This window comes from Sphingomonas sp. M6A6_1c (assembly GCF_053345135.1).
In genome coordinates, this window is record NZ_JBKEZO010000002.1 from 57,672 (window position 1) to 113,545 (window position 55,874).

55 protein-coding genes and 2 riboswitches (2 of these 57 cut by a window edge) are annotated in these 55,874 nt (G+C 68.3%); of the genes, 27 read left to right on the top strand and 28 right to left on the bottom strand.

Annotation, left to right across the window (positions count from 1 at the left end):
• Positions 1–15, top strand: the end of a protein-coding gene (gene rpsI, locus ACLBWH_RS03330; RefSeq protein ID WP_322847697.1) for a 30S ribosomal protein S9. It extends 534 nt beyond the left edge of the window; 15 of the gene's 549 nt are visible here — the last part of the coding sequence; its start codon lies off the left edge, out of view; it ends in the stop codon at positions 13–15.
• A gap of 67 nt (positions 16–82) precedes the next feature.
• Here rpsI and ACLBWH_RS03335 read toward each other — a convergent pair whose 3' ends face one another.
• From ACLBWH_RS03335 to ACLBWH_RS03345, 3 genes are all read right to left on the bottom strand, one after another.
• Complete coding sequence (locus ACLBWH_RS03335) at positions 83–2,626, bottom strand: TonB-dependent receptor domain-containing protein (RefSeq protein ID WP_447796782.1); 2,544 nt, start codon at positions 2,624–2,626, stop codon at positions 83–85.
• Positions 2,627–2,756: 130 nt separating this feature from the next.
• A complete protein-coding gene (locus tag ACLBWH_RS03340; RefSeq protein ID WP_447796784.1) occupies positions 2,757–3,086 on the bottom strand; it encodes a hypothetical protein in 330 nt (109 codons plus the stop codon).
• A complete protein-coding gene (locus ACLBWH_RS03345; RefSeq protein ID WP_447796786.1) occupies positions 3,083–5,482 on the bottom strand; it encodes a ribonuclease R family protein in 2,400 nt (799 codons plus the stop codon). Before ACLBWH_RS03345 ends, ACLBWH_RS03340 begins: the two co-directional genes overlap by 4 nt.
• A gap of 79 nt (positions 5,483–5,561) precedes the next feature.
• Here ACLBWH_RS03345 and trhO point away from each other — a divergent pair, with 79 nt between their 5' ends.
• Complete coding sequence (gene trhO, locus ACLBWH_RS03350; RefSeq protein ID WP_447796788.1) at positions 5,562–6,500, top strand: oxygen-dependent tRNA uridine(34) hydroxylase TrhO; 939 nt, start codon at positions 5,562–5,564, stop codon at positions 6,498–6,500.
• A 221-nt stretch (positions 6,501–6,721) separates the two neighbouring features.
• Here the strand turns inward: trhO and proS are convergent, their stop codons facing one another.
• The 8 genes from proS to ACLBWH_RS03390 form a co-directional block, all read right to left on the bottom strand.
• The gene (gene proS, locus ACLBWH_RS03355) at positions 6,722–8,251 is read right to left on the bottom strand and encodes a proline--tRNA ligase (RefSeq protein ID WP_447796790.1); all 1,530 of its coding nucleotides are present in this window, start codon (positions 8,249–8,251) and stop codon (positions 6,722–6,724) included.
• Between the two features lie 129 nt (positions 8,252–8,380).
• A complete protein-coding gene (locus ACLBWH_RS03360) occupies positions 8,381–8,731 on the bottom strand; it encodes a hypothetical protein (protein ID WP_447796792.1) in 351 nt (116 codons plus the stop codon).
• Between the two features lie 70 nt (positions 8,732–8,801).
• Positions 8,802–9,302: a CcdC protein domain-containing protein gene (locus ACLBWH_RS03365; RefSeq protein ID WP_447796794.1), complete on the bottom strand. Its 501-nt coding sequence runs from the start codon at positions 9,300–9,302 to the stop codon at positions 8,802–8,804.
• A 122-nt stretch (positions 9,303–9,424) separates the two neighbouring features.
• Positions 9,425–10,996 carry an aminomethyl-transferring glycine dehydrogenase subunit GcvPB gene (gcvPB, locus tag ACLBWH_RS03370; RefSeq protein ID WP_447796796.1) on the bottom strand — a complete coding sequence of 524 codons (1,572 nt, stop codon included), beginning with the start codon at positions 10,994–10,996 and terminating at the stop codon, positions 9,425–9,427.
• On the bottom strand, positions 10,993–12,351 hold the full coding sequence (gene gcvPA, locus ACLBWH_RS03375) for an aminomethyl-transferring glycine dehydrogenase subunit GcvPA (protein ID WP_447796798.1): 1,359 nt from the start codon (positions 12,349–12,351) through the stop codon (positions 10,993–10,995). Before gcvPA ends, gcvPB begins: the two co-directional genes overlap by 4 nt.
• A 178-nt stretch (positions 12,352–12,529) precedes the next feature.
• A complete protein-coding gene (gcvH, locus tag ACLBWH_RS03380; protein WP_322847687.1) occupies positions 12,530–12,901 on the bottom strand; it encodes a glycine cleavage system protein GcvH in 372 nt (123 codons plus the stop codon).
• Positions 12,901–14,106, bottom strand: a complete 1,206-nt coding sequence (gene gcvT / locus ACLBWH_RS03385; protein WP_447796800.1) for a glycine cleavage system aminomethyltransferase GcvT — start codon at positions 14,104–14,106, stop codon at positions 12,901–12,903. The genes gcvH and gcvT overlap by 1 nt, the downstream gene beginning before the upstream one ends.
• 57 nt (positions 14,107–14,163) lie before the next feature.
• A riboswitch (glycine riboswitch) is annotated at positions 14,164–14,270 on the bottom strand.
• Positions 14,271–14,363: riboswitch (glycine riboswitch) on the bottom strand.
• Positions 14,364–14,660: 297 nt separating this feature from the next.
• Entirely contained in the window at positions 14,661–15,296 is a 636-nt protein-coding gene (locus ACLBWH_RS03390; protein WP_322847685.1) for a hypothetical protein, read from the bottom strand.
• A 169-nt stretch (positions 15,297–15,465) separates the two neighbouring features.
• Here ACLBWH_RS03390 and ispH point away from each other — a divergent pair, with 169 nt between their 5' ends.
• The 3 genes from ispH to rnhA are packed head-to-tail and all read left to right on the top strand — an operon-like array spanning position 15,466 to position 17,912.
• Positions 15,466–16,437, top strand: a complete 972-nt coding sequence (gene ispH / locus ACLBWH_RS03395; protein WP_322847684.1) for a 4-hydroxy-3-methylbut-2-enyl diphosphate reductase — start codon at positions 15,466–15,468, stop codon at positions 16,435–16,437.
• Positions 16,438–16,491: 54 nt separating this feature from the next.
• Positions 16,492–17,445 carry a homoserine kinase gene (gene thrB / locus ACLBWH_RS03400; protein ID WP_447796803.1) on the top strand — a complete coding sequence of 318 codons (954 nt, stop codon included), beginning with the start codon at positions 16,492–16,494 and terminating at the stop codon, positions 17,443–17,445.
• Positions 17,442–17,912, top strand: a complete 471-nt coding sequence (rnhA, locus tag ACLBWH_RS03405; protein ID WP_447796805.1) for a ribonuclease HI — start codon at positions 17,442–17,444, stop codon at positions 17,910–17,912. Before thrB ends, rnhA begins: the two co-directional genes overlap by 4 nt.
• Before the next feature lie 155 nt (positions 17,913–18,067).
• On the opposite strand, the gene ACLBWH_RS03410 is transcribed toward rnhA, so the two are convergent.
• Both ACLBWH_RS03410 and ACLBWH_RS03415 read right to left on the bottom strand, forming a co-directional pair.
• Entirely contained in the window at positions 18,068–19,147 is a 1,080-nt protein-coding gene (locus tag ACLBWH_RS03410; protein WP_447796807.1) for an NAD(P)/FAD-dependent oxidoreductase, read from the bottom strand.
• Entirely contained in the window at positions 19,144–20,076 is a 933-nt protein-coding gene (locus ACLBWH_RS03415; protein ID WP_447796809.1) for an alpha/beta fold hydrolase, read from the bottom strand. The genes ACLBWH_RS03410 and ACLBWH_RS03415 overlap by 4 nt, the downstream gene beginning before the upstream one ends.
• 50 nt (positions 20,077–20,126) lie before the next feature.
• Here ACLBWH_RS03415 and ACLBWH_RS03420 point away from each other — a divergent pair, with 50 nt between their 5' ends.
• The 9 genes from ACLBWH_RS03420 to ACLBWH_RS03460 all read left to right on the top strand — a co-directional run bounded on the left by ACLBWH_RS03420 (position 20,127) and on the right by ACLBWH_RS03460 (position 29,725).
• A complete protein-coding gene (locus ACLBWH_RS03420; protein ID WP_447796811.1) occupies positions 20,127–20,594 on the top strand; it encodes an A24 family peptidase in 468 nt (155 codons plus the stop codon).
• A gap of 78 nt (positions 20,595–20,672) precedes the next feature.
• Positions 20,673–21,707: a Flp pilus assembly protein CpaB gene (cpaB, locus tag ACLBWH_RS03425; RefSeq protein ID WP_447796813.1), complete on the top strand. Its 1,035-nt coding sequence runs from the start codon at positions 20,673–20,675 to the stop codon at positions 21,705–21,707.
• Between the two features lies 1 nt (position 21,708).
• On the top strand, positions 21,709–23,286 hold the full coding sequence (locus tag ACLBWH_RS03430; protein ID WP_447796815.1) for a type II and III secretion system protein family protein: 1,578 nt from the start codon (positions 21,709–21,711) through the stop codon (positions 23,284–23,286).
• Between the two features lie 38 nt (positions 23,287–23,324).
• Positions 23,325–23,966, top strand: coding sequence for a CpaD family pilus assembly protein (locus ACLBWH_RS03435; protein WP_416222375.1), 642 nt, complete (start codon positions 23,325–23,327; stop codon positions 23,964–23,966).
• Complete coding sequence (locus tag ACLBWH_RS03440) at positions 23,966–25,240, top strand: AAA family ATPase (RefSeq protein ID WP_322847676.1); 1,275 nt, start codon at positions 23,966–23,968, stop codon at positions 25,238–25,240. Before ACLBWH_RS03435 ends, ACLBWH_RS03440 begins: the two co-directional genes overlap by 1 nt.
• An 11-nt stretch (positions 25,241–25,251) precedes the next feature.
• Complete coding sequence (locus ACLBWH_RS03445) at positions 25,252–26,223, top strand: type II secretion system F family protein (RefSeq protein WP_447796817.1); 972 nt, start codon at positions 25,252–25,254, stop codon at positions 26,221–26,223.
• A gap of 19 nt (positions 26,224–26,242) precedes the next feature.
• Positions 26,243–27,226 carry a type II secretion system F family protein gene (locus ACLBWH_RS03450; protein WP_322847674.1) on the top strand — a complete coding sequence of 328 codons (984 nt, stop codon included), beginning with the start codon at positions 26,243–26,245 and terminating at the stop codon, positions 27,224–27,226.
• Positions 27,227–27,615: 389 nt separating this feature from the next.
• Positions 27,616–28,014, top strand: coding sequence for a hypothetical protein (locus tag ACLBWH_RS03455; protein WP_322847673.1), 399 nt, complete (start codon positions 27,616–27,618; stop codon positions 28,012–28,014).
• Positions 28,015–28,078: 64 nt separating this feature from the next.
• Positions 28,079–29,725, top strand: coding sequence for a thiamine pyrophosphate-binding protein (locus ACLBWH_RS03460; RefSeq protein ID WP_447796820.1), 1,647 nt, complete (start codon positions 28,079–28,081; stop codon positions 29,723–29,725).
• On the opposite strand, the gene ACLBWH_RS03465 is transcribed toward ACLBWH_RS03460, so the two are convergent.
• The 5 genes from ACLBWH_RS03465 to thiS all read right to left on the bottom strand — a co-directional run bounded on the left by ACLBWH_RS03465 (position 29,722) and on the right by thiS (position 32,513).
• Positions 29,722–30,588 (bottom strand): type 1 glutamine amidotransferase, encoded by an 867-nt coding sequence (locus tag ACLBWH_RS03465; protein WP_447796821.1) that lies wholly within the window; start codon positions 30,586–30,588, stop codon positions 29,722–29,724. The two genes, ACLBWH_RS03460 and ACLBWH_RS03465, sit on opposite strands and share 4 nt — an antisense overlap.
• Positions 30,585–30,782, bottom strand: coding sequence for a hypothetical protein (locus ACLBWH_RS03470; protein ID WP_322847670.1), 198 nt, complete (start codon positions 30,780–30,782; stop codon positions 30,585–30,587). Before ACLBWH_RS03470 ends, ACLBWH_RS03465 begins: the two co-directional genes overlap by 4 nt.
• Before the next feature lie 70 nt (positions 30,783–30,852).
• A complete protein-coding gene (locus ACLBWH_RS03475) occupies positions 30,853–31,137 on the bottom strand; it encodes a hypothetical protein (protein ID WP_447796823.1) in 285 nt (94 codons plus the stop codon).
• Positions 31,138–31,217: 80 nt separating this feature from the next.
• Positions 31,218–31,400 carry a CsbD family protein gene (locus tag ACLBWH_RS03480; protein ID WP_322847668.1) on the bottom strand — a complete coding sequence of 61 codons (183 nt, stop codon included), beginning with the start codon at positions 31,398–31,400 and terminating at the stop codon, positions 31,218–31,220.
• A 105-nt stretch (positions 31,401–31,505) separates the two neighbouring features.
• Positions 31,506–32,513 (bottom strand): sulfur carrier protein ThiS, encoded by a 1,008-nt coding sequence (thiS, locus tag ACLBWH_RS03485; protein WP_447796825.1) that lies wholly within the window; start codon positions 32,511–32,513, stop codon positions 31,506–31,508.
• Positions 32,514–32,815: 302 nt separating this feature from the next.
• On the opposite strand from thiS, the gene aroQ reads away from it, so the two are divergent.
• The 8 genes from aroQ to ACLBWH_RS03525 all read left to right on the top strand — a co-directional run bounded on the left by aroQ (position 32,816) and on the right by ACLBWH_RS03525 (position 39,948).
• Positions 32,816–33,250: a type II 3-dehydroquinate dehydratase gene (gene aroQ, locus ACLBWH_RS03490; protein ID WP_322847666.1), complete on the top strand. Its 435-nt coding sequence runs from the start codon at positions 32,816–32,818 to the stop codon at positions 33,248–33,250.
• A gap of 14 nt (positions 33,251–33,264) precedes the next feature.
• The gene (gene accB / locus ACLBWH_RS03495; protein WP_447796827.1) at positions 33,265–33,765 is read left to right on the top strand and encodes an acetyl-CoA carboxylase biotin carboxyl carrier protein; all 501 of its coding nucleotides are present in this window, start codon (positions 33,265–33,267) and stop codon (positions 33,763–33,765) included.
• Positions 33,766–33,769: 4 nt separating this feature from the next.
• Positions 33,770–35,122 (top strand): acetyl-CoA carboxylase biotin carboxylase subunit, encoded by a 1,353-nt coding sequence (gene accC / locus ACLBWH_RS03500; protein WP_447796829.1) that lies wholly within the window; start codon positions 33,770–33,772, stop codon positions 35,120–35,122.
• A 148-nt stretch (positions 35,123–35,270) separates the two neighbouring features.
• Positions 35,271–35,612 (top strand): arsenate reductase family protein, encoded by a 342-nt coding sequence (locus ACLBWH_RS03505; RefSeq protein WP_322847663.1) that lies wholly within the window; start codon positions 35,271–35,273, stop codon positions 35,610–35,612.
• Between the two features lie 194 nt (positions 35,613–35,806).
• Positions 35,807–36,145: a P-II family nitrogen regulator gene (locus tag ACLBWH_RS03510; protein ID WP_038660652.1), complete on the top strand. Its 339-nt coding sequence runs from the start codon at positions 35,807–35,809 to the stop codon at positions 36,143–36,145.
• A gap of 37 nt (positions 36,146–36,182) precedes the next feature.
• A complete protein-coding gene (glnA, locus tag ACLBWH_RS03515; RefSeq protein WP_322847662.1) occupies positions 36,183–37,595 on the top strand; it encodes a type I glutamate--ammonia ligase in 1,413 nt (470 codons plus the stop codon).
• A gap of 148 nt (positions 37,596–37,743) precedes the next feature.
• Positions 37,744–39,090, top strand: coding sequence for a glycoside hydrolase family 27 protein (locus ACLBWH_RS03520; RefSeq protein ID WP_447796832.1), 1,347 nt, complete (start codon positions 37,744–37,746; stop codon positions 39,088–39,090).
• 123 nt (positions 39,091–39,213) lie between these two features.
• Positions 39,214–39,948: a hypothetical protein gene (locus ACLBWH_RS03525; RefSeq protein ID WP_447796834.1), complete on the top strand. Its 735-nt coding sequence runs from the start codon at positions 39,214–39,216 to the stop codon at positions 39,946–39,948.
• A 63-nt stretch (positions 39,949–40,011) separates the two neighbouring features.
• On the opposite strand, the gene ACLBWH_RS03530 is transcribed toward ACLBWH_RS03525, so the two are convergent.
• The 6 genes from ACLBWH_RS03530 to rpiA form a co-directional block, all read right to left on the bottom strand.
• Positions 40,012–40,758, bottom strand: coding sequence for an HAD-IIB family hydrolase (locus ACLBWH_RS03530; protein WP_447796836.1), 747 nt, complete (start codon positions 40,756–40,758; stop codon positions 40,012–40,014).
• Complete coding sequence (locus ACLBWH_RS03535; RefSeq protein WP_447796838.1) at positions 40,755–41,573, bottom strand: Cof-type HAD-IIB family hydrolase; 819 nt, start codon at positions 41,571–41,573, stop codon at positions 40,755–40,757. The genes ACLBWH_RS03530 and ACLBWH_RS03535 overlap by 4 nt, the downstream gene beginning before the upstream one ends.
• Complete coding sequence (gnd, locus tag ACLBWH_RS03540; protein ID WP_447796839.1) at positions 41,570–42,553, bottom strand: phosphogluconate dehydrogenase (NAD(+)-dependent, decarboxylating); 984 nt, start codon at positions 42,551–42,553, stop codon at positions 41,570–41,572. Before gnd ends, ACLBWH_RS03535 begins: the two co-directional genes overlap by 4 nt.
• Positions 42,554–42,839: 286 nt before the next feature.
• Positions 42,840–43,964: a transaldolase gene (gene tal, locus ACLBWH_RS03545; protein ID WP_447796841.1), complete on the bottom strand. Its 1,125-nt coding sequence runs from the start codon at positions 43,962–43,964 to the stop codon at positions 42,840–42,842.
• Positions 43,957–46,032 (bottom strand): transketolase, encoded by a 2,076-nt coding sequence (gene tkt / locus ACLBWH_RS03550; RefSeq protein WP_447796842.1) that lies wholly within the window; start codon positions 46,030–46,032, stop codon positions 43,957–43,959. Before tkt ends, tal begins: the two co-directional genes overlap by 8 nt.
• Positions 46,033–46,112: 80 nt before the next feature.
• A complete protein-coding gene (gene rpiA, locus ACLBWH_RS03555) occupies positions 46,113–46,820 on the bottom strand; it encodes a ribose-5-phosphate isomerase RpiA (RefSeq protein WP_447797470.1) in 708 nt (235 codons plus the stop codon).
• Positions 46,821–47,018: 198 nt separating this feature from the next.
• Between rpiA and ACLBWH_RS03560 the strand changes: the two genes are divergently transcribed.
• The 4 genes from ACLBWH_RS03560 to ACLBWH_RS03575 are packed head-to-tail and all read left to right on the top strand — an operon-like array spanning position 47,019 to position 53,589.
• Complete coding sequence (locus ACLBWH_RS03560) at positions 47,019–48,194, top strand: efflux RND transporter periplasmic adaptor subunit (RefSeq protein WP_447797472.1); 1,176 nt, start codon at positions 47,019–47,021, stop codon at positions 48,192–48,194.
• 4 nt (positions 48,195–48,198) lie between these two features.
• On the top strand, positions 48,199–51,450 hold the full coding sequence (locus ACLBWH_RS03565; RefSeq protein WP_322847655.1) for an efflux RND transporter permease subunit: 3,252 nt from the start codon (positions 48,199–48,201) through the stop codon (positions 51,448–51,450).
• Positions 51,447–53,030: an efflux transporter outer membrane subunit gene (locus ACLBWH_RS03570; RefSeq protein ID WP_447796843.1), complete on the top strand. Its 1,584-nt coding sequence runs from the start codon at positions 51,447–51,449 to the stop codon at positions 53,028–53,030. The genes ACLBWH_RS03565 and ACLBWH_RS03570 overlap by 4 nt, the downstream gene beginning before the upstream one ends.
• A 55-nt stretch (positions 53,031–53,085) precedes the next feature.
• The gene (locus ACLBWH_RS03575; RefSeq protein ID WP_322847653.1) at positions 53,086–53,589 is read left to right on the top strand and encodes a GNAT family N-acetyltransferase; all 504 of its coding nucleotides are present in this window, start codon (positions 53,086–53,088) and stop codon (positions 53,587–53,589) included.
• 234 nt (positions 53,590–53,823) lie between these two features.
• Here the strand turns inward: ACLBWH_RS03575 and ACLBWH_RS03580 are convergent, their stop codons facing one another.
• Positions 53,824–54,246 carry a phasin family protein gene (locus tag ACLBWH_RS03580; protein ID WP_447796845.1) on the bottom strand — a complete coding sequence of 141 codons (423 nt, stop codon included), beginning with the start codon at positions 54,244–54,246 and terminating at the stop codon, positions 53,824–53,826.
• A gap of 143 nt (positions 54,247–54,389) precedes the next feature.
• Here ACLBWH_RS03580 and ACLBWH_RS03585 point away from each other — a divergent pair, with 143 nt between their 5' ends.
• A complete protein-coding gene (locus tag ACLBWH_RS03585; protein ID WP_322847651.1) occupies positions 54,390–54,575 on the top strand; it encodes a hypothetical protein in 186 nt (61 codons plus the stop codon).
• Between the two features lie 7 nt (positions 54,576–54,582).
• Here ACLBWH_RS03585 and ACLBWH_RS03590 read toward each other — a convergent pair whose 3' ends face one another.
• The 3 genes in view from ACLBWH_RS03590 to ACLBWH_RS03600 are tightly spaced (at most 45 nt apart) and all read right to left on the bottom strand, a layout consistent with a single transcriptional unit that may run on beyond the window.
• Positions 54,583–55,056, bottom strand: coding sequence for a hypothetical protein (locus tag ACLBWH_RS03590; RefSeq protein WP_447796846.1), 474 nt, complete (start codon positions 55,054–55,056; stop codon positions 54,583–54,585).
• A complete protein-coding gene (locus ACLBWH_RS03595) occupies positions 55,053–55,520 on the bottom strand; it encodes a hypothetical protein (RefSeq protein ID WP_447796847.1) in 468 nt (155 codons plus the stop codon). Before ACLBWH_RS03595 ends, ACLBWH_RS03590 begins: the two co-directional genes overlap by 4 nt.
• A gap of 45 nt (positions 55,521–55,565) precedes the next feature.
• Positions 55,566–55,874 carry the 3' portion of a hypothetical protein gene (locus ACLBWH_RS03600; RefSeq protein ID WP_322847648.1) on the bottom strand. The gene runs 57 nt beyond the window's last position, so 309 of the gene's 366 nt are visible here — the last part of the coding sequence; the start codon falls outside the window, past its right edge; its stop codon occupies positions 55,566–55,568.

Below are 55,874 nucleotides of genomic sequence, written 5' to 3' on the forward strand. Positions count from 1 at the left end.
TTCTCGAAGCGCTAAGCGGTTCGCGAACCTCGGTTCCGAAAGGGGCGGTCCGGCAACGGGCCGCCCTTTTTCGTGGGCGCGCTCAGAAAAGCTTGCGCACCGACAGCTTCACGATCCGCCCATAGGGATCGAGGAACGCCGGCTGGAAGCGGTACGGGGTCGCGCCGTTGCGGTCGCGCACCGCGATGCGGTCGTTGAGGATATTGTTCACCTGGAGCTGGAAGCTGAGGCTCTTCGCCCATCTTTCCTTGGTCAGCTTCTCCGCGTCGATCGTGCTGTAGAGCGCGAGGAAGGTCCGCGCCGAGAAACGCAGGTCCGACGCCGCGATCATGCTGCGAATCCGCGTCGATGCCTGCCACATGCCGAAGATGCCGCCCTGGACCGGGCCATAGGAACCGCCGAGCGACCCCTGCGCCTCGTAGCGCGCCCGGCCGCCGTTGCCGGTGATCGATTCGCCGTCGAGCAGATCCAGCGTCGGCTGCCCGGGTTGCGGCAACAGCCGATCGTCGATCCGCGCCGTCACTGTCACGAAGGAATAGAGCGATGGCCGCGGCTTGGGTGGCGGCGGGGGTGGCGCATCCTTGGCCGGCGGCGTCGCGGGCGGTTTGGGCTCCGGGCCGATCATCGTCCAGAGCGACACCTTGCCCTGGATCTTGCGCTCGCGCGACCGCGTCAAATTGACCGGGCGGACGTCGACGCTGGTCAATTGCCCGGCCGCGTCGCGGACGAACCGGTCCGGGAATGCCGATTGCAGCGCCACCGTCACCGCCTGCAGATAGCCGATCTGGCCATCGATCCGCGTGACGATATAATCGAGGTTGAAGCGCAGCTCCTTGCCCTTGATCGGCTTCCACGCGACCCCGGCGGTATCGACCTGACGCCGCTCGGGCCCCAGCGCGGGATTGCCGCCCGCGGTCACCGAGACGAGCCCGCTGGTCCCGGTGACGAAGTCGAAGAAGGGCGCATTGGGGACGACGACCACCGGATTGGTCAGCAATGCGATATCGGGCGCGGTCTGGCTGACGCTGGTCGAGACGGTGAGCTGCACCGGCGCCACCGGCGTCCAGATCAGGCCGAGGTTGCGGCTCGCCAGGCTGCCGTAATCGGACACCGCCGACACGCCGAGCGACGCATTGGCGGAGAGCGACCCGATCGCATCGAGCACCCCGCGGCTCGCCGAGGCGATCGGCAGGTCGAGTGCGACGCTGCCGCTCTTGGTCACCCGGCGCAGGTCGAGCAGCGCCGCCGCCGCATCCGTCGACACGCCGCCGCTGGTCGAGCGCGCGAAGTCGCCGGTCAGCGTCATCTGCGCATCGCCCGCGGGCAGCGCCAGTAGCGGCCCGACCATGGTCGCCTTGCCGACCAACGTCTGCACCACCGTGCGGCTGCGGCTGACCAGCCGATCGGCGACGGCCCGTGCGGCGAACGGCTGGAACGGATCGGCGCCGCCATCGATCGCCGCCTGGATCGCATCGGTGGCGATGCCGCGATCGACGGTGGCGGTGGTCCGCGCGCGATCGTAGCTGCCGGTCACCGTCCAGATCCACCGCTTCAGGCTGCCCTGCATCGTGCTGCCCGCATGCAGCGACAGCGCCTGCGTCCGCTGACGCAACAGCCCCGCCTCCGGCAGATAGCGATAGAGCAACACGTCCCCGGCGAAGGGCGACGCCGGATTGCCGGCGGGCACCCGCAGCACCGCGGTCGGCAGCCCCGCCAGCCCCAGCCCGCGCTGCGCCTCCATCGTCAGGTTGAGCGATGCAGTCACCGTCTTGCCGATCGGCACCGACCGCGTGCCATCGACGCGCAACTGGTCGCGGCTCGCGATCGACTGATAGGGCGCCAGATCGGTCACCCGCGGGCTCCCCGCGACATAACCGGCGAGCGTGCCGCGTGCGGCGGGATCGCCCGGCACCGCCGCCGCCGTCACCGTCCGGCCCGCCAGCGCATCGAGCGCCGGATCGATCGCGCCGCCGCCGAGACCGACGACGTTGCCGGTCAGGTCGAACAGATTGCTCGCATCCGGCACCGTCGACCGCCGCGCCCCGGACAATGGGTCCTGTCGGTCGTAATTGATCGTCACCGAGGTGCGGCGCGCATCGTCGAGCCGCGTCGAGCCGAGCTCGAGCGCGGCGGTGCTCGCGCCGCCGTCGGTGGTGGTGCCGGCGCCCTCCTCGACGGTGATCGACCGGAAATGCTTTTTGGTGATGAAGTTGGTCACCCGCACCGTCGGCGGATAGCCGAACCGCGCCGATTCCTGCTCGGGCAGGATCTCGGTCCGCTCGATCGCCTCGGGCGGCAGCGTCCGCAACTCGCCATAACCAGAGATGCGCCGGCCGTTGAGCAGGAACACCGGATCGGCACCGCTGTTCGAGGTGGTCAGCGGCTTGAGCAATTTGAGGATGTCGTCGATCCGGGTCGCGCCCAGCGCCTTGAGCGCCTGCGCATCGAGCACCGCGACCGGCGCCGCGTCGCCGATCACCGAGCCGCGGAGCCGTTCGCCGGTGATGACGATATCCTGCGGCGTCTCGTTTTGGGTTGCGCGCGGCGCCGCCTCCTGCGCCCGTGCCGCCGGAGAAACCGTCAATAGCGCCGCCCCGGCGAGCCGATATCCCCTCCCGACCGCCATCCCCCGACCTTCCCCGCCGCCCGTGTCGAACGACGAAGACTATGGAGTCGAAGACGAGGTGACAAATCGATTATGCGATCGTCTTGAGCGCGCGTCGATAAACGGCACCGAAACTTGCCGGGACGGACGATTATCCGCGGTAGAACACCACCGCCACTACGACGATCAGCAGCGATACGATCAGCAGCACCGGCACCCGCCGCGCCCGGCGCGCGGTCGCGGCGGCCTCATAGGCATCCATGTCGAAATAGAACCGCCCCGCGGCCGGCATGCGGATCGACCCGTCGGCGATCATCGCCGCGAACGCCTTCGTCTCGCGCCCCGCGGCGGGGGTGAAGGGGATCGCCTCCGACGCGGTCACCGCGCGCGCCTCGACGAAGCGCGGCGCGATCGTGCCGTGGACCAGATACCGGTCGCGCACCGTGCCGCGCGTCTCGACGCGGGTCAGCCGGCCGCTCACCGCCGCTTACCCTGATGGCGGACGTTCGCCGGTCGGCCGCGATGCTTGATGACGCGGTCCTTGCGACCCGCGCCGACGTGCCGCGGCCCGGGCGCCGCGCCCTTGCCGCCGGGCAGTTCGAAGCGCAGCGCGCCCGACACCGGATTCGCCTCCGCCAGCCGCAGCTCGACACGCTGGCCCAGCGTATATTCCTCGCCGGTCTGCTCGCCGACCAATTTGCGCGCCGCCTCGTCGAAGCGGAAATATTCGCCGCCGAGGTCGCGCACCGGCATCAACCCGTCGCCGCCGATCCCCTCGACGGTGGCGAAGAAGCCGTAATTCTGCACCCCGGTGATCCGCGCCGCCAGCGTCTCCCCCACCTTCTCGGCGAGGAACGCCGCGACATAGCGGTCGATCGTATCGCGTTCCGCCTCCATCGCGCGGCGTTCGAGCCCGCTGATCGTCTCGCCGATCACGTCCATCGCCGCCGCATCGGTCTGGCCGAGGCCACCCTCGCCGAGCCGATAGGCGGACACGAGGGATCGATGGACGAGCAGATCGGCATAGCGCCGGATCGGCGAGGTGAAATGCGCATAGGAGCCGAGCGACAGGCCGAAATGCCCCATGTTGGCGGGGGCGTAATAGGCCTGCGTCTGCGTGCGCAGCACCTGTTCCATCACCTGCGGCCGGAAGTCGGCGTCGCCGACGCGGGCGAGCACGTGGTTGAACGTCGCCGGACGGATCACCTGCCCCAGCGCCAGCGGCACGTCGAACGTCTCCAGATATTCCTTGAGCGCGACCAGTTTCTCGCGGCTCGGCGGCTCGTGGACGCGATACATCACCGGCGCCTTCTTGGCCTCCAGTGCCTTGGCGGCGGCGACGTTGGCGGCGATCATATAATCCTCGATCAGCCGATGCGCGTCGAGCCGCTCGCGCGGTGCCACCGACATGATCCGTCCCATCTCGTCGAGCACCACCCGCCGCTCGGGCAAATCGAGGTCGAGCGGCTCGCGCGCATCCCGCGCCTTGGCAAGCGCGCGCCAGCAGGCCCAGAGATGACGAAGGGCCTCTCTCATTTCCTCCCCGGCACGGGGAGGGGGACCATCCGCAGGATGGTGGAGGGGGGCGTCCTCAGGCGACATCGTTTGTGGAAGCCCCCCTCCACCATTGGCTTCGCCAACGGTCCCCAGCATCGGGTCGGATCGTCCCCCGGACGATCCTTGAGCACGCGGGGCGTGCTCAACCGGGTGCTCCGTGCCGGGGAGGAATGTGTCAGCGATCGCCTGCGCATCCTCATACGCCAGGTTCGCCGCGATCCGCACCCGCGCGCGGGTGAAGCGCCAGCTCTTCAGCGCGCCGGACTTGCCAACCTGCAAATGGCAGACCAGCGCCGCGCGATCCTCACCCTCCTTGAGCGAACAGACCTCGGCGGACAGGATCTCGGGCAGCATCGGGACGACGCGGTCTGGGAAATAGACCGAATTGCCGCGCCGCCGCGCCTCGCGGTCGATCTCGGACCCCGGCCGCACGTAGAAACTGACGTCGGCGATCGCCACCACCGCCTGCCAGCCGCCGGCATTGGCGGGATCGTCGTCGGGCGCCGCCCACACCGCATCGTCGTGATCGCGCGCATCGGCGGGATCGATCGCGACGATCGGCAGATGCGTCAGATCCTCGCGATCGTCGCCGAGCGGCTGCTGCGACACGCGTGCCGCCTCGTCGAGCGTATCGCCGCTGAACACGTCGGGGATGCCGAGCTTGTGGATCGCGATCAGCGAGAAGCTGCGCGGCGCGAACGGGTCGCCCAGCCGCTGGACGACGCGCACGCTGATCCGCGGCGGCCGCCCGGTCATCTCCGTCATCACCAGATCGCCCGCCTCGGCGCCGCCGGTGTCGGAGACGGGAAATTCGCGCCGGTCCTTCTTCTCGACCCCGGTCAGCCAATAGCGCTCACCCTCGCGGCGGAGCACGCCGAGCACCTGTTCGGATGCCTTGGCGAGCACCTTCATCGGATGCGCGATCCAGCCGTTGCCCGCCTCTTCGGTGCGCGCCAGGATGCGCTCGCCGATGCCCAGCGCGCCGCGCTTGCGCTCGCGGACGCGCAGCCGCGGCGCCGGCGTCTCCGCCTCCCAGCGATCGGGCACCGCCCAGACGTTGCCGCCGTCGTCGACGTCGGCGACGCGCAGCACCGTGACCTTGGGCAGCCCGCCCATCTTGTGGAAGGCGCGGCCGGGGGCGCCGTCGATCAGCCCCTCGTCGGCCATGTCCTTGAGCATCGCCTTCAGCAGGATCTTCTCCTGCGCGGTGAGGCCGAACGCCTTGGCGATCTCGCGCTTGCCGGCGGGAACGTCCGAGGTTTCGATGAACTGGAGGATCTGCGCCTGCGTCGGCAGGCCGGGTCTGGTCTTGTTTTTCACAGACCAGAGATAGGGACTGCACCCGCCGCCGTCATGCCCCAACTTTGCGCGGACGCGCCGGAGGGTCTACAGGCGTGCCATGCCGCCGATCCGCGTTTGTGCGCTCTACCGCTTCACCCCCTTCCCCGACCCCGCCGCATTGCAGGCGCCGCTGCTCGCCGCCTGCGAAGCCGCCGGCGTGCGCGGCACGGTGCTGCTCGCGCGCGAGGGGATCAACGGCACGATCGCCGGGGCGGATGCGGGGATGGAGGCGGTGCTGGCGCATATCCGCGCGCTGCCCGGCTGCGCGACGCTCGACGTCAAGGAGGCGCGCGCCGAGACGATGCCGTTCCACCGCACCAAGGTGCGCCTCAAGCGCGAGATCGTGACGATGGGCGAACCCGCGATCGATCCGCTCGACGCCGGCCATTATGTCGATCCGGCCGCATGGAACGCGCTGATCGCCGATCCCGCGACATTGGTGATCGACACGCGCAACGATTACGAGGTAGCGGTCGGCACCTTCGCCGGCGCGGTCGATCCGCAGACGCGCACCTTCCGCGAATTTCCGGCCTGGTTCCGCGCGCATCGCGAGGAGTTGCTCGCCGGCACCAGGCAGGTCGCGATGTTCTGCACCGGCGGCATCCGCTGCGAGAAGGCGACCGCCTTCCTCAAGGCCGAGGGCGTGGGGGACGTCTTCCACCTCAAGGGCGGCATCCTCAAATATCTCGAAGACACGCCGGCGGCGGAGAGCCGCTGGCAGGGCGAATGTTTCGTCTTCGACGAGCGCGTCGCGGTCGGCCAAGGCCTGACGCCGGGCACGCACGGCCTGTGCCGCGCCTGCCGGATGCCGGTATCGCCAGCCGACCGCGCCTCGCCGCTGTACGAGGATGGCGTGAGCTGCCCGCGCTGCCACGCCGACCGCAGCGCGGAAGACCGCGCCCGCTACGCCGAGCGGCATCGCCAGGCCTTGCTCGCCGACGCCCGCGGCGAGGCGCATGTCGGGCGGCGCTACGACGCGGACGCCTCCCCTTCTTGAACAGTCAGGGGCCGAAGACCCGCGCACCCGCGCCACCGCATGTCGCCCCCCGGCTCGCCAAGCTCACTCCGTCACCCCGGCCTTGCGCCGGGGTCCCGCTTCTTCGGACGGTACGAAGCAGCGGGATGCCGGATCAAGTTCGGCATGACGGGGATATAGGCGCCGTTGCACACCCCGCCCCTACCCCCGAGAGGGAGCGAAGACCGGCCCACCGAAACGCCTCAGTAACTCCGCGCGAGCAGCACCCGCTCCACCGCCGGTTCGCCGGTGAACACGCAGGCGCCATCCGCCGCCGCCGCGTCGCCGGGCGCGTTGCGGATCGTCAGCTTGAGCGCCTTCAGCCGCTCGACCACCGCGTCGAGCGCCGCGCCGGTCGGCCGCGCCCATTGCACCTCGACCCAGCCGGGGGTCTTCACACCCTCGGCGAAATGCGCCTCGACCGCGGCGAAATCCGCCGCCGGCACGATCGCCGCCTGCATCCGCGCCCGCGCCTCCTCGTGCAGCGCCTGCTGGATCGCGGCGAGCAGCGCCGGCGCCTCCGCCTCGAAATCGCCGCGCGCCATCACCTGCGCGTCGAGCTTGCCGTCTTCGCGATACAGCCGGTCGCGGCGGACCACCGAAACGTTGCCACCCGCCATGTCGCGGCCGCCGATTTCAATGACGATCGGTGCGCCCTTCTTGACCCAGCCCCAGCGCTTCGTCGCCGCCTTGGCCGGCTTGAGGTCGAGCAACGCGCGCACCGGCTCGCCGAGCGCCGACAGGCCGGCGAGGTTCGACTGGATGTCCTTGGCGTAAGCGATCAGCGCCTCGTCCTCGGGCTGGTCGCGCAGCATCGGCACGATCACGATCTGCCACGGCGCGATCCGCGGCGGCACGCGCAGGCCGTCGTCGTCGCCATGCACCATGATGACGCCGCCGATCATCCGCGTGCTGACCCCCCAGCTCGTCGTATTGGCGAGTTCCAGCTCGCCGCTGGCATTCTGGAAGCGGATGTTCTGCGCATGCGCGAAATTGGTGCCGAGGAAATGGCTGGTGCCCGCCTGCAGCGCCTTGCCGTCCTGCATCATCGCCTCGATGCTGTAGGTCGCGACCGCGCCGGGGAAGCGCTCGTTCTCGGGCTTCTCGCCGGCGACGACCGGCAGCGCGAGGCACTCCTCGGCGAAGCTGCGATAGACTTCGAGCATCTTGCGCGTTTCCTCGCGCGCCTCTTCGGCGGTGGCGTGCGCGGTATGGCCCTCCTGCCACAGGAATTCGCTGGTGCGCAGGAACATGCGGGTGCGCATCTCCCAGCGTACGACATTGGCCCATTGGTTGATCAGCACCGGCAGGTCGCGCCACGACTGCACCCAGCGCGCGAACGCGGTACCGATCACCGTCTCCGAGGTCGGGCGGACAACCAGCGGCTCCTCCAGCTTGGCGGCGGGATCGGGCATCAGCCCGCCCTTGCCGTCGGGGATCAGCCGATGGTGCGTGACCACCGCCATCTCCTTGGCGAAGCCCTCGACATGCTCCGCCTCCTTCTCGAAATAGGAGAGCGGGATGAACAGCGGGAAATAGCAATTTTCGTGCCCGGTCGCCTTGATCCGGTCGTCGAGCAAACGCTGGATCCGCTCCCAGATGCCATAGCCCCACGGCCGGATGACCATACAGCCGCGCACGCCCGATTCCTCGGCGAGATCGGCCTCGGCGATGACGGATTGATACCAGGCGGCGAAGTCGGCGTCGCGGGTGACGGAAAGAGCGTGCTTCATGAGGGACGCCTAGCCAAAGCACGTCCGTCCGTCACCCCCTGCGCGAGGGCGTCGTTCAGCGTACCGGCGGATGCGTAACGCAATGCCATCGGCCTGCGAAACCGTCAGATCACGGCGGCCCCTCATGTCTTATGGCGGCGCGCGCGCGGCGACGAGCGGTGCGAGAAGATGGTCCCAGATATTGATGAGGATACTAAGGATGATGCACGCCAGCCAGCCGTAACGGTCCAGCCAGGGGACCTGCGAGCCGCCCAATTCCGCCGCCACATAGTCCGGGTAAACCGGAATGCGCCGTTCACAATAAGTGCAATAACTTGCGTATTGGATCTCCGTCGCCCAGCGGCACAGGATCATGATGTAGTGAACGCGATAGTCGACTTGCAGATAATGCTCGCGCTCGACGCCGCACGTCGTGCAATAGCGCTCACCGTCGGGACCGAGATGCCGGCTAAGCGCGTGCGATCCCCAATGGACGAACACAAAGCAGCCCCCGCCGACATTCCCTCCTGTCTTATAGAGGTTTTGTCAGCCGCGCCGGCATCGCCAAAGATTAGCCTGCCAGCATCCGCTTGCCGCGTAGATACATCTCAAGTCGCTGCGCGGAGAACAGGCCGAGCGCCAGCGCCATCAGCACGTCGGTGATCGCCATCGGATCGAGCCCCGCCGGCCCCGCATAGCTCAATGCGCCGCGCGCGCTGCTGCGCACGACGATCAGCAGCACGATGAACAGCAACGCCGCCGGCGACGACGTCTGGCCGAGCCGGTGCGTCTCGGGATCCAATGTGATTCGCATCATCTTGCCGCGCTGCCAGCCGAGCGCCGCGCCGAGCGCCACCGCGACGAGGCAGAACGCCCAGCCCCAGCCCTGCGGCGGAAACCGCGCGAAGGTGACGCCGATCACCACCGCGTAGATCGCCGGCAATATCCACAGATGCTCGAGCTTGAGCGGCCGCACCCGCCCCATCCGCTTCCAGCGGATCGCCATCACCAACGCGACGACGACGAGCGGCACCGCATAGCTGATCCACCCGCCCGGTTGCTGTCCCTGCATGCGTCCGTGTCCCCACCCGTTACGGCAGGGAAACTAGAGACGCCGGGGTCATTACGGAAGGGGCATACGCACTCCAGCTTCCGTCACCCCGGCTCTGGGCCGGGGCGACGGGGAGCCGCGACTTACTCCGCCGCCTGCGCCAGCGGCTGTTCCTTCCACACCAGCACCGGCTTGCGCGCCGCCTGCGTCTCGTCGAGCCGCGCCCGCGGCGCGAAATGCGGCGCGGTCTTGAGGCTGGCGTCGCCGGCCTTGGCCCGCTCGGCCACGCTGCGCAGCGCGCCGATGAACTGGTCGAGCGCCGCCTTCGATTCGGTCTCGGTCGGTTCGACCAGCATCGCGCCGTGGACGACGAGCGGGAAATAGACCGTCATCGGGTGGAAGCCCTCGTCGATCAGCCCCTTGGCGACGTCGAGCGTCGAAAAGCCCTCGGCGAGATTGGCGTCGGAGAAGATCGCCTCGTGCATGCACGGCCCCGCCTTGGCGAAGGGGGCGTCGAGCGCCCCTTCCAGCGAACGCAGCACGTAATTGGCGTTGAGCACCGCATCCTCGGCGACCTGCTTGAGGCCGTCGGCGCCGTGGCTGAGGATATAGGTCAGCGCGCGGGTGAACATCCCCATCTGGCCGTGGAAGGCGACCATCCGGCCGAAGCTGCCGGCATGATGTTCGCCCGCGGTCTCTTCCTCGACGAGCGCGAAGCCGTCGGCGGTCTTCTCGACGAACGGCAGCGGCGCGAACGGGGTCAGCGCCTCGGAGAACACCACCGGCCCCGAACCCGGCCCGCCGCCGCCGTGCGGGGTCGAGAAGGTCTTGTGCAGGTTGATGTGCATCGCATCGACGCCGAGGTCGCCCGGCCGCACCCGGCCGACGATCGCGTTGAAATTGGCGCCGTCGCAATAGACGTAGCCGCCCGCGGCATGGACCGCGTCCGAGATCGCGCGGAGATCGCGCTCGAACAGGCCGCAGGTGTTGGGGTTGGTGATCATCACGCCCGCGACGTCCGGCCCGAGCCGCGCGATCAGCGCGGCGGTGTCGACGCGGCCGTCGGCGGTGGCGGGAATATCCTCGACCGCGAAGCCGGCGAAGGCGGCGGTGGCGGGGTTGGTGCCGTGCGCCGATTCGGGGACGAGCACGACCTTGCGATGCCCCTCGCCGCGCGCCTCGAGCGCCGCCTTGATCGCGAGCATGCCGCACAATTCGCCATGCGCGCCCGCCTTGGGGCTCATCGCGACGCTGGTCATGCCGGTCAGCGTCACCAGCCAGTGCGCGAGCTGGTGGATCACCTCCAGCGCGCCCTGCACGGTATCGACCGGCTGCAACGGATGCACGTCGGCGAACCCGGGAAGGCGCGCCATCTTCTCGTTGAGCCGCGGATTGTGCTTCATCGTGCACGAACCGAGCGGGAACAGGCCGAGGTCGATCGCATAATTCTGACGCGACAGGCGGGTGTAATGGCGCACCGCCTCGGGCTCGGCGAGACCCGGCAGACCGATCGGTGCCTTGCGGCTGAGATTGCCCAGCCGCGAACCGGCAACGTCGCCCTCGCTGAAATCGACGCCGGTGGTCTGCGTATCGCCGATCTCGAAGATCAGCGCCTCTTCCAGCATCAGTGCCTTGTTGCCGGTGAAGGTCGGTGCGGCACCGTTGCCGCCGCCGGCGGTCATCTCGGGGCGCCAGCCGCTCTGATTGATGCTCATGCCAGAACCTCCTCGAGTGCGGCGGCAAGGGTTTCGACGTCCTCCGCGGTCGTCGTCTCGGTGACCGCGACGATCAGCCCGTTGGCGAGGCCCGCCTCGTCAGGATAGAGCCGGCCGAGCGACACGCCCGCCAGGATGCCGCGATCGGCGAGCGTGCGCACCACGGGACGCGCCTCGACCGGCAGCTTGAGCGTGAATTCGTTGAAGAAGGTCTCGGTGACCAGTTCGACGCCCGGCACCTGCGACAGGCGATCCGCGGCGCGGCAGGCCGCGGCGTGGTTGATCCCCGCCAGCCGGCGCAGCCCCGCCTCGCCCAGCAGGGTCATGTGGACCGAGAAGGCGAGCGCGCACAGGCCCGAGTTGGTGCAGATGTTGCTCGTCGCCTTTTCGCGGCGGATATGCTGTTCGCGCGTCGACAGCGTCAGCACGAAGCCGCGGCGCCCCTCCGCATCCACCGTCTCGCCGCAGAAGCGGCCCGGCATCTGGCGGATGTACTTCTCCTTGCAGCCCATCAGGCCGACGTACGGACCGCCGAACTGCAGGCCGACGCCGAGCGACTGGCCCTCGCCGACGACGATATCGGCGTCCATCTCGCCCGGCGAGGTGATTGCGCCCAGCGCCACCGGCTCGGTGACGACCGCGATCAGCAGCGCCTTGTTGGCGTGACAGGCGTCGGCGAGCGGCGTCAGATCGGCGATCCGGCCGAGGATATCGGGATATTGCACGACGACGCACGACGTATCGCCGTCGATCGCCGCGATCAGCGCGTCGAGATCGGTCTCGGCGGTCAGCGCCGGCGCGGAGGTTTCGAGATGATCGCCGGTATATTTCGCCATCGTCTTGGCGACGCTGACGTAATGCGGGTGGAGCCCGCCCGACAGGATCGCCTTGCCCTTGCGGGTGATGCGCCGCGCCATGCCGATCGCTTCCCAGCAGGCGGTGGAGCCGTCGTACATCGAGGCATTGGCGACGTCGGTGCCGAGCAGGCGCGCGACCTGCGTCTGGAACTCGAACAGCATCTGCAGCGTGCCCTGCGCGATCTCGGGCTGGTACGGCGTATAGGCGGTGAGGAACTCGCCACGCTGGATCAGATGATCGACGCTCGCCGGCACGTGATGGCGATAGGCGCCCGCACCGAGGAAGAACGGCACCTCGCCCGCGACCGTGTTCTTGCGGGCGAGCGCGGTCATGTGCCGCTCGACGGCAAGTTCCGACGCGTGATTGGGCAGGCCGTGGATCGGGCCGGACAGGCGAGCGGCCTCGGGCACGTCGACGAATAGATCGTCGATCAATCCCGCACCGATGACCGAGAGCATCGCATCACGGTCGGGCTGGGTAAGCGGCAGGTAGCGCATTCTCTACTCCTCCCCTCCCTTTGAGGGAGGGGCCGGGGGTGGGTGGCGGCCTGGTGGTACGGTGAGGCTCGTCGGCTCGGCAGCCGTAACGCGAGCACGCCACCCACCCCCAGCCCCTCCCTCACGGGCGCCCATCAAAGTAATACTTCGATGGGACCCTTCAGGGAGGGGAGCAGTCTCAAAGCTTGGCGACGAAATCCGCGTAGGCGGCTTCGTCCATCAGCGTCTCCAGCTCGGCCGGATCGCTGAGCGTGATCTTGAAGAACCAGCCCGCCGCTTCCGGATCCGAATTGACCAGGCTGGGGTCGTCGGCGAGCGCGGCATTGCCCTCGCTCACCGTCCCCGACACCGGCGTGTAGACGTCCGACGCGGCCTTGACCGATTCGACCACCGCGGCCTCGTCGCCCTTGCCGAGCTGCTTGCCCGCTTCGGGAACGTCGACGAACACGATATCGCCGAGCTGGCCCTGCGCGTAATCGGAGATGCCGACGGTGCCGGTGTCGCCATCGACATCGACCCACTCATGGTCTTCGGTGAAATAACGGCTCATCACTTGCCTCCTGCGCGGACATAGCGGTGGGGAACGAACGGCATCGGTGCGACCGTCGCCTCGTGGATCTTGCCGCGCTGGACGAGGCGCAGCGGCGTGCCCGCCTCGGCGAGCGCGGCGGGAACATAGGCCATCGCGATCGGCGCACCGACGCTCGGCGCGAAGCCGCCGCTGGTGACGCGGCCGATCACCGCGCCGTCGGCATCGACGACGCTGGCGCCCTCGCGCACCGGCTGGCGACCTTCGACCGACAGGCCGACGCGCTTGACCGCGGGGCCGTCGGTGCGCTCGGCGAGGATGCGCGCGGCGCCGGCGAAATCGGCGGCCTCGCGGCGGCGCTTCGACAGCGCGAAACCGAGATCGGCCATCACCGGCGTCGTCTCGGGATCGAGATCGTGGCCGTACAGCGGCAGCCCGGCTTCGAGCCGCAGCGAATCGCGCGCGCCGAGACCGATCGGCTTGACCTCGGGCTCGGCGCAGATCGCATCGGCGAACTCGGCGGCGGCCTCGGCGGGGATCGAGATCTCGACGCCGTCCTCGCCGGTATAGCCCGAACGGCTGATCCACAGCGCATGGCCGTTCCAGTCGAACGCGCCCGCGGTCATGAACACGAGCTGCTCGACGCCGGGGACCAGCCGCGACACGGCGGCGACCGCCTTGGGCCCCTGCACCGCGAGCAACGCTTGATCTTCCATCAGGTTGAGCGTCACATTCTCGGGCAGGACGTCGAGCAGATAGGCGAGATCGTCATATTTGGTCGCGCCGTTGACGACGACATACTGGCTCGCCGCGCCGAAGGGATGCGCGCCTTCGGCGGGCAGCGTCGTGACCATCAGATCGTCGAGAATGCCGCCCTCGTCGTTGAGCAGCAGCGAATAGCGGATCCTGGTGGCGGCGAGGCCGGCGATATCGCCCGGCAGCACCGCTTCGAGCGCCCTGGCGACACCGGCGGCGTCGATCCGGTCGCCGGTCAGGCCGACCTGCCCCATATGGCTGACGTCGAACAGTCCGGCGGAGTCGCGCGTCCACATATGCTCGGCCATGATGCCCTCATATTGGACGGGCATCTCGTAACCGGCGAACGGCACCATGCGGCCGCCGCGGGCGCGGTGCCAGCCGTCGAGCGGCAGCAGCTGGATGGCGGGCTCGTCGCCTTCGAGGTCGTCGAGCGGGTCTGGCAAAGTCTCGGAAAGCGAATCGCTCATCAACCGTCTCCAAAAAGGCACGGGACCAAAGACGGCGCAGCGCCGCATTCGATCCGTCATACCCCCTCTGTCACGGTGACCTGAGAGCTTTGACCCGGCGCGCGGCGGCGGCGGGCTTACCCCTTCGGTGGCTCCTCAAAGGAACGCTTTCCAGAGTGTCGATGAGGCAGCGCGCGGTCCGTTGTGCCTGAGAGATTCCGGGGTGGTTGCTCCTTCGGCGGCCTCCTTGTGCAGAGGCTCTCTCCCGCGCCCGCCCATGCCGGTCGCCCGGCATCGACGCCTGGTGCTGTGGCGGGCGGCGGGGGCTTAGTCAATGCGGAAAGCGGGCCGCGGTACCGCTCCCCTCCCCGCAAGGCAGGGCCATCGCCTATGACCGATCGGGGTGCTGCAATCCCCCGTCATGGCGGACTCGATCCGGCATCCCGCTTCGTCCCGCCGTCCCGAAGAAGCGGGACCCCGGCGCAAGGCCGGGGTGACGGAAGGATAGATGAGGCAGCCGACCAGATCATCGGCCATCGGCGATCGCCCCTCCCTTAAAACGGGAGGGAGGAGAATCAGCGTTGCGCGTTATACTTCAGCTGGTCGTCGGTGAGCTGGAAGCCGACCAGCGCCTCGAAGGTGGCGCGCAGCACCGCGGAGCGCACCTCGGGCCGTGCCAGCGGATCGGTCGCGGCATCCTCGTCGCCCGCCTTGCGCTTGCGGGTGAGCTGGTTGCGCACCTCGTCGGGCAAGGTCGCCGCCGCACGCGCGATCTGCGTCGAGGCGGTGCCCCGCGCCTGCGCCCGCGCCTGGCCGGCGTCGAAATGCACCGCGATCTGCCCCTTGCGCTTGGCGGTCACCGCCGAGCCGCCACGGACGATCGCGATATAATACGGCAGCACCACGTCGCGTGGGCCCTCGGTCCGCGTCCGCCGCGCGAGCACGTCGAAGCTGACGGTGGTGGCGATCTGGTCGCCGGCGTCGTTGCAGGCGCCGCGCACGTTGGTCATGCTGGCGACGACGTCGATCGCGCTCGCGTCCTTGCTGGTCGCCGGATCGAACAGGGTGATGTCGCCGGTGCCGGCGGCGACGCCGACCGTCGGGCAGGCGGAGCGCACGGCGGAGATGCCGCCTTCGACGATCTCGCCCTTGCTGGCGCAGCCCGAGAGGATCAGCGCGAGGGCGGACAGGCCTAAAGCCGGGGTTTTCACGAGGACGCGTACCTTTGTCGAACGGACGGTGATGCGCCGCCGGAGGACCCGGACGATGCGCGGCGCACCATAGGAACCGGCTTTGGCGCGCGCAAGCAATCGCGTACTTACGCGCGTCCGGGCATTCGCGTACTTCCGTGCGCCGCACCAATCGCGTAGAACCGCCGGCATGGCCTCCCAATTCCCCGCGGACGGCGGCAAGCCCGTCCTCGAACTGCTGATCGCCGCACCGCGCGGCTTCTGCGCCGGCGTCGACCGCGCGATCCGCATCGTCGAACTCGCGATCGAGAAGCACGGCGCGCCCGTCTACGTTCGCCACGAGATCGTCCACAACAAGTTCGTCGTCGACACGCTGAAGGCGCAGGGCGCGGTGTTCGTCGAGGAACTCGATCAGGTGCCCGACGGCGCGCCGGTCGTCTTCTCCGCGCACGGCGTGCCCAAATCGGTCCCCGCCGACGCGCAGAACCGCGGCCTCGACTATCTCGACGCGACCTGCCCTTTGGTGTCGAAGGTCCATCGTCAGGCCGAACGGCTCGTCGCCGCCGGTCGCCACATCGTCTTCATCGGCCACGCCGGCCATCCCGAGGTGGTCGGCACCTTCGGCCAGGTGCCCGCGGGCGCGATGTCGCTGATCGAGACCGCCGCCGATGCCGAGATCTTCGCGCCGGTCGATCCCGACAATCTCGCCTTCCTCACCCAGACGACGCTGTCGGTCGACGACACCGCCGCGGTGGTCGCGGTGTTGCAGCGCCGCTTCCCCAACATGCTGCCGCCGCGCGGCGAGGACATCTGCTACGCCACCTCCAACCGGCAGGCGGCGGTCAAGGCGATCGCCGCGGCCTGCGACGCGATGCTGGTGATCGGCGCGCCCAATTCGTCCAACTCGGTTCGGCTGGTCGAGGTCGCGGAGCGCGAGGGCGTGCCGGCGCGGCTGATCCAGCGCGCCGGCGAGCTCGACTGGACGTTCCTCGACGGCGTCGGCACGCTCGGCATCACCGCCGGTGCCTCGGCGCCCGAACTGCTGGTGCGCGAGCTGGTCGACCTGCTCTCCACCCGCTTCGCGATCACCGAGCGCGAGGAGGAGACGACGCGCGAGACGATCGCGTTCAAACTGCCGCGCGGCCTCGACGCCGCGGCATAGGCCGACCGTCCCCCGGCGCACGTCCGGGGGGCGTGGAGACTGGGGGAGGGATCAATGGCCGTCTACACGCACGTCTCGGCAGAGGCGCTGTCCGCGTTCCTGCGCCGCTACGCCGATGTCGGCGAGCTGGTCTCCGCCAAGGGCATCGCCGAGGGTGTCGAGAACAGCAACTACCTCGTCGACACCACCGCCGCGCGCTTCATCCTGACGCTTTACGAGAAGCGCGTCGACGCCGGCGACCTGCCCTTCTTCCTCGACCTGCTCGATCACCTCGCCCACCGCGGCCTGCCGGTGCCGCCGGCGATCCGCGACCGCGACAGCGTCGCGATCCAGACGCTGGAGGGCCGCCCCGCCTGCCTGATCCGCTTCCTCAACGGCGTCTCCGTGACCCGCCCGACGCCCGATCAGGCCGCTACCGCCGGCGCCGCGCTCGGCGCGCTGCACGCCGCGGTCGCCGATTTCGACGGCGGCCGGCCCAACAGCCTCGGCGTCGCCGACTGGCGACCGCTGCTGACGCGATGCGGCAGCGATCTCGACGCGATCGCGCCGGGCCTGTTCGCCCGCGTCGACCGCGCGCTCGCCGCGGTGGAGGCGGACTGGCCGCACGATCTGCCGACCAGCGTCATCCATGCCGATCTGTTCCCCGACAACGTCCTGATGCTCGGCGCGCGGGTGACGGGATTGATCGATTTCTACTTCGCTTGCCGTGACATACGCGCTTATGACGTCGCCGTGATGCACACCGCCTGGGCCTTCGATCCGCAGGGCGCGCCGCTCGCCGGCGTCGGCCCGGCGCTGCTCGCCGGCTATGCCGGGGCACGCGGCCTGTCCGCCGCCGAGCGCGCCGCGCTGCCGGTGCTGGCGCGCGGCGCGTGCATCCGCTTCCTGCTCACCCGCGCGTGGGACTGGCTCGACACGCCGGCGGATGCGCTGGTGACGCGCAAGGACCCGCTCGCCTATCTGCGCCGGCTCGACTGGTACGACGCCCATCCGGAGGCCTTTGCATGACCGACCCAGATTCCGCCGCCCCGCAGCTCGTCGAGATCGCCACCGACGGCGCCTGCAAGGGCAATCCCGGCCCCGGCGGCTGGGGCGCGCTGCTCCGCTTCGGCGGCCACGAGAAGGAATTGTCGGGCGGCGAGACGCTGACCACCAACAACCGCATGGAGCTGACCGCGGCGATCGAGGCGCTGCGCGTGCTCACCCGCCCGTGCCGGATCAAGCTCAGCACCGACAGCAAATACGTCATGGACGGCCTGACCCGCTGGATCCACGGCTGGCGCAAGAACGGCTGGCGCACCGCCGACAAGAAGCCGGTCAAGAACGCCGAACTCTGGCAGGCGTTGTTCGCCGAGACGCAGAAGCACGAGATCGAATGGATCTGGGTCAAGGGCCATGCCGGCAACGCCGACAACGAACGCGTCGACAAACTGGCAAGCGACGCGGCGGTCGCGGCGGCCCGCCCGCCAGCCTGACCCCAAATCCTCCCCCGCCAGGGGGAGGGGACCGCTCGGCGCCAGCCGAGTGGTGGAGGGGGAGGATGGGGCGGGAGCCCGTTTGCAGAGCTCCCGCCCCATCCTCCCCCTCCGTCACGGCTACGCCGCGCCACCTCCCCCTTGCGGGGGAGGAATTAAGCGAACCGCCCCGCGGCATAGCGCTCGGCATCGATCCCGGCATATCCCTCCGCCGGCGCCGTCCCCAGCAACAGGCTCGCCGCCACCGCGGCGCCGGCGGGCGCGGTCTGGATGCCGAAGCCGCCCTGCCCCGCGCACCAGAACAGCCCCGCCACCTTCGGATCGAAGCCGTACACCGGCAACCGGTCGGGCGCGAAGCTGCGCAGCCCCGCCCAGCGCCGCTCGACCGCCGCGACCCGCCAGTCGACCACGCCCTCGAACCGGTCGATCGCCAGCGCGACGTCGATCTCCTCGGGCGCGACGTCGTGCGGATCGACCGGCGTCTCGTCGTGCGGGCTCAGCCACAGCCGGCCCGCCTCCGGCTTGAAATAGAATCGCCCCGCGATGTCGGCGACATGCGGCAGGTCGGCGACCGCGGGCGGGTCGGTGCGCAATTGCACCATCGTCCGCCGATAGGGCTGGATGCCGAGCGGCGCCGCCCCCAGCCGCACGGCGATCCGGTCGGCCCATGCTCCCGCCGCATTGACCAGCACGCCCGCGCGATACGTTCCCGCCGGGGTCGCGATCGTCCAGACGCCGGCGGTGCGGCGCGCCTCGTCCAGCCCGGCGCGTGTCGCGATCGCCCCGCCGGCGCGGCGGAATGCGGCGAGATAGGCGGCATGCAGCGCCGCGACGTCGATATAGGCGCAGCTCGGTTCGTGCACGCCGAGCGTCCATTCGGGCCGCAGTCCCGGCACGAACGCGGCGGGATCGACGCGGTCGAGCACCACCGCGGTCCCCTCGAACGCGGCGAGGAAGGCGTCGACCCGCCCGGCATCCGCCGCCCGCCCGATGTGCAGCGACCCCAAAGGCGCCAGATAGCCGCCGCCGCGAAGCGCCGTTTCGGACGCGCTGGTCAGCGGCTGGATGCCCGGCCCGCCATACGTCTCCGACCAGAAGGCCGCCGAGCGCCCGGTGCTGTGATACCCCGCCTGCTCCTCCGCCTCGAGCAGCAGCACGCGGGCGTGCGGCGCGAGCGCGGCGGCGAGGCTGGCGCCGGCGATCCCCGCGCCGACGATCGCGATGTCGTGGATCATCGCAGCCGGTCCAGAAAGGCGTCGATCGCATCGAACGCGCGCCACCGCACCGCATCGTCCTCGCGCAGGATCTCATGCGCCGATTCGGCCCCGAAGCGCACCAGCTCGGCGCGCGGCAGCCGTGCCGCCAGCCGCACCGCGGCGCGGGCATCGACCAGCCGGTCGGCATCGGCGATCAGCATCAGGATCGGCACGGCGAGCGTCGCCAGCCGCGGATCGGCCTGCAGGCGCGCGCCCGATGCGAACGCCTCCAGCACCCACGCCCAGCTCGGCGGCCCGAGCAGCAGCGACGGGTCGCGCGCATACCAGAAGGCTTCGTCGCCATAACGGTCGAGCGAATGGGTGAGCCGCTGCTGGCGATGGCCGGCGGAGGCCTTGCCCGGCCGCACCGTCCACGCCGGCCGGGCGGGGTCGCCGATCCTGGTCATCGCCCGCGCGACCGCACGGCCGGCGCGCGCGCCGAGCGGCGAGCGCACGCCGATCATCGGCGACACCAGCACCGCCGCATCGGGCACGACGCTGCCGTCCAGCATCGCGCGCAACGCCAGGTGCCCGCCCATCGAATGGCCGAGCAGCACCGCCGGCCCCTCCCCCGCGCGCGTCCAGTGGCGCCAGAAGGCGGTGAGGTCGCCCACCCACGCGTCGAAACTGGCGGCGTGGCCGACGTGCGGATCGGCGGCGAGCCGCCCGGAGCCGCCCTGCCCGCGCCAGTCGAACGCGGTCACCGACCAGCGCTGCGCATGCAGGTGGCGGATCGTCTCCAGGAACTTCTCGACGATGTCGGCGCGCCCGCCCTGTACCAGCACCCGCCCGCGCGGCGCGGGATGCGGCCAGTCGAACCGGCGGTGGCGCCAGCCGTCGGGCGCCCGCCATTCCGTCAGGCGCGAATCGGCGGGCAGGTCGCGGCGCAGCTCGGCTTGATCGGTCATCGTTGCTTTGGTTACGTTTTCGCAAGCCATGCCGTCTACCTCTGCGTGCCATGGGGACGGACAGTCTATTGGTCGCGGCGCTTGCCGTCATGCTCGGCGCGCTGCTCGTCGCCGCGGGGATCGAGGATGCCCGCACGCGCGAGATCGCCAACGGCAAGAATGCGGCGATCGCGCTGCTCGCGCCTGTGTGGTGGTGGGCGATGGGGCTCGGCTGGGGCGACGTCGCGGTGCAATTGCTCGTCGCGGCGATCGTCTTCGCGGTGTTCGTCGGCGCCTTCGCCTGCGGCTGGATGGGCGGCGGCGACGTCAAGATGATCGCCGCGCTCGCCTTGTGGCTGCCGCTCGGCAGCCTGTTGCAGATGCTGATGGTGATGTCGGTGCTGGGCGGCGCGATCACCGTCGCGATGATGATCGAGCGGCGCTGGCAGCGCCGGATCGGCGCGGTCGAGGTGCCCTATGGCGTCGCGATCGCCGCGGCGGCGCTGCTCTCGCTCCCCGCCATTCTGCCAGCCCTTTGAAGACGAACCGGATTTTAACCAGTCCGCGGCCAAGATGGCCCAATCAACCACCGGTGCGCTGAAAGGCCCGTTGAGACCATGGATAGTCGCAAGATCGTTTTGCTGGTGGGCGCGTTGCTCGTCGCCGGCATCACGGCATTTTTCGCCCGCTCGCTGATCGCCGGCGCCTCCGCGCCGCAGGCGGTGGCGATGGGCGCCCCCGCCCCGGTCGCCGTCACCGGCCCGGACGTGCTGGTCGCGACCCGCGCGCTGCCGGTCGGCACCATCCTCGATGCCACCGCGCTGAAGTTCCAGCCCTGGCCGCAGCAGCTCATCGACAACGCTTATTACCTGAAGGCGGGCACCGACGTCGCCAAGCTGACCGGCACGGTGGTGCGCAACGCGATCACCGCCGGCCAGCCGATCACGCGCGGCGCCCTGGTTTCGCCGGGCGACCGCGGCTTCCTCGCCGCGGCGCTCGGACCGGGGATGCGCGCGGTCACCGTCAGCGTGTCGAGCCAGGCGGCGGTCGCCGGCTTCGTCTTCCCGGGCGACCGCATCGACCTCGTCCTGACGCAGACCGTCAACGCCGGCGGCGACGGCCAGCCGCTCAAGGTGTCCGAGACGATCATGCGCAACGTCCGCGTGCTCGCCACCGACCAGCGCACCGACAATGTCGTCGGCGAGGACGGCAAGTCGAAGGTCACCAGTTATTCGACCGTGACGCTGGAGGCGACGCCGAAGATGGCCGAACAGGTCGCGGTGGCGCGGACGATCGGCGAATTGTCGCTGTCGCTGCGCGCGCTCGCCGACAATTCGTCCGAACTCGAAGAGGCGATCGCCAGCGGCGCGGTCAAGGTGCCCGATGGCGACCCGCGCGCCGAAAAGGCGATGATGCTGCGCCTTGCCACCCAACCGCAGACCGGCGGCACCACCTTCGCCACCGGCGCCGACGTATCGCGCTTCCAGCGCAGCACCGTGCCGGCGCGTGCGCCGACCGCCGGCGCCCCGGTGGGCAACGGCCCCGCACCGGGTGGCGCGGTCGGCGCCGGCGGCGCGACGATCCAGGGCCCGGCCGTGCGGGTCGCCCGCGGCAACAGCGTGACCGTCGTTCCGGTCGGAGGGAAAAACTGACATGCCTCTCGTGCACCCCCTCCGCGCCCGCCGCGGTCGCGCCGCCGCCGTCGCGCTGGCCCTCGCCACCACCCTCGCGATGCCGCTTACCACCGCCGATGCGCGCGGCGCCGATGCCGCGACCGCCAGCGGCAGCTCTTCGGTCGTCCAGGTCAACACCGGCCGCGGCCGGCTGGTGACGCTGTCGCGGCCGATGAGCGACGTCTTCGTCGCCGACGAGACGATCGCCGACGTCCAGGTCCGCTCGCCGACGCAGCTCTACATCTTCGGCAAGAAGACCGGCGAGACGACGATCTCCGCCACCACCCGCGGTGGCGCGGTCGTCTATGCGACCACCGTCCGCGTCGGCAACAACCTCGATTCGATCGCGGCGATGCTGCAGCTCGCGATGCCCGACGCGCGGCTCGTCGCGACGCCGATGAACGGCATCGTGCTGCTCACCGGCACCGTCGCCGGCCCCGGCGACGCGGCCGAGGCGGAACGGCTGGTGCAGGCCTATGTCGGCGACGCCACCAAGGTGCTCTCGCGCCTCAAGACCGCGACCCCGTTGCAGGTCAATCTGCAGGTCCGCATCGCCGAGGTCAGCCGCACCTTCATCAAGAACGTCGGCGTCAACCTCGGCTCGCTCGACGCGACCGGAGGGTTCAAATTCGGCATCGGTCGCGGCACCGTCAGCCCTCAATATACACCGGGTTTCCCGCTGGCGACCGGCTTCAATACCGGTACCAACACCACCCTTATCCCGAACGGCAGCTCCGGATCGACGCTCGGCCTCGCCGGCAAGCTGCTCGGCCTCGACCTGCTCGCCGCCGTCGATCTCGGCGAGACGCTGGGTCAGGTGACGACGCTCGCCAACCCCAATCTCACCGCTTTGTCGGGCGAGACCGCGACCTTCCTCGCCGGCGGCGAGATCCCGATCCCGCTCGCCGGCGGCCTCGGCACCGTCACCGTCGAATACAAGCAATATGGCGTCAGCCTCGCCTACACGCCGACGGTGCTGTCCGACGGCCGCATCTCGCTGCGCGTCCGTCCCGAGGTGTCGCAGATCGACAATGCCAATGCGGTGACCGTCGGCGGCACCCGCGTGCCCGGCATCACCACCCGCCGCGCCGAGACGACGCTGGAGCTCGGCTCGGGCCAGAGCATGATGATCGGCGGCCTGCTCTCCAACAGCCACGGCAACAACATCGACAAGACGCCGTTCCTCGGCGACCTGCCGATCATCGGCTCGCTGTTCCGCTCGACCAACTTCCAGCGCAACGAGACCGAGCTGGTCATCATCATCACCCCCTATCTGGTGAAGCCGGTGAGCAATCCGGCACAGATCGCGCTGCCGCACGACGGCTATCGCGCGCCCAGCGATGCCGCGCGCATCCTGCTCGGCGAGGTCGGCAGCGGCGGCAACGGTCCCCGCCCGGTGCCGACGATGATCCCCGGCGACCCGCCGTCCGCGCCGACGATCGGCGCCGCCGCCGCGGTGCCGCCGGTGCCGCAGCGTCAGCCGGCACCCGCCGCCGCCGATCCGCGCGCCACGTCGAAGAAGAAGGGCGCCGTTCCCGCCCCCGGATTTTCCAACTGATGCCCGTGCCGGCCCCGATCAAGGACCCGTTCAAGGACATGGCCTCGATGACCAAGCATAAGCTGCTCCTCGCCACCCTGCCCGCGCTGCTTCTCGGCGGCTGCATGGGCACCACCAACCGCGGCCTCGAATCGGTCCACCAGCCGGTCGTCGCGCGCAACGATTACGCGCTCGATCTCGCCACCGGCGGGGCCGGCCTCGCCGCCGGCGAGGGCCGCCGGCTCGCCGGCTGGATGGACGCGATGCATCTGGGCTTCGGCGACAAGGTCGCGATCGACGAGACCGCTTACGGTGCCGGCCGCGCGCGCGACGAGGTCGCCGCCGTCGTCGCCAGTTACGGCCTGCTGCTTTCCGACGAGCGCCCGGTGACCGCCGCGCCGGTGACCCCCGGCACGCTGCGCGTCGTCGTCAGCCGCATGCACGCCAGCGTCCCCGGCTGCCCCGACTGGAGCCGCAATTCGAGCAACGAATTCGACGCCAACACCTCGTCCAACTACGGCTGCGCGATCAACGCCAACCTCGCCGCGATGATCGCCCGGCCCAGCGACCTCGTCCACGGCACCGACCCGCAGGCGCTCGTCGACACCGCGGTCAACGCCAAGGCGATCGACGCCTATCGCAAGAAGGCGCCGACCGGCGCCGGCGCGTTGCAGGCGGCCAGCTCGCGCGGAGCCAATTGATGAACGCCCCCTGGAAGCCCGCCGGCCAGACGACGCGCGAACCCTTCGCCGCCTATGTCTGCGACGAGACCACCGCCGAGACATTGCGCCCGATCGCCGCAGAGCTCGGCTGGTCGGTCGACAAGGTCTACAAGGGCGGACTGCGCAACGCCGTCCAGTCGCTGTCGGTCGCCGCCAGCCCGCAGATCCTGCTCGTCGATCTCGCCGAATCCGGCGATCCGCTCAGCGACATCAACGGTCTCGCCGAGGTGTGCGAGCCCGGCACGGTGGTGATCGCCGCCGGCCAGGTCAACGACGTGCGCCTGTACCGCGACCTCATCGCCAGCGGCATCCAGGATTATCTGCTCAAACCGCTCCATCCCGACGCGATGCGCGAGGCCTTCGGTCACGCGCAGGCGATGCTCAACGCTCCGAAACTCGCCGAGGCCAGCATCGACCGGCCGCATTGCGCGATCGCGGTCATCGGCACACGCGGCGGCGTCGGCGCCTCCACCGTCGCCACCTCGACCGCCTGGCTGCTCGCCGAGCGCGAGAAGCGCACCACCGCATTGCTCGACCTCGACGTGCATTTCGGCACCGGCGCGCTGACGCTCGATCTCGAGCCCGGCCGCGGCCTCACCGACGCGATCGAAAATCCCAGCCGCATCGACGGCCTGTTCATCGAACGCGCGATGGTCAAGGCGACCGAGAAGCTCGCCGTCCTCTCCGCCGAGGCGCCGATCAACGCGCCGCTGGTGACCGACGGCGCCGCTTTCTATCAGTTGCAGGAAGAGATGCGCGCCGCCTTCGAGGCGACGGTGGTCGACCTCCCGCGCGCGATGCTGGTCCAGCATCCGCAATTGATCAGCGACATCCAGGCCGCGGTGATCGTCACCGAACTCACCCTCGCCTCGGCCCGCGACACGATCCGCATCCTGTCGTGGCTCAAGACGCACGCACCGCAGACGCACCTCACCGTCGTCGCCAACCGCGTCCATCCCGCCGCGCAGCTCGAGATCAGCCGCAAGGATTTCGAAAGCTCGATCGAGCGCAAGATCGATTTCCTCGTGCCCTTCGACCAGAAGCTCGCGGCGCAATCGGCCAAGCTCGGCAAGCCGCTCGCCGAGGCGGGCAAGAACACCAAGACGATCGCGCCGCTGATCGACCTCACCCGCCACGTCCTCAACGTCGGCGAGGAGCTCGTCGCAAGCAGCGGCGACGGCAAGACGCGCAAGAAGGGCAAGTCGCTGATCGGCGGCTTCTCCGCCCTGCTGCCGCGCCGCGCCAAGAAATAAGCGTCGCGGCGATGGACCTGTTCCCTCTCGTGATGGTGCTGCTCGGCGGCGGATCGGCGATCGCGCTGGTCGCCTTCGCGCTCGCCGGCCCGTCGCCGCAGCGTGCGCAGACGCGCCGCGTCGCCGCGATGCGGATGCGCCACGGCGATGCCGCGGTGGTCGAATCGCAGATGCGGCGCATCGCCGCGGGCCGCGTCCAGACCCGCACCGACCTCGCGGTCGGCCGGCTGCTGCCCAATCCGGCGCAGCTCGCCCATCGGCTGGCGATGACCGGCAAGGACTGGAGCGTCGGCCGCTACGGCATGGTCAGCGCCGGACTGATCGTCGTCGTCGCCGGGTTGCTGATGCTCAAGGGCGCGCCGTTCCTCTTCGCCCTGCTGTTCGGTGTCGCGGTCGGCGCCGGCGTGCCGCACTGGCTGGTCGGCTATTTCATCCGCCGCCGCGTCACCCGCTTCACCGCCAAATTCCCCGATGCGATCGAATTGCTCGTCCGCGGCCTGCGCTCGGGCCTACCGGTCAGCGAGACGATCGGCGTCGTCGGCAACGAGGTGGAGGGTCCGGTCGGCGAGGAATTCCGAATGGTCGCCGACAAGATGAAGATCGGCATGTCGATGGACGCGGCGTTGCAGGACACCGCCGACCGGCTCGGCACGCCCGAATTCCAGTTCTTCGTCATCACCATCGCGATCCAGCGCGAAACCGGCGGCAATCTCGCCGAAACGCTCGCCAACCTCGCCACCGTGCTGCGCCAGCGCGGCCAGATGAAGTTGAAGATCAAGGCGATGTCGTCCGAATCCAAGGCTTCGGCCTATATCGTCGGATCGCTGCCGTTCATCGTCTTCGGCATGATCTGGATGATCAACGCCGGCTATATGCAGGGCTTCTTCTCCGAACCGCGGCTCATCATCGCCGGCATCGGCGGCCTCCTGTGGATGGGCATCGGCGTGTTCATCATGGCCAAGATGGTCAGCTTCGAAATCTGATGGCCGGGGGCGAATAGACATGCAGGCTTCCGGACCGACGCTGATGGGCATCGACGTGCTCTGGGTCGCGACCATCCTGTCGGGGGTCGCCGCCTTCGCGGTGATGCTCGCCATCTATACGGTCATGCGCACCGTCACCGATCCGATGACCAAGCGCGTCAAGGCGCTCAACGAACGCCGCGAACAGCTCAAGGCCGGCATCACCGCCTCGACCAAGCGGCGCGCCAAGCTGGTCCAGCGCAGCGACACCACCGACTGGATGCGCGGCCTGCTGTCATCGCTCAAGGTGCTGCAGGACAGCCAGGTTAAGGACGCGCAGCTCAAGCTGATGCGCGCCGGCATCCGGTCGAAGGAATGGGCGGTCGGCGTCATCTTCGGCCGGCTCGCGCTGCCGATCGTGTTCGGCGGGCTGATGGTCGTCATCGTCTACGGGCTCGACTATTTCCCCGACTGGTCGGCGTTCAAACGCTATGCGCTCGTCGCGGTGACCTTCATCCTCGCCTACAAGGCGCCCGACATCTATCTCAAGAACCGGATCACCAAGCGCAGCGATGCGATCCGCAAGGGCCTGCCCGACGCGCTCGACCTGCTGGTGATCTGCGCCGAGGCGGGCTTGACCGTCGATGCCGCCTTCCACCGCGTCGCCAAGGAACTCGGCCGCGCCTATCCGGAGCTTGGCGACGAATTCACGCTGACCGCGATCGAACTGGGCTTCCTCACCGAACGGCGCCAGGCGTTCGAGAACCTCGCCACCCGCGTCGACCTCGACGCGATCCGCGGCGTCGTCACCACGATGGTGCAGACCGAGAAATACGGCACCCCGCTCGCCTCGGCGCTGCGCGTGCTGTCCGCCGAATTTCGCAACGAACGCATGATGCGCGCCGAGGAAAAGGCCGCGCGCCTTCCCGCGATCATGACCATCCCGCTGATCCTCTTCATCCTCCCGACGCTGTTCATCGTCATCCTCGGCCCCGCCGCCTGCTCGATCAGCGACGCCTTCTAGCGGCCTGTCGAAATTGAACTCGCGGACGATGACAATTCCGCCCCCGCCAGGGGGAGGAATTCGACGGAGAGTCGATCCGCTCGGAGGTTACGCTATTCCCTAGCGGATGGATCTGGAAAGCGATCGACTAACACCAACGCCCGGCTGTCCTACACCCGCCCCAAATGCTAAAGAGCGCTCCCCCACACGCTCTTTCTCATCGCCATCGATCAGCACGTTTTCCGAAACGATAAACCCGGATCGTTTCCATTCAGGTGTCCATCTTGTCCACGTTCGGCGCCTAACCCGTTCCACTGCAACGACACCGCTTCCACGCAGCGCGACGCTGCCAAGCCCCGATGAACCAACCCCCGTCGCGCTCGTTATGCACCCGTAACAGGGAGGCTCGGATGCTGTTCACCACCACCACGCAGTTCGTCGCATTGGCATTGTGCCTCGTCGCCGGCTGGTTCTTCGGGCTCGCGAGCCACGGCGGCGGCCGCAAGTGGAAGACGCGCTACGCCGACGAGCGCGAGGCGCATGCCGGCTATCGCAAGCAGGGCGACACCGCGCTCGCCGACGCCAACCGCCGCATCGCCGAGCTGGAGCGTGAAAACGACCGTCTCGCTCGCGCAGCGGAGACCGTTCCCGTCACCACGACGCCCGTCGCCGCGACATCCGTGGCCCCCGCGCCGACGATCGGCGAGCGCCTCACCGGCCGTGCCCGTCCGGTGCGCACTGTCCGCCCCGCCTACCCCGCCGGCAGCCGCCCCGGCTGGTTCGACTTCGGCGACCGGTCGCGCGTCTGACGCGAACGTTGGGCCCGGCGCGCCGCCGCTCGACTTCCGCGGCGTGACCGGGCAAGATCAGGCCATGGAGACGATCTCACGCACCGGCGGCCAAATTCTGGTCGATCAGTTGCTTGCACAGGGTTGCGAGCGGATTTTCACGGTGCCGGGGGAAAGCTTCCTCGCCGTGCTCGATGCGCTCCACGACGCGCCCGGCATCGCGACCGTGGTCTGCCGGCAGGAAGGCGGCGCGGCCTATATGGCCTGCGCCGACGGCACGCTCACCCACCGCCCCGGCATCGCCTTCGTGACGCGCGGACCGGGCGCGACCAACGCCGCGATCGGCGTCCATGTCGCACGGCAGGATTCGCAGCCGATGATCCTCTTCGTCGGCGACGTCGACCGCACCACCCGCGACCGCGAGGCGTTTCAGGAGATCGACTTCCCCGCGATGTTCGCCCCGCTCGCCAAATGGGCGGCGCGGATCGACGATGCGGCGCGCATCCCCGAATATGTCGCCCGCGCCTATGCGGTGGCGATGAATGGCCGCCCCGGCCCGGTGGTGCTGGCACTGCCCGAAGACATGCTGCGCGACACCGCCGCGGTCGTCGACCGGCCCCGCGTCGAACGCCTGCCGCAGGGTTGCGACGAGGCGCCGCTCGAACAGCTCACCGATCTGCTCGCCACCGCCGAACGGCCGCTCGCGATCGTCGGCGGCGCCGGCTGGGACGGTGTCGCCGCTCAGGATTTCGCCGCCTGGGCCGATCGTACCGGCGTCCCCGTCGCCACCGCCTTCCGCCGGCAGGATGCGATCCCCAACGCCTGCCCCAGCTACGCCGGCAACCTCGGCTATGGCCCCAATCCGGCGCTCGTCGCGCGCGTGAAGGATGCCGACCTGCTGATCGTCGCGGGCGCGCGGCTCGGCGAGGCGACGACCGACGGCTATACGCTCATCACCCCCGATCACCCCGGCCAGCGCCTCGTCCACGTCCACCCCGATGCGAACGAACTCGGCATGACCTATCGTGCCGATCTGGCGATCTGCGCGGGGATGGCCGAATTCGCCGAGGCGCTGGTCGCCCTCGACGGCCCGCCCCATCCCGGCGGTGCCGAGGCGCATGCGGAATGGCTGCAATGGTCCACCCCCGCCCCGCGCGACGGCGTCGCGATGGACCTCGGCCCCTGCGTCGCCGCGATGCGCGAGCAACTGCCCGCCGACACGATCATCTGCAACGGCGCCGGCAATTACAGCGGCTGGTGGCATCGCTATTGGCATTATCCCGCCCCGGGCACGCAGCTCGCGCCGACCGCCGGGGCGATGGGCTACGGCCTGCCCGCCGCGGTCGCCGCCGCGCTGCGCTATTCCGATCGCCAGATCGTCGCGCTCGCCGGCGACGGCTGCTTCCTGATGAACGGCCAGGAACTCGCCACTGCCGTCCAGCACGATGCGCAGCTGCTGGTGCTGGTCGTCGACAACCAGGCCTATGGCACGATCCGCATGCACCAGGAGCGCGAATATCCCGGCCGCGTCGCCGCCACCATGCTCGCCAACCCCGATTTCGCCGCGCTCGCCCGCGCTTACGGCTGCTGGGCCGAGAGCGTCGAGCGTACCGAGGATTTCGCCGCCGCCCTTGCCCGCGCGGTCGCGCAGCGCGGCGTCCGCCTGCTCCACCTGCGCACCGACGTCGACGTGATCACCCCCGCCGCCACGCTCGGCGCGCGACCGGCCTAGCCCCGCCCGCGCGCCGCGCGGGTCGGCAGCACCAGCCGGTCGAGGAAGTTGCGCAACTCGGTCATCCGCTTGAGCGGCTCGGTCACCTGTTCGTCGAGGCCGAGCCGCCACGCCAGATCGCGCCGCTCGGGCGCCTCGTGCAACGCCTCGACCAGCGCCGCCTGCGTCGCCACGTCGAGCGGATCGCGCGCCAGCCCCAGCTCGACCAGATCGTCCGCCTGCCGCCGCAACGCCGCCGCGACCTCGCGCAGCGAAATCTCGGGATGATATTGCACGCCCCAGAAGATGCCGCCGTCGTGGCGGATCTCGGCGGCCTGCACCGCGGTGACGCCGTTGGAGGCGAGCAGCGTCCCGCCCGCGGGCAAGCTCGCCACCTCGTCGCTATGCACCGCCGGCACGTCATAGGCCGGCGGCCGCCCGGCGAGCAGCGGATGATCCTGCCCCGCCGGCTGCCGCACGATCCGCCGCGCGAACCCTGCCTCACGCCGCTCGCCCATCGCCCGCACTGCGCCGCCCGCCGCGACGACCGCGACCTGCAACCCCGCGCACGACCCGAACGCCGGCGTTCCCGACCGATAGACCGCACGCATGAAGTCGATCTCGCGCCGCGCCTCGGGCGTATCTTCATATAAATGGAGCGGCGACCCGGTCAGGATCACCCCGTCATAGCCGTCGATCCCGGCCGCGGGCGACGCCGCATCGTGATCCGCGGGCTTTACGCGCTCGCAGATCGCGTCGGGCACCAGTTCGCCGAGCCGCTTCAGGAACGTCCCGCCCGAACTCCGCCCGACGCTCTCGCGCCGCGTTTCGCGTGCCGCTGGCGGCTCGCTCTCGGCCACCAGCAGCCGCAACGGTGCGCTCATGCTTCGGCCGGTTTGGTCGTCACGGTCTTGCCGCGCTCGATCAGCGCATCGATCGCCTCGGTTTCCAGCCGCCCCGCGGTGATCAGCGCGGCCTCCGGCGTCAGCGAGACGGCGACCCCATCGGGGCCATCGACGATGATCTCGCCATTTTCATGGCTGACCGAGGACGGCGTGTTGTAAGGCGTGGTCATCATACCCCAACAAGCCATATTAACCGATGTTTCCATCGGTTAATGAAATAGTCCCCGGTCGTGCCACGTGCCGTCAGCGCAGCTTGTCGCTGCCGTTGATCAACGCGGCCTTCTCGCCGTTCGACATCGCGGCGGCATTGACGTCGGCGTCGTCGATCGCATCCGCCTGCTGGCTCGCGCTTTTGCGCTCGGCCTTGGCCTGATCCTCAAGGTTGTCGGCGGCGCTCTCCAACGCATCGGCGCGATTGTCGGCGGCGGCCTTGACGTCGCTGCCCAGCTTGTCGTCGCCCTTGCCGCCGCAGCCGGCGAGCGACAGGGCCATGGCGCCGGCGGTCAGCGCGATCATCATCTTCTTCATCTGCATGTCTTTCGTTCGCATAAGGAAAAGGCCGCCCCGCTTCCCCGGGACGGCCTTTCGCCGGTCATCGGACCGTCAGGTCAGATATTGTCGCCGAGCGCGCCCTTGACGCTGCCCTTGAACTTCTCGCCCTTGCCTTCGGCCTGCTGGGCCTTGCCCTCTGCGGTCAGGCTGGCGTCGTCGTTGTGCTTGCCGATGGCTTCCTTGGCGTTGCCGATGGCTTCGTTGACGGTGCCTTTGATCTTGTCGGTGAGCTCGCCCATGAGGACCTCCTGCTTTGACCGCGTCCCGCCAGCCGGGCCGCTTGATCTACAGCAAGAACAACGGGTTCGGACCGGACCGGTTCCGTGACAAATGCGTCACCGTATTTATATCAGCCCGGCGAGCGGGCTCGACGGGTCGGCATAGCGCCGCTGCCCCATCCGCCCGGCGCGATAGGCCAGCCGTCCCGCTTCCACCGCCGCACGCATCGCCGCCGCCATCATCACCGGGTCCTTCGCCTCGGCGATCGCGGTGTTCATCAGCACGCCGTCGCAGCCCAATTCCATCGCCACCGCCGCATCGGACGCGGTGCCGACCCCGGCGTCGACCAGCACCGGCACGCCCGCACCCTCGACGATCAGCCGGATCGTGATCCGGTTCTGGATGCCCAGCCCCGACCCGATCGGCGCGCCCAGCGGCATGATTGCCACCGCGCCGGCATTCTCCAGCCGCTTCGCCGCGATTGGATCGTCGACGCAATAGACCATCGGCTTGAACCCCTCGTTGGCGAGGATCTCGGTCGCGCGCAGCGTCTCGTGCATGTCGGGATACAGCGTCTTCGCCTCGCCCAGCACCTCCAGCTTGACGAGATCCCAGCCGCCCGCCTCGCGCGCCAGCCGCAGCGTGCGGATCGCGCTCTCCGCGTCGAAACAGCCCGCGGTATTGGGCAGATAGGTGACCTTCTTGGGGTCGATGAAATCGGTCAGCATCGGCGCGTTGCGATCGCTGACGTTGACCCGCCGCACCGCGACGGTGACGATCTCAGCGCCCGAGGCTTCGAGCGCGGCGGCGTTCTGCGCAAAGTCCTTGTACTTGCCGGTGCCGACGATCAGCCGCGATCGGAACGTCCGCCCCGCCACCGTCCAGCTGTCGTCGGCGATCGGCTTCTGGTGATCGCCGCCGCCGACGAAATGGACGATCTCGATATCGTCGCCGTCCTCGACCTCGACATCCTTCAGCGTCGAGCGCGGCACGACCTCGAGATTGCGTTCGACCGCCACCTTCTCCGGCACCAGCCCCAATTCCGTGGCGAGATCGGCGAGGCTCAGCCCCGCATTGACGCGCTTGTGTGCGCCGTTGACCGTGATCGAAACCGTTCCGTCGCTATGGGGCATCAGGCTTAACTCCTTGGCGCCCCATCTAGGCGCGTGATCGTCGGTGTCCACCTTCGCAGGGTTGATTCACGCGAAGGCGCGAAGGCGCGAAGGCGCGAAGGCGCAGAGATGGCTTGCGTGCGGCAGCGGGCTTTCCCTCTTCCGAGCGACCGTGGATAAGCCGCTGCGCGGGAAGGGGGTGGGATCGTCCCGCGCGCGCCCTCTCTGCGCCTCTGCGCGAACCAACCCTTTTCCTTCTTCGCGCCTTAACGTGAAAACACGCCTTCTTTGCACCGTCCGCCGAACGGCGATAAGCCCGCACCATGACCGACACCATCTTCGTCCTCAACGGCCCCAACCTCAACCTGCTCGGCACCCGCGAGCCCGAAATCTACGGCGCCGACACGCTCGACGACATCGCCGGCCAGCTCGAGGATCGCGGCCGCGAATTGGGGCTGGAGATCGATATGCGCCAGTCGAATCACGAAGGGCATCTGGTCGACTGGCTGCACGAGGCGCAGGCACGCGGCGCCAAGGCAGTGATCCTCAACGCCGGCGCCTTCACCCACACATCGATCGCCGTGCACGACGCGATCAAGGGGATCAAAACCCCCGTCATCGAAGTCCACCTTTCCAACCCGCACACCCGCGAAGACTTCCGCCACGTCAGCTTCGTCGGACGCGCCGCGAAGGGAACGATCGCCGGTTTCGGTGCGCTCTCCTACACCCTTGCGCTTGAAGCCGCGGCGCGCTTCTGACAGGAGGCTCCCCCATGACCGACCAGACCAACTCCGGGACCCAGACCCAATCGATGCAGGTTGACGTGAACCTCGTGCGCCAGCTCGCCGAATTGCTCGATGCCACCCATCTCACCGAGATCGAGGTGGAGGAAGGCGACCGCAAGATCCGCGTCGCACGCAAGGCCGCAGCGGTCGCCGCCCCCGTCCAATATGCGCCGCAGCCGATGGCGAGCGCGCCGGTCGCGCCCGCCTCGCCCCTTGCTGCCGAGGCGGGTGCAATGGCCCCGACCGTCAGCGCCGCCAATGCGGTCAAGTCGCCGATGGTGGGCACCGCCTATCTGTCGGCCGAACCCGGCGCCAAGCCTTTCATCACCATCGGCACCGTGGTCGCCGCCGGCGACACGCTGCTGATCGTCGAGGCGATGAAGGTGATGAACCCGATTACCGCACCGACCGCCGGCATTGTCCGCCAGATCCTGATCGAGAACGGCCAGCCGGTCGAATTCGACCAGCCGCTCGTGGTGGTCGAGTAACGGCATGCGCCCGATCAAGAAGCTGCTGATCGCCAACCGCGGCGAGATCGCGCTGCGTATCCATCGTGCGTGCCACGAAATGGGCATCAAGACGGTCGCGGTCCATTCCACCGCCGACGCCGATGCGATGCACGTGCGCCTCGCCGACGAGGCGATCTGCATCGGACCGCCGGCGGCGACCGACAGCTATCTCAACATCCCCAACATCATCTCGGCCGCCGAGATCAGCGGCGCCGACGCGATCCACCCCGGCTACGGTTTCCTGAGCGAGAACGCGCGGTTCGCCGAGATCGTCGAGATGCACGACCTGCTGTTCGTCGGTCCCAAGCCCGAACATATCCGCACGATGGGCGACAAGGTCGAGGCGAAGCGCACCGCGGGCGCGCTCGGCCTGCCGCTCGTCCCCGGCTCGGACGGGGCGATCAACGACGTCGCCGAGGCGAAGGCGTTGGCGGCGGAGATCGGCTATCCCGTCATCATCAAGGCGGCGAGCGGTGGCGGCGGTCGCGGCATGAAGGTGTGCACCGGCCCCGAGCATCTCGAAACGCTGATGCAGCAGGCCGGCACCGAGGCGAAGGCGGCATTCGGCGACGCCACCGTCTACATGGAAAAATACCTCGGCAACCCGCGGCATATCGAGTTCCAGGTGTTCGGCGACGGCGAGGGCAACGCCATCCATCTGGGCGAACGCGACTGCTCGCTCCAGCGCCGCCATCAGAAGGTGCTCGAAGAGGCCCCCTCCCCGGTCATCACCGCGGAAGAACGCGAGCGGATGGGCGGCATCGTCGCCAAGGCCATGGCCGACATGGGCTATCGCGGTGCCGGCACGATCGAATTCCTGTGGGAAGACGGCGACTTCTACTTCATCGAGATGAACACCCGGCTGCAGGTCGAGCATCCGGTGACCGAGATGATCACCGGCCTCGACCTCGTCCGCGAACAGATCCGCATCGCCGAGGGCCATCCGCTGACGCTGCGTCAGGAGGACGTCCAGTTCCGCGGCCATGCGATCGAATGCCGCATCAACGCCGAGGACCCGCGCACCTTCGCCCCCTCGCCGGGCCTGGTGAAGCAATACCACGCGCCGGGCGGCATGCACGTCCGCGTCGATAGCGGCCTCTACGCCGGCTACCGCGTACCGCCTTATTACGATTCGATGATCGCCAAGCTGATCGTCTACGGCACCACGCGGGCTGGCGCGCTCCGCCGCCTGCGCCGGGCGCTCGAGGAATTCGTGATCGAAGGCCCGACGACGACGATCCCGCTTCATCAGGCGCTGCTCGACGATCCCGAATTCCAGGACGGCCAATATACGATCAAATGGCTGGAAGAATGGCTGGCGAAACAGCCCGACTAAATCCTCCCCGGCACGGGGAGGTGGCAGCGCGCAAGCGCTGACGGAGGGGGGCTTCCACGGACGCTGCGTCGGCGGCGATCCCCCCTCCACCACCGGCCTGCGGCCGGCGGTCCCCCTCCCCGTACCGGGGAGGAACGAGGAGCGAACGATGAACGCAACCATCTACCACAACCCGCGCTGCGGCACCTCGCGCAATACGCTGGCGCTGCTCACCGAGGCCGGCGTCGACGTCACCGTCATCGAATATCTCAAGCATCCGCCGACCGTCGGCGACCTCTCGCGCCTCTACGCACGCGCCGGCATCAGCCCGCGCGACGGCCTGCGCCTCACCGAACCCGACGCCAAGGCGCTTGCCGAGAGCGACGCGGACGATTCGACGATCCTCGAAACCATGACGATCAACCCGATCATCATCCAGCGCCCGCTGGTCGAGACCGACAAAGGCGTCGTCCTCGCCCGGCCACCCGAAACGGTCAGAACGATCCTCTGATCCAATTCCGTCTCTCGCGCCCTGTCGAACCACGTTCCCGCAGCAATGCCCGCGCAACGGGCAAACCCGCCCCATCTGCCCGTTTTACAAGCAGCAAATAACGCCGAATCCGCATTGCCCCGACGCGCCGCGGCTGGCACGTTTGGTGCAACATCCGCGCTAGGGGCGCGGGGTCCGGTAAGGGGCATATTGCGGTGAAGAAGGTCGAAGCCATCATCAAGCCGTTCAAGCTGGATGAGGTGAAGGAAGCGCTGCACGAGATCGGCGTCAGCGGCATCACCGTGACCGAGGCGAAGGGCTTCGGCCGCCAGAAGGGCCATACCGAACTCTATCGCGGCGCCGAATATGTCGTCGACTTCCTGCCCAAGGTGAAGCTCGAGGTCGTCGTCGACGACGCGCTCGCCGATCGGGTGGTGGAGGCGATCGCCAACGCCGCACAGACCGGCCGCATCGGCGACGGCAAGATCTTCGTCATCCCCGTCGAGGCCGCGCTTCGCATCCGCACCGGCGAACGCGACGAGGCCGCGATCTAATTTCCCGTCTTATCGTCAAAACGAAAGAGAAGAGCACATGGCTGCCACCGCCAACGACATCCTGAACAAGATCAAGGAAGAGGAGATCGAGTGGGTCGATCTGCGCTTCACCGACCCCAAGGGCAAATGGCAGCATCTCACCATGGTCGCCGGCCTGATCGGTGAGGACGAGCTGACCGACGGCCTGATGTTCGACGGCAGTTCGATCGAAGGCTGGAAGGCGATCAACGAGTCCGACATGGTGCTCAAGCCCGATCTCGACGCGGTCTACACCGATCCGTTCTCGGCGACGCCGATGCTGATCGTGTTCTGCGACGTCGTCGAGCCGTCGACCGGCGAGCTCTATGCCCGCGACCCGCGCTCGACCGCGAAGCGCGCCGAGGCCTACCTCAAGACCACCGGCATCGGCGACACCGTCTACGTCGGCCCGGAAGCCGAATTCTTCATGTTCGACAACGTGCAGTTCGACACGAACTATGCCGCGTCCTATTTCAAGATCGACGATATCGAGCTGCCGACCAATACGGGGCGCGAATATGAGGGCGGCAACCTCGGCCATCGTCCGCGCGCCAAGGGCGGCTATTTCCCGGTCGCGCCGGTCGACAGCGCCGTCGACATTCGCGGCGAGATGGTCTCGACGATGATCGAGATGGGCCTGCCCTGCGACAAGCACCACCACGAGGTCGCCGCCGCCCAGCACGAACTCGGCATGACCTTCGGCACGCTGACCACCACCGCTGATCGCATGCAGATCTACAAATACGTCGTCCATCAGGTCGCGCACGCCTACGGCAAGTCGGCGACCTTCATGCCGAAGCCGATCAAGGAAGATAACGGTTCGGGCATGCACACCCACTTCTCGATCTGGAACGGCAAGACGCCGCTGTTTGCGGGCGAGGGTTATGCCGGCCTGTCGGAGATGTGCCTGTATTTCATCGGCGGCATCATCCGTCACGCCAAGGCGGTCAACGCCTTCACCAACCCGACCACCAACAGCTACAAGCGGCTTGTGCCGGGTTACGAAGCGCCCGTGCTGCTCGCCTATTCGGCGCGCAACCGTTCGGCATCGTGCCGCATCCCCTACGGCACCGGCCCCAAGGCGAAGCGCGTCGAGATCCGCTTCCCCGACGCGATGGCCAACCCCTATCTCGCTTATGCGGCGCTGATGATGGCGGGCATGGACGGCATCCAGAACAAGATCCATCCGGGCGAGGCGATGGACAAGAACCTGTACGACCTGCCGCCGGCAGAACTCGCCCAGGTGCCGACCGTCTGCGGTTCGCTGCGCGAAGCGCTCGACAGCCTGGAAGCCGATCACGACTTCCTGCTCAAGGGCGACGTCTTCTCGAAGGACCAGATCGAGGCCTATGTCGAGATCAAGCGCGGCGAGGTCGCCCGTTGGGAAATGACTCCGTCGCCGGTCGAATACGACATGTACTATAGCGCCTGAGGTGCGGCGCCGACCGCACCGGTGCGCGCAAGCGCGCGGGCGCTGTCGGCCAGCCCCATGCAATGAGGACTGACGGCCCGGCTTCACCGGGTCGTGAACTGGAGGGCGCCCGCAACGACCGGGCGCCCTTTTTCCTTGGGAGAGGATCATGACCCAGCCGCTTCTCGACCGCCGCACCCTGCTGGGTGCCGGCACCGCCGCCGCATTCGCCGCGACCACCGCCGGTACGGCATCGGCGGCAACCGCCCCCCTCGCCCCGCGCCCGCCGATGGGCTGGAACAGCTGGAACAGCTTCGCGACGACGATCAACGAGGCGCAGGCGCGCGAGACCGCGGCGATCATGCAGGCCAAGCTTCTGCCCTTCGGCTACGACGTCTTCACCGTCGACATCCAATGGTACGAACCCGGCGCCTCGAGCTATACCTATAGCGACAAGCCGCAACCGACGCTCGACGGTTACGGCCGCCTGCTTCCCGCCCCCAACCGCTTTCCGTCGAGCGCTGCCGGCAAGGGCTTCGCGCCGCTCGCCGCCGACGTCCACGCGATGGGCCTGAAATTTGGCATCCACCTGATGCGCGGCATCCCCCGCCTCGCCGTCGAGCGCAACCTGCCCGTCTTCGGCACCCGGTACCGGGCAGGGGACATCGCCGACACCGCGAGCATCTGCCCGTGGAACCCCGACATGTACGGCGTCGACATGACCCGCCCCGGCGCACAGGCCTATTACGACAGCGTCTTCGCACTCTATGCGAGCTGGGGCGTCGACTTCGTCAAGATGGACGACATGAGCCGCCCCTATGACGCCCACGCTCCCGAGATCGAGGCCGCGCATGCCGCGATCCAGCATAGCGGCCGGTCGATCGTGCTCAGCCTGTCCCCCGGCGAGACGCCGGTGGCCCGCGCCGACCACGTTCGCCGGCACGCGCAGATGTGGCGGATCAGCGACGATTTCTGGGACGAATGGCCGATGCTGGAGGCGCAGTTCACACGGCTGGAGAATTGGCATGCGGTCGACACCAGCGGCGGCTGGCCCGACGCCGACATGCTGCCGCTGGGTCGGCTGGCGCTGGGTGCGCGCACGACCAAATTCACCCCCGACGAACAGCGCACGCTAATGACCCTGTGGGCGATCGCCCGCTCGCCGCTGATCATGGGTGGCGACCTGCGCCATCTGGACGCACCGACGCTGGCGCTGCTCACCAATCGTGCGGTGCTCGCGGTGAATCAGGCAAGCCGCGACAACCGCCCGCACTTCGTCGCCGACGGCACGCGCATCTGGTCGGCCCGCCCGGCGGACGGTCGGGGCGTCTACGTCGCGCTGTTCAACACCACGGCCAAGCCGATGGAGGTCGGCATACCGCTCGCGATGCTGGGGCTGACCGGCGCGGCGATGGCAACCGATCTGTGGACCGGCCGGCAGCTCGGCCGCGCCAGCGGCCGTTTCGTCCAGCCGATCCCGCCGCACGGCGCGGGTCTGTACCGGCTGTCCGCCTGAACCCGCCGAGTCGGCGGAGCCGACCAGCGGCAAGGTCAGTGCAAAACAATGCGGTAAAGGACCGGGCTGGACCTATCGGATAATGACTCGCATGATCCCCGCATATCAACCGGGGGGCAGATCATGGACGCAGTCGCAGAACAGGCCAGCTTCAGACCGGACGTCATCGCGCCGCCGAACGACGACATCCGTGCGACCGTCGAGCAAGTGGAGGCCATCACCATCTGGGCGCCGCGCGCGATCCTGGCGTTGTTTGTCGGATTGCCGGTATTGCTCAATCTGTTGAGCGGCAGCATCGGCCTGGCGATCGTCGCCGGCATCATCATGTTCTTCGTCGCGCGGATCATCACCACGCTCGTCGACGCACTGGTCGTCCGCCCGATGACGACGGTCCGCTACAAGGCCGCGGCAAGCGCGCTGTCCGCGCAGGTGCAGTCACTTCCAGAAGCGACGACGCTGGTCCAATCATGGTCGAACGGCGCGCCGGGCGCCCTGGCGATCACGCGCAACGGCCATCTCGTTCTGGTCGATCGCTCGACCAATTACAGCCATCTGTGGTTACAATCCGATCAGATCGTCAACGTCGGCGTGGAACGCGAGGCGACGCAGATCACCAAAACCAAACACGGCGGCAGCTTCACCTTCGGCAGCCTGTTCGGCAGCGGCCTGTTCGGCGCCTACAACACCGGCAGCCGCTCGCGATCGACCACCAAGACGATCGAGACCGCATTCCTCGAAATCCAATATCAACTGGAGCGCAACGGATCGGTCTATATATCGATCATACCCTTCGGCAGCGACCGGCGCGGCGCGGATGCGCTGTGTGCCGCGATCATCCGTATCGAACATGCCGGCTGATGGGCGTGAAAAAGGGCGCCGGTCACCAGACCGACGCCCCTGCGATCAGCGAGCCGAAACGCCTTACTTCTGGCAGGCGACGATCGCAGTGACGACCGAGATCGTCTCTTCCGGGTCGCGCACGCGCACGGTGTCGAGCCCGAGTTCCTTGGCGGGATAATCGTTGCCGCCCGGGAAGATCGCGTCGCCGATGAACATCATGCTGTCCAAGGCGATGCCGCTCTCGTCACGCAGCTTCTTGAGGCCATAGGCCTTGTCGACGCCTTCGCGGGTGATGTCGATCGAAGTCGCGCCGCCCATGTTGATCGACAGGCCCGGCAGGCGCTGCTTGAGATCGGCCTGGATGACCTTGCGCTTCTCGAACTTGGGGTCCCAATGCTCCTTCTCCTTGATCGGCGCTTCCTGGCCGAGTGCGGAGAAGGTGATCTGGCTGCCGCGGTCCTCGATCCGCTCGCCCCAGGTCTGTTCGGGTGTGAAGCCGGTCGCTTCGAGCGATTCATCGAACGCCTTGAGGATCTTGGCCTTGGTCGCGTCGTCGAACAATTCGGCATAGACCGAATTCCATGCACCGTCGCGATAGGTGTAGAGCTTGGTGCCGGTAGTCGGCATCAGCCACAGCTTCGACAGATCGGCGCGCGCCGGCAGGCGGCTTGCCACCTGCTTCTGGAACTGCGGCCAGTCGCCGCCCGAGATCACCGCGACGTGCGCCACGCCGAGCAGATCGGCGAGCGCTTCGCCCATCGGTTCCTGCAGGGGCTGCTTGCTCTCGGCCAGCGTTCCGTCGAGGTCGAAGGCAACCAGTTGTTTCATGCAGCAACTCCAATGCGGGGAAAGATAATCGTATCGATCGCGTGCGCGACGCCGTCCGCGTCATTGCCGCTCGTAACCTCATGGGCAATAGACTTAACCGGATCGGGCGCATTGCCCATCGCAATTGCGAGGCCGGCGCGTTCCAACATCGGGACATCATTATATTGATCGCCCAGCACCGCGACCGCATCGAGCGGCTGGTCGAAGGTCTTGGCAAGCGCGATCAGCCCGTCACCCTTGTTCGCCGCCAGCGCAGTGACGTCGAGATAATAGACCTGGCTCTGCACGATCGTCGCATCCGCGCCGTGCGCCGCCTTGCAGCGCTCGGCGAGGGTCGCGAGCATCGCATGATCGTCGCTGACGAAGGTGATCTTGTCGGCATGGTCGAGCAGATCGGCGAAGTCGCTGGTGACGATCGGGTCCTGGTTGGACGCACGCCGTTCGCTGTCGACATGCGCGCCGATATCGCTCGAGGCATACCAGCGGTCGTCGGCAAAGACCCAGACGTCGACCGAACTGTCGGCGGCGATGTCCATCACGCCGCGGGTCACCGCTTCGTGGACGATATGATGTTCGGCAATGCTGCCGTCGCGGCGGAAGATGATGCCGCCGTTGAACGCCGCCATCGGCGCGTCGATCGCCAGCGTCTCGGCGATCGGCATGATGCCCGACATCGGCCGCGCGCTGATCACGGTAAAGCCGATCCCCGCCGCCTCGAGCCGGCGCACCGCGTCGGTCGTGGCCGGGGTAAGCTGCTTCTGCTTGTCGACCAGCGTACCGTCGATGTCGGAAACGACCAGACGGATGGCGCTCACTGCGGCATCTCGACATGGCCACCAAAGCCGAAGCGCATCGCGGACAGGACCTTGTCGCCATAGGTATGTTCGACACGGCTGCGATAGCGCGCGAACAGCGAGGCAGTGAGCACGTTGGCCGGCACCTTCGCCTCCATCGCCGCGTCGATCGTCCACTGGCCCTCGCCCGAATCGGCGACGCTGCCTGAAAAGCTTTCCAGCTTCTCGTCCTTGGCGAGTGCGATCGCGGTGAGATCGAGCAGCCACGACGAGATGACGCTGCCGCGCCGCCAGACCTCGGCGATGTCGGTCATGTTGAGGTCGAAGCGCTCGTCCTCGGGCAATTTGTCGCTGTTCTTCGACTTCAGGATGTCGAAGCCTTCGGCGTAGGCCTGCATCAGACCATATTCGATGCCGTTGTGGATCATCTTGACGAAATGGCCGGCGCCGGCGGGACCGGCGTGGATATAGCCCTTTTCGGCGCGCTGGTCGACCACTTCGGCGACGCGGCCGGGGGTGCGCGGGATGGTGCCGAGCCCCGGCGCAAGCGCGTCGAAGATCGGATCGAGCAGGTTCACCGTTTCGGTGTCGCCGCCGATCATCATGCAATAGCCGCGCTCCAGACCCCAGACCCCGCCCGAGGTGCCGACGTCGACATAATGGACGCCCTTTTCGGCGAGCGCCTTGGCGCGGCGGATATCGTCCTTGTAGAAGGTGTTGCCGCCATCAATGACGATGTCGCCATTTTGCGCGCTCTCGCCGATCGCGGCGATCGTATCCTCGGTCGGGCCGCCGGCGGGGAGCATCACCCACCAGATCGCCGGGCTGCCGAGCTTCGCGCGTACGTCGTCGAGCGAATTGGCCGCCTCGGCGCCGTCCTTGGCGAGGGCCTGCACCGCCTCGGTGCTACGGTCGTAGGCGACGACCTCATGCCCCGCCTGCATCAGCCGGCGCGCGATATTGCCACCCATGCGGCCGAGGCCGATCAGTCCGATCTTCATGCTTGCTGTCCTGCCGATTGTGATGATGAGCGTTAAACGGGGCGGCGGCGCTGGGGTTGCGACAGGTCGCAAGACGCTGCGTTTCGCCGAAGGTCATTGAACGTCACAGGTATACCGCGGCGGGCGCCGGTTCTGGCTCCATGCCCTGCCGTCATGCCGGACCTGTTCCGGCATCCCGCTTCTTCCCGGCGCCGCGGTGAGCGGCAACAGCGGGACCCCGGCGCAAGGCCGGGGTGACGGATGATCGCGGCGGTCGCCCCGCCCTGGATCAGGACGGGGCGGCGCGTCATGCCGTTGCCGGCTGCTTGGCGGCGATCGAACCCAGGAGGTCGTCGAACGCCTTGGCGAACGATGCGACGCCCTGTTCGACCAGCGTGGCGGTCACGTCGGTCAGGTCGAGACCGAGCCGTTCCGCCTCGGCGAGGACGCGGCGCGCATCCTCGACATCCTCGGTCAGCGTCGCACCGACGGTGCCGCGCTCGCGGAAGGCGTCCATCGTCGCCGGCGGCATCGTATTGACCGTGTCGCGGCCGATCAGCGTGTCGACGTAGAGCGTATCGCGATACGCCTTGTCCTTCACCCCGGTCGACGCCCACAGCAGCCGCTGCGGCTGCGCACCCTTGGCGGCAAGCGCCTGCCAGCGGTCCGATTTTTCGAAGTCGAGGAACCATTGATACGCCATCTTGGCATTGGCGATCGCGACCTTGCCGCGCAGGCCCTTCAGCGTCTCCGCCTCGGGGTCGTTCTCGGCGACGCGGCTGTCGATCTCCTTGTCGATCACCGCATCGATGCGGCTGACGAAGAAGCTGGCGACGCTGGCGATCTTGTCGATCGGCTGCCCCTGCCGCACCCGCTCCTCGAGGCCGGCGGCATAGGCCTCGGCGACGCGGATATAGGCGTCGAGCGCGAACAGCAGCGTCACGTTGACGTTGATGCCCTTGGCGATCGTCGCGCTGATCGCCGGTCCGCCGGCGAGCGTCCCGGGGATCTTGATCATCAGATTGGCGCGGTCGACCGCATGCCACAGCTTCTCGGCCTCGGCGATCGTCGCATCGGTGTCGTCCGCGATATAGGGCGACACTTCGAGGCTGACGTAACCGTCCTTCGCGTCGAGCCGGTCGTAGACGGGCTTCAACGTTTCCGCCGCGGCCTTGATGTCCTGGATCGCGAGATGCTCGTAGCGGTCGATCGTCGCCGCGCCGGGATTCTCCTTGTCGAAGGCGGCGAGCGTCGCGTCATATGCGTCGCCGTGCCCCATCGCCTTTTCGAAGATCGACGGGTTGGAGGTGACGCCGGTCAGGCTGTCCTCCGTGACCAGCTTGTCGAGGCCGCCGGCCTCGAGGAACTTGCGATCGACGAAATCGAGCCAGACCGCGGTGCCCGCGGCGCTCAGGTCGTTGAGCTTACCCATTGTTGGTCTCCAACATCTCGCGCGCCACCTTGACGACATTGTCGAGGGTGAAGCCGTATTTGTCCTGCAGCTTCGATATGGGGGCGGAGGCACCGAACGTCGACATGGTGATCGTGCGGCCCTTCAACCCGACATAGCGATGCCAGCCCATCTCGCCCGCCTGCTCGACCGCGAGCCGCGACGGCACCGACGAGGGCAGCACGCTTTCCTTATACTCTTCCGATTGCAGTTCGTAGCGATACCAGCTGGGCATCGACACGACGCGGCTCTTCACCCCGTCGGCGAGCAGCTTCTCGTGCGCGTTGACGACCAACGCCAGTTCGCTGCCGGTGGCGATCAGGATCACGTCGGGCGTGCCGTCGCAATCAGCGAGGACATAACCGCCCTTCAGCGTTCCCTCGGCCGGCGCATATTTGCTGCGGTCGAGCGTCGGCAGCGCCTGACGCGAGAAGATCAGCGCGGTCGGACGGCTCGCATCCTCCAGCGCCGCGCGCCATGCGTAAGCGACCTCGTTGGCGTCGCCCGGGCGGATCGTGTCGAGCCCCGGGATCGCCCGCAGCGTCGCGAGATGCTCGATCGGCTGGTGGGTCGGGCCATCCTCGCCCACGCCGATCGAATCGTGCGTGAACACCCAGATGCTGGCGAGCTCCATGATCGCCGACAGGCGGATCGGTGCGCGCATGTAATCGGCGAAGACCAGGAAGGTCGAACCGTAGCTGCGCAGGTGCGACAGCGTCATGCCGTTGACGACGCCGCCCATGCCGTGTTCGCGGACGCCGAAGTGGAAGTTCTGGCCGCCGTAATTGCCGGGCTCGAACGACGCCGCGCCCTTGATGTCGGTCTTGGTCGACGGCGACAGATCGGCGGAGCCGCCGATCAGCCACGGCACGCGCTTGGCGAGCGCGTTGAGCACCTTGCCGCCGGAATCACGGCTGGCGAGACCCTTTTCGTCCGCGGGGAATTCCGGAATGTCGGCGTCCCAGCCCTCGGGCAGCTTGTCCCGGAGCATCAGCTTCAGCTCGCCGGCGAGTTCCGGATAAGCCTCGCCGTATTTGGCGAAATTCGCCTCCCAATCTTCGCGCAACTTGGTGCTGCGGTCGGTGAGTGCGCCCTTGAAATGTTCGGCGACGCCCTCGGGGACGTAGAAATCCTTGTCCTCGGGCCAGCCATACGCCTTCTTGGTGGCGCGGACATTGTCCTCGCCGAGCGGCTCGCCGTGCGCCTTTTCGCTGCCCGCCTTGGGGCTGCCCCAGCCGATCACCGAATGGACGACGATGAAGGTCGGGCGGTCGCTGGTCGCCTTGAACGTCTCGATCGCCTTGGCGAACGCCTTGGTGTCGTTGGCGTCGTCGAGGTGGATGACGTTCCAGCCATAGGCCTGGAAACGTAGGCCGACATCCTCATCGAAAGCCAGCTCGGTGCCGCCCTCGATCGAAATGTGGTTGCTGTCGTAGATCCAGCAGAGGTTGGACAGCTTGAGATGGCCCGCAAGGCTGGCGGCCTCCGCGGCGACGCCCTCCATCATGTCGCCGTCGCCGCACAGCGAATAGACGTCATGGTCGAACAGCGTGAAGTCGGGGCGATTGTAGCGCGCGGCGAGCCAGCGCTCGGCGATCGCCATGCCGACCGAATTCGAACAGCCCGCGCCGAGCGGCCCGGTCGTCGTCTCGACACCGGTGGTGTGGCGATATTCGGGGTGGCCCGGCGTACGCGACGCGAGCTGGCGGAATCCCTTGAGGTCGTCCAGCGTCAGCGCCTGACGGCCGGTCTTGTTGCCCTCCGCATCGATCTCTTCGATGCCGGCGAGGTGGATCAGCGAATAGAGCAGCATCGAGGCATGGCCGACCGACAGCACGAAGCGGTCGCGGTTGGGCCAGTCTGGCTGGGTGGGATCGTAGCGCAGGAACTGCGACCACAGGGTATAGCCGACCGGCGCGAGCGCCATCGGCGTGCCGGGGTGGCCGGAATTGGCCTTCTGCACCGCGTCCATCGACAGGGTGCGGATCGTATCGATCGTGAGGCGTTCCAGCGAACCGTCTTCGTGGATCGCGGTGTTGGTATCGGTCATGGGATTAAAGGCCCTCGCTCTTACCCTGCGTCGAACGCCTGCACGCCCGATCTGTTGCGGTTGGATCGGCCTTAGCGAGACTAATCGAGCCGTTCCAGCCGCGAAACGGTCCCATCCTGGGCAAAATAGGCCGCATCGACCTCGTCCAGAAACAGCCCGTGGCCGAGGACACCGGCAATTCCGTCGAGGCAAGCGGCTGTTTCGCGGGGATTTTGCAGGTCGAGCCGACAATCGGCAATATTGTTGCCATTGTCCGTCACATACGGCCCGTCGGGGCCCTGGCGCAGCACCGCGCCCTCCCCCAGCCGCGCCAGCAGCGAGGCGCGCGCGAACGGCAGGATTTCGACCGGCACCGGCGCCTTGGCGCCGATCGCCGCGACCCGCTTGGCGCCATCGGCGATGACGACCATCCGGTCGGATGCGGCGGCGACCACCTTCTCGCGCAGCATCGCGCCACCGCCACCCTTGATCGCGAAAAAGCGGGGGTCGATCTCATCCGCGCCGTCGATCGTCAGGTCGAGCCGCGGTACGTCGGCGAAATCGAGCATGACGATTCCGACCCGCTGCGCGAGTGCCTCACTGGCGCGCGACGTGGCGACCGCGCGGATGCGCAGCCCCGTCGCGACGCGCGCGCCGATCGCCGCGATGGCATGCGCGGCGGTCGATCCGGTGCCCAGTCCGACCAGCATGCCGTCCTGCACTTCCTGTGCGGCGGCGGCACCGGCGCGCGCCTTTTCCGTGTCAGCGTCCATGTCGGCTCCTTCCCACACTGCGACAAATTGCGACATTAATAACATGGGTGTCGGGTTGCATTTGCGCCACGATCCCCGCCAATGGGCCAGCAAGAGCAACCAATCGCCATGGCCACGCATTGTCGCGCCGGTCACGGCTGCGCGAGTCGAGACACGAGCCGGGTGACATACTTGACCACATTATCCTTTCGGGGCCGCCGGCTAGGTGCCGGCGCCGCTACTGCCGTGGTCCTGCTGACCCTTGCCGCCTGCGGCGGCGGCGGCGAGTCGCAGTCGAAGGGCAAGGGCGGCGCGGGCGGTCCCAACAAGGGGCCGACGACGGTCGGCTATGTCGTCGTCCAGCCGACCGACGCGGCAATGGTCACCGAACTCGCCGCGCGCACCAACGCCTATGAAAGCTCGGACGTGCGGCCGCAGGTCAACGGCATCATCCGTCGCCGCTTCTTCACCGAAGGCTCGCTGGTGAAGCGCGGCCAGCCGCTCTACGAGATCGACCCGCGCCTGTATCGCGCCGCGGTCAACGAGGCGCAGGCCAATCTGCAGAGCGCGCGCGCCAATCAGGAGGCGCAGCGGGTGCAGGCCGAGCGATACAAGCCGCTCGCCGCGATCCAGGCGGTCTCGCAGCAGGAATATACCAACGCCGTCGCCACCGCGCGGCAGGCGACCGCCTCGGTCGCGCAGACCGGCGCGGCGCTCGAAACGGCGCGGATCAACCTCAAATTCACCACCGTCCCCGCGCCGATCACCGGGCGGATCGGCCGCTCACTGTTCACCGTCGGCGCGCTCGTCTCGGCGAGCCAGACCGACCCGCTGGCGCAGATCCAGCGGCTCGACCCGATGTTCGTCGACATCCAGCAATCCGCCGCCGACATGCTCGCGCTGCGCCGCAGCCTGGCGCAGAACGGCGTGGTGCCGACGCGCGCGGTGGTGCGGCTCAAGCTGGAAGACGGCAGCGATTACGGCCAGACCGGCAGCGTCGAATTCTCCGAAGCGCTCGTGAACACCGAAACCGGCACGGTGACGCTGCGCGCCAGCATCCCCAATCCGCAGGGGCTGCTGCTGCCCGGCATGTTCGTGCGCGCCCGCTTCGCACAGTCGATCAACCAGCGCGCCTTCCTGGTGCCGCAGGAAGCGCTGACCCGCGATGCCAAGGGCGCCGCGACGGTGATGCTGGTCGGACCGAACGGCAAGACGGTGCAGAAGCCGGTCACCGCGTCGCGGACGCAGGGCCGCTATTGGGTGGTCACCTCCGGCCTCAATGCCGGCGACAAGGTCATCACGCAGGGGCTCAACAACCTGCGCCCCAATGCGCAGGTCAAGGCGGTGCCCGCGAACAGCCCGCAGGTGGTCAAACCGCCGCAGCAGGGCAAGGACGGCGAACAGGGTAACGCCCAAAGCAAGGCGGGCTGAGCCTGTGATCAGCCGTATCTTCATCGATCGCCCGATCTTCGCCTGGGTGCTGGCGATCATCGTCATGCTCGCCGGCGTCGGCTCGATCCTCAGCCTGCCGATCGCGCAATATCCCGACGTCGCGCCGCCGCAGGTGTCGATCCGCGCGACTTTCCCGGGCGCCAACGCGCAGACGCTGCAGAATTCGGTGACGCAGATCATCGAGCAGCAGCTGACCGGCATCGACGGCCTGCTCTATTTCAGCTCGTCCTCGTCGAGCCGCGGCCAGGTGACGATCACCGCCACGTTCGAAAAGGGTACCGATCCCGACATCGCGCAGGTGCAGGTGCAGAACCAGGTGCAGCAGGGCGTCGCGCGCCTGCCGCAACAGGTGCAGCAGCAGGGCCTCGTCGTCCGCAAGTCGAACCCGGACAATCTGCTGATCGTCGGCGTCTATGACGAGACCGACCAGCGCACCAACATGGACGTGTCGGACTATCTCGTCTCCAACCTCCAGGACCCGCTCGGCCGCGTTCATGGCGTCGGCGACGTCAACGTCTTTGGCTCGCAATATGCGATGCGCATCTGGCTCGATCCGTCGCGGCTCGCCAGTTACTCGCTGATCCCCGGCGACATCAGCACCGCGATCCAGAACCAGAACACCGAAGTCGCGGCGGGCGAGGTCGGCGGCCTGCCCTCCGCCTCCGATCAGATGCTCAACGCGACCGTCACCGCCCAGTCGCGCCTCCAGACCCCCGAGCAATTCCGCCAGATCATCGTCAAGACGCTCCCCTCGGGCGCCACCGTCCGCCTGTCGGACGTCGCGCGGATCGAACTCGGCGCGGAAAGCTATGCCTCGGTCAGCCGCATCAACCGCCATCCCGGCGCCGGCATCGCGGTGCTGCTCGCCCCCGGCGCCGACGCGCTGGAGACGGCCGAGCTGGTCAAGGCGGAGGTCGCGCGCGTCGCCAAGACCTTCCCGCCCGGCCTCAAGGTCGCTTATGCCAACGACACCACCGCGTTCATCGAACTGTCGATCGAAGAGGTGGTCAAGACGCTGATCGAGGCGGTAATCCTCGTCGTCATCGTCATGTTCGTCTTCCTCCAGAGCTGGCGCGCGACGCTGATCCCGACGATCGCGGTGCCGGTGGTGCTGCTGGGGACGTTCGCGGTGTTCCACCTCGCCGGCTTCTCGATCAACACGCTGACCTTGTTCGGGCTCGTCCTCGCCATCGGCCTGCTCGTCGACGACGCGATCGTCGTCGTCGAGAACGTCGAGCGGCTCATGGAGGAGAATCCCGACATGACGCCGCGGGAGGCGACGATAGAGTCGATGAACGAGATCACCGTCGCGCTGATCGCGATCGCGCTCGTCCTGTCGGCGGTGTTCCTGCCGATGGCGTTCTTCGGCGGCTCGACCGGCGTGATCTATCGCCAATTCTCGCTGACCATCGTCGCGGCGATGGTGCTGTCTGTGCTCGTCGCGCTGATCCTGTCGCCGGCGCTCACCGCCTCGCTGCTCAAGCAGAAATCGCAGGAGGCCGAGGAGGCGCAGGGCTTCAAGCGCCGCTTCCCGCGGGTCGCCGGCTGGGGGACCAAGGCATCGACCTGGTTCAACACCAATTTCGAACGCGGCGTTGAGCGCTACACCAATGCGGTGCGCGCGGTGGTCGATCGCAAATGGCTGTTCCTGCTGATCTATCTCGGGCTCGTCGCGCTGCTGGCGATCCTGTTCCTGCGCCTGCCCACCGGCTTCCTGCCGACCGAGGACCAGGGGTCGGCGATCGTCCAGTTCCGCCTGCCCGCCGGCGCCACCCAGGCGCGGACGATCGAGGTGCAGAAGCAGGTCGAGAATTACTTCATCCAGAACGAAGGCAAGAATTCGTCGGTGCTGTTCACCGTCGCCGGCGGCGGCGGTGGCGGCGCGAGCGGGCAGAACACCGGCCAGGGCTTCCTCAACTTCGTCGACTGGTCGGAACGCAAGGGCAAGGAGAACACCGCCGACGCGATCACCGGTCGCGCCTCCGCCGCCTTCCGCGGCCTGCGCGACGCACAGGTGTTCGCATTGGTGCCGCCCGCGGTCCGCGGCCTCGGCCAGTCCGACGGCTTCACAATGGAGTTGCAGAACACCGGCGGCCTGTCGCAGGACCAGTTCAATGCCGCGCGCGACAAATTGCTCGCGATGGCCAATGCCGATTCGATGCTCGCCTCGGTGCGCCTCACCGAATTGCCCGACATCGCGACGCTGCGCGTCGACATGGACCAGCAGAAGCTGTCCGCGCTCGGCCTGACGCAGAGCAACGCCAACGGCACGCTCACCACCGCCTGGGGCGGCCAATACGTCAACGATTTCATCGATCGCGGTCGCGTCAAGCGCGTCTACGTGCAGGGCGATGCGCAATATCGCGCGTCGCCGGAAGATCTGAAGCAATGGTTCGTGCGCGGGTCGAACGGGCAGATGGTGCCCTTCTCGTCCTTCGCGAGCACCGGCTGGGCGACCGCACCGACGACGCTGTCGCGGTTCAACGGCATCTCCTCCTATGAATTCCAGGGCTCGGCCGCGGCCGGCAAGAGCTCGGGCGACGCGATGACGCGGATGGCCGAGCTGGCGGCGCAGATCCCCGGCACCTCGGTGAGCTGGGCCGGCCTGTCCTATCAGGAGCGGCTGTCCTCCGGTCAAGCGCCGCTGCTTTACGGCCTGTCGATCCTCGTCGTCTTCCTGTGCCTCGCGGCGCTGTACGAAAGCTGGTCGATCCCGTTCGCGGTGCTGCTCATCATCCCGCTGGGGCTGATCGGCGCGATCGCCTTCGTCACGCTGCGCGGGCTGACCAACGACGTCTATCTGCAGATAGGCCTGCTGACGACGATGGGTCTTGCCGCCAAGAATGCGATCCTGATGATCGAATTCGCCGAACAGGCGGAGCGCAAGGGCGCGCGCGTCTTCGACGCCGCGCTGGAGGCCGCCAAGATCCGTCTGCGGCCGATCCTGATGACCAGCTTCGCCTTCATCTTCGGCGTGCTGCCGCTGGCGATCTCGACCGGTGCCGGCGCGAACAGCCGCATCGCGATCGGCACCGCGGTGATCGGCGGCATGCTGTCGGCCACCTTCCTCGCGATCTTCTACATTCCGTTGTTCTTCGTGCTCGTCCGTCGCGGCGTCCGCGACGGGATCGCCAAGCTGCGCGGTCGCCCGACCGGCCATCAGGGCGGCAAGGACAATAAGGAGCCGCCCGCGCCGCCGATGCCGCCCGCCGCCGAGCCGGAGCCCGCCCGATGACCCGTTCGATTCTCGCCCTGGCGCTCGCGGCGAGCGCGCTGTCGGCCTGTTCGATGGAGCCGAAATACGTCCGCTCGGAAACGCCGGTGCCGACGTCGTGGCCGGTCGGCGACGCCTATCTGCGCCAGAGCGAAGCGGCGCTGCCCGCCTTCACCTATCGCGACATCTTCAAGGATCGCCGGCTTCAGACGCTGATCGACCAGGCGCTGGTCAACAACCGCGACCTGCGCGTCGCCGCCGCCAACATCACTGCGGCGCGCGCGCAATATCGCATCCAGCGTGCCGACCTGTTCCCCGCGGTCGACGCCTCGGGCCGCTACACCTATTCGGGTGGCGGCAACGGCGCGCGCAGCACCGCGAGCAGCGGCAGCACCGGCAATACGGGCACCGGCAATACCGGGACGGGCAACACCGGCACGGGCAATACGGGGACCGGCACGGGCGTCGGCACCGGCAACGGCTCGACCGGCACGATCACCACCACCGGCAACGGCAACAGCGCCTTCTCCGCGCAGCTCGGCGTCACCGCCTTTGAACTCGACCTGTTCGGCCGCATCCGGTCGCTGTCGCGCGCCGCGCTCGACCGCTATTTCGCCACCGAGGCGGCGGCGCGTGCCACCCGCCTGACGCTGGTCGGCGACATCGCCGATGCGTGGCTGACCTATGCCGCCGACCGCAGCCTGCTCAAGGTCGCGCAGGACACCGCCACCAGTGCGCAGGTCAGCGTCCGCCTCACCCGCGCCCGGCTCGAAGGCGGGGTCAGCGCGCGCACCGACCTGCGCCAGGCCGAACAAATCCTCGAAACCGCCAACGCCGATCTCGCCGAACAGAAGACGCTGGTGGCGCAGGACGTCAATGCGCTGCAATTGCTGGTCGGCGCGCCGGTCGATCCGACGCTGCTCCCCGTCTCGATCGACGAGGCGCAGGCGACGATCGCGACGTTGCCCGCGGGCATCGACAGCGGCGTGCTGCTGCGCCGCCCCGACGTCGTCCAGTCCGAATATCAGCTCCGCGCCTACAATGCAGAGATCGGCGCGGCGCGCGCCGCGTTGTTCCCGCGCATCTCGCTGACCGGGCTCGTCGGCTTCGCCAGCACCGCGCTGTCGTCGCTGTTCGCCGGCGGCGCGTTCAATTACTCCGTCGCGCCCTCGGTCAGCTATCCGATCTTCCAGGCCGGTGCCGGCCGGGCCAACGTCCGCTATACCGAGGCGCAGCGCGACGCCGCGCTCGCCACCTACGAGAAGACGATCCAGACCGCGTTCCAGGAAACCGCGGATGCCCTCGCACGGCAGGGCACGATCGCCGACCAGCTGCGCGCGCAGACCAATTTCCAGGCGGCGGCGGCGGATACGCTGCAACTCGTCAACGCGCGCTATCAGGGCGGGATCGACACCTTCCTGTCGAGCCTCGACGCGCAGCGTTCGTTCTACACCGCGCAGCGCACGCTGATCACCACGACGCTGACCGGCGCGAGCAATCGCGTCACGCTGTACCGCGTGCTCGGCGGCGATTCGACGCTGGAGGCGACGCCGCAGGGCCCGCAACCGGTGACGCCCAACGGAACGCCACGCGACGGTTGACGCTTATGCGTGATATCCCCGATGGTTAGCATCCATCAGGGCAGGAACCGCACGCATGAGCCACACGATCCGCCGCTTCCGCCCGACCGACGATGCGGCGATGCTCGCCTTCGCCGCGAGCCTGCCCGAACATGATCTGCTGTTCCTCGGCCGCGACCTGCGCCACGAGCGCGTTATCGAGGCGTGGCAGCAGGCGATCGGCGAAGGCTGGATCGACAGCCTCGTTGCGGAGGACGGCGGCCGCATCGTCGCCACCGGCGCGCTGGTCCGCGATCCGCTCGGCTGGAGCGGCCATGTCGGCGAGATCCGCCTGCTCGTCGCCACCGATCGTCGCGGCGCGGGGCTCGGCGGCGATCTGCTCGAGGCCCTGCTCGCGATCGCCCGCGCGCATGGCCTCGCCAAGCTCAGCGCGACGATGACGCCCGATCAGGCCGGCTCGATCGCCTTGTTCGAGGGGCTCGGCTTCCGCCGCGAGGCGCTGCTCGCCGGCCACGTCCGCGCCCGCGACGGCGTCGCCCACGACCTGCTGATCCTAGCCCGCCCGATCCCTACCGGCTGAGGTCGCGACGGGTCAGTCCGGGATAAGGTTTGGCCGATCAAATAAGCGCATCGGCATCCAAGCTCACTCCGTCATCCCGGAGCGAATCAAAGTCTCTGCGAAAGTCGGTGCGCTCACCCCAGCATTGTACCCCGGCGAAGGCCGGGGTGACTAATCCAATAAGGACACGGCCCGAACCTCGCTGATGTCGCCGCATCCGTGCTACGACGATCAGCGAGGCGCGCCCCCGTCCGCTCAGCCCGCCTTGTCGTCCCCCGACCGCGCCGGCGACACCGCATCGCGACCGAACTGCATGATCAGCTCGCCCATCTCGCGCGCCTGGTTCATCGCGCGCTGGCCCTGTTCGCGCAGGTACTCGCCCTGGATGCGCATCACTTCGCTGAGGTCTTTCGCCTGCGCTGCCTCGCGCATCGCTTCGAACGCCTGACGCGAATTCTGCTCGGCCTGTTCGATGATCTTCAGGCCGATCGTCGCGCCGTTGTCGGCCGCCTTCTGGCCGGAGGCACGCATCGCCTCGCCGGCGCGACGGGCGGGATCGAGCACATGGTCCGAAAAGCCCGCGCGCGCCCGCTCGGCGGCATCGCGCATCGCATCCGCAGCGCCCTGACCCGCATCCGCGCCCGCGCCGTTGCCGGCACCACCGAAATCCTCGGCCATCATCGCTCTCCTCTCATCTTGGGACGCCGTATCGGCGGTCCGCTTGGTTACCACGCCCTCAACGTGTGATAGATGGCTTGGCTCCGGCAGCGTGACGAAGCAGCCGTTGCGTCGCGTTCGCGCGCCGGTAGAAGGCCCGTTGCATGTCGAAGATCGAAAACCCGATGCCGCCCCGCATTCGCGGCGAACTGCTCCACCGTGCGATCGGACTCGGTGAGGAACTGATCCGCCTGTCGGACGACCTCGGTCATACCGTCGCGGGTCTGCACATCTGTCAGGGCGTCGAGATGATGCGCGAGGAGGCGGAGCGGCTGCTCGGCTCCGCCTGATCCCCGTTCACGCCGCGGCGATGCAGCGCAGCGCGAAGACGACCCCCTCGTCGGTCAGCGCCACCGCCGCGGTATCGCGCGGCTCCATCGCCTCCCACCGGATCAGCCCACGCGCCTGCATCACCTGCAGCCAGCGCCGCCCGACCGCACCGCGTATCCCCGCCTCGGCGAGCAGCGGGCCGCTGGCCATCGTCCTATCCTCTTCGTAAGCGACGAACAGGATCAGCAGGATGTCCCAGCCGGGTTCGCCGAACAGCTCGGCATGGCTGCCCGCCGCGGCATCGCGGCTACGCCGCTGCGCGAGCAGCGCGCGGGCGCGGTCGGCGTCGTCGGGCTCCTCGGGACCGACGAAGGTCGAGGCGACGATCTCGCCCCGCCCCTGCGCCGCGGCGAAGCGGACGCGGGCGATCGCGGCGACGAGGCGCTCGTGGTTCTCGCGATCGCGCTCGGGCCAGCGCAGCAACCGGATATCGGCGTTCATGAGTGTTCGTAATCCGGTCTGCGGAGGGGCGACCAGTCGCGGTCGCTCCCGAAACGGGCCAGGCGGTGGCGATGGCGCAACGCACCGATCGCCAGCAGCACCAGCATGGGATAGGCGATTTTGGCGCTCGCCCCGGCGTACATCCACGGCACCAGATGAGGGTCGAGCGCCTTCACGCCGTGGATCGCGATTGTGATCAGGTGCAGCGCGGCGACGTACAGCGGCCAGAACCGGTCCGCCCGCACCGCGATCCACACCAGCCCGAGCAGCACCGCGCAATCGACCGTCAGGATCATCAGATGCACCGAATGATAACTGACGTGCGGCTGGAACGGCAGCACGAAGGTCGTCGCCGCCCCGGCGAGGAACACCGCCGCGGTCCACCGCTCGGGCGCACCCCCTGCCGCCAGGGCATAAGCGCACGCACCGAGCAGGACGATGTTGAAGAGGATGACGTGTGTCATGACTTGACCGGCCAAAGGAGCAATCTGGTGGTCAAGCCATGACACCTAGGCGGCGACGCGCAGGTGACTGCCGTCGACGCCCGTCGGGACGAAATCGGGCTTCGGCTGTTCGTCGCCGAAACTCGTTTCATACCCGATCTGGCGGCCCACCTTCTCGATGACGCGGTGACCGGCGACGGTGTGACCGCGCGCCGTACCGATCGCGAGGATGGCTTGACTGAGGGTTTCGAAAGCCTGCTGCCCGGCGATCGCCGGCAGTTTGGCGGCGGCACGTGCCCGCGGCAGCGCGGCGAGCAGCTCGCCGCCGGTGGCGAAGGCTTCGTCGAGCTGCGTCTCGAGCCGCCACAGCAAGGT

Excerpts from the sequence above, each read along its gene's own strand:
- ACLBWH_RS03335 (WP_447796782.1), bottom strand. The coding sequence starts at position 2,626 with ATGGCGGTCGGGAGGGGATATCGGCTCGCCGGGGCGGCGCTATTGACG.
- trhO (WP_447796788.1), top strand. The coding sequence starts at position 5,562 with ATGCCGCCGATCCGCGTTTGTGCGCTCTACCGCTTCACCCCCTTCCCC.
- proS (WP_447796790.1), bottom strand. The coding sequence starts at position 8,251 with ATGAAGCACGCTCTTTCCGTCACCCGCGACGCCGACTTCGCCGCCTGG.
- ACLBWH_RS03365 (WP_447796794.1), bottom strand. The coding sequence starts at position 9,302 with ATGCAGGGACAGCAACCGGGCGGGTGGATCAGCTATGCGGTGCCGCTC.
- gcvPB (WP_447796796.1), bottom strand. The coding sequence starts at position 10,996 with ATGAGCATCAATCAGAGCGGCTGGCGCCCCGAGATGACCGCCGGCGGC.
- gcvPA (WP_447796798.1), bottom strand. The coding sequence starts at position 12,351 with ATGCGCTACCTGCCGCTTACCCAGCCCGACCGTGATGCGATGCTCTCG.
- gcvH (WP_322847687.1), bottom strand. The coding sequence starts at position 12,901 with ATGAGCCGTTATTTCACCGAAGACCATGAGTGGGTCGATGTCGATGGC.
- gcvT (WP_447796800.1), bottom strand. The coding sequence starts at position 14,106 with ATGAGCGATTCGCTTTCCGAGACTTTGCCAGACCCGCTCGACGACCTC.
- ispH (WP_322847684.1), top strand. The coding sequence starts at position 15,466 with ATGGCCTCCCAATTCCCCGCGGACGGCGGCAAGCCCGTCCTCGAACTG.
- thrB (WP_447796803.1), top strand. The coding sequence starts at position 16,492 with ATGGCCGTCTACACGCACGTCTCGGCAGAGGCGCTGTCCGCGTTCCTG.
- rnhA (WP_447796805.1), top strand. The coding sequence starts at position 17,442 with ATGACCGACCCAGATTCCGCCGCCCCGCAGCTCGTCGAGATCGCCACC.
- ACLBWH_RS03410 (WP_447796807.1), bottom strand. The coding sequence starts at position 19,147 with ATGATCCACGACATCGCGATCGTCGGCGCGGGGATCGCCGGCGCCAGC.
- ACLBWH_RS03415 (WP_447796809.1), bottom strand. The coding sequence starts at position 20,076 with ATGACCGATCAAGCCGAGCTGCGCCGCGACCTGCCCGCCGATTCGCGC.
- ACLBWH_RS03420 (WP_447796811.1), top strand. The coding sequence starts at position 20,127 with ATGGGGACGGACAGTCTATTGGTCGCGGCGCTTGCCGTCATGCTCGGC.
- cpaB (WP_447796813.1), top strand. The coding sequence starts at position 20,673 with ATGGATAGTCGCAAGATCGTTTTGCTGGTGGGCGCGTTGCTCGTCGCC.
- ACLBWH_RS03430 (WP_447796815.1), top strand. The coding sequence starts at position 21,709 with ATGCCTCTCGTGCACCCCCTCCGCGCCCGCCGCGGTCGCGCCGCCGCC.
- ACLBWH_RS03435 (WP_416222375.1), top strand. The coding sequence starts at position 23,325 with ATGGCCTCGATGACCAAGCATAAGCTGCTCCTCGCCACCCTGCCCGCG.
- ACLBWH_RS03440 (WP_322847676.1), top strand. The coding sequence starts at position 23,966 with ATGAACGCCCCCTGGAAGCCCGCCGGCCAGACGACGCGCGAACCCTTC.
- ACLBWH_RS03445 (WP_447796817.1), top strand. The coding sequence starts at position 25,252 with ATGGACCTGTTCCCTCTCGTGATGGTGCTGCTCGGCGGCGGATCGGCG.
- ACLBWH_RS03450 (WP_322847674.1), top strand. The coding sequence starts at position 26,243 with ATGCAGGCTTCCGGACCGACGCTGATGGGCATCGACGTGCTCTGGGTC.
- ACLBWH_RS03455 (WP_322847673.1), top strand. The coding sequence starts at position 27,616 with ATGCTGTTCACCACCACCACGCAGTTCGTCGCATTGGCATTGTGCCTC.
- ACLBWH_RS03460 (WP_447796820.1), top strand. The coding sequence starts at position 28,079 with ATGGAGACGATCTCACGCACCGGCGGCCAAATTCTGGTCGATCAGTTG.
- ACLBWH_RS03465 (WP_447796821.1), bottom strand. The coding sequence starts at position 30,588 with ATGAGCGCACCGTTGCGGCTGCTGGTGGCCGAGAGCGAGCCGCCAGCG.
- ACLBWH_RS03470 (WP_322847670.1), bottom strand. The coding sequence starts at position 30,782 with ATGATGACCACGCCTTACAACACGCCGTCCTCGGTCAGCCATGAAAAT.
- ACLBWH_RS03475 (WP_447796823.1), bottom strand. The coding sequence starts at position 31,137 with ATGAAGAAGATGATGATCGCGCTGACCGCCGGCGCCATGGCCCTGTCG.
- ACLBWH_RS03480 (WP_322847668.1), bottom strand. The coding sequence starts at position 31,400 with ATGGGCGAGCTCACCGACAAGATCAAAGGCACCGTCAACGAAGCCATC.
- thiS (WP_447796825.1), bottom strand. The coding sequence starts at position 32,513 with ATGCCCCATAGCGACGGAACGGTTTCGATCACGGTCAACGGCGCACAC.
- aroQ (WP_322847666.1), top strand. The coding sequence starts at position 32,816 with ATGACCGACACCATCTTCGTCCTCAACGGCCCCAACCTCAACCTGCTC.
- accB (WP_447796827.1), top strand. The coding sequence starts at position 33,265 with ATGACCGACCAGACCAACTCCGGGACCCAGACCCAATCGATGCAGGTT.
- accC (WP_447796829.1), top strand. The coding sequence starts at position 33,770 with ATGCGCCCGATCAAGAAGCTGCTGATCGCCAACCGCGGCGAGATCGCG.
- ACLBWH_RS03505 (WP_322847663.1), top strand. The coding sequence starts at position 35,271 with ATGAACGCAACCATCTACCACAACCCGCGCTGCGGCACCTCGCGCAAT.
- glnA (WP_322847662.1), top strand. The coding sequence starts at position 36,183 with ATGGCTGCCACCGCCAACGACATCCTGAACAAGATCAAGGAAGAGGAG.
- ACLBWH_RS03520 (WP_447796832.1), top strand. The coding sequence starts at position 37,744 with ATGACCCAGCCGCTTCTCGACCGCCGCACCCTGCTGGGTGCCGGCACC.
- ACLBWH_RS03525 (WP_447796834.1), top strand. The coding sequence starts at position 39,214 with ATGGACGCAGTCGCAGAACAGGCCAGCTTCAGACCGGACGTCATCGCG.
- ACLBWH_RS03530 (WP_447796836.1), bottom strand. The coding sequence starts at position 40,758 with ATGAAACAACTGGTTGCCTTCGACCTCGACGGAACGCTGGCCGAGAGC.
- gnd (WP_447796839.1), bottom strand. The coding sequence starts at position 42,553 with ATGAAGATCGGACTGATCGGCCTCGGCCGCATGGGTGGCAATATCGCG.
- tal (WP_447796841.1), bottom strand. The coding sequence starts at position 43,964 with ATGGGTAAGCTCAACGACCTGAGCGCCGCGGGCACCGCGGTCTGGCTC.
- tkt (WP_447796842.1), bottom strand. The coding sequence starts at position 46,032 with ATGACCGATACCAACACCGCGATCCACGAAGACGGTTCGCTGGAACGC.
- rpiA (WP_447797470.1), bottom strand. The coding sequence starts at position 46,820 with ATGTCGCAATTTGTCGCAGTGTGGGAAGGAGCCGACATGGACGCTGAC.
- ACLBWH_RS03570 (WP_447796843.1), top strand. The coding sequence starts at position 51,447 with ATGACCCGTTCGATTCTCGCCCTGGCGCTCGCGGCGAGCGCGCTGTCG.
- ACLBWH_RS03575 (WP_322847653.1), top strand. The coding sequence starts at position 53,086 with ATGAGCCACACGATCCGCCGCTTCCGCCCGACCGACGATGCGGCGATG.
- ACLBWH_RS03580 (WP_447796845.1), bottom strand. The coding sequence starts at position 54,246 with ATGGCCGAGGATTTCGGTGGTGCCGGCAACGGCGCGGGCGCGGATGCG.
- ACLBWH_RS03585 (WP_322847651.1), top strand. The coding sequence starts at position 54,390 with ATGTCGAAGATCGAAAACCCGATGCCGCCCCGCATTCGCGGCGAACTG.
- ACLBWH_RS03590 (WP_447796846.1), bottom strand. The coding sequence starts at position 55,056 with ATGAACGCCGATATCCGGTTGCTGCGCTGGCCCGAGCGCGATCGCGAG.
- ACLBWH_RS03595 (WP_447796847.1), bottom strand. The coding sequence starts at position 55,520 with ATGACACACGTCATCCTCTTCAACATCGTCCTGCTCGGTGCGTGCGCT.